Genomic DNA, 57,671 nt, shown 5'->3' on the forward strand with positions numbered 1-57,671 from the left:
TGGCAGCATTGCGGCACCAGCATTGGCTGGGGATTACACTGGGACAGCGACCGATGTGAACGGCAACCCTGCGACTGATACAGCGACAGCGGTAGCGCTAGATACCATTGATGCTATTAATGATAATGTAACGTTTGATCCAGGTACGTTTGTAAGTACTATTTGGGACGCACCAATAATAGCTCAAGATATTAATGTTCTTGATACCTCTATTATTGGTGATACTTCAATGAATGTTGAGTTTTCTGTCCCTAGAAATAGCGCAGATATTGGTACAGGTCATGAAGGTGATGTTGTTATTCAAGTAAGCCAAGACAATTTGATAGCAGTTGCTTCCGGGTTTAGTGTATTAGTCGAATATTTTGATGGGGCTAATTGGGTACAATACACCACGGCTACAACTACAAATGGAGGTTTAATTGCTGATGCGCTTGGTTTAGGGGTTTTAGGTATTGTAGATGATGGCAAAACAATAGCTGTGCATCTAACAGGTGTACCAGAAGGTCAATATCGTGTTGTAGTGCAGAACGATAGTAGTGCTATTGGTGATTTATTAGATGATTTAACATTAGCACAACTAGGTGACCAAGGTATTTTATTAGGAGCTGACAATCAGGATGCTGTATTAGATGCGGTAGAAACTGCCTTAAATGGTCAAGTATTAAATTTAGGAACTCTAGTAAGAAATGTTTTAGAACCACTGTTAAATATTGCTAATGCTGCTGGTGAAACATTAGCTGTGACTGATATTGTCGCAGCAATTGTGAAAATACCATTAGTTGGTAGTCTTTTAGGTGGTGTTGATACTGTTTTAGATTATATTGCAGACGCATTGGTTGATAATTTACTTAGTGTACTTGAGTTTACCAATGTAACCATCAATGGTTCAGAAACTTATTACACTACACCACAAGTATCAGGTAATGTTTTTGATGACAATGGATCTGGAGCAGATGATCGTGGTAATAGTGATGCAGCACTTGTGACCAAAGTAGATGGAGTTGATGTCCCTACTGATGGTACAGATGCCGTGATTAAAGGTTTGTATGGTACCTTGTATATTAATAAAGATGGTGTTTATCGTTATGTGCTGAATGGTAGTGTAGATTCTAATGGTCAGGTAGATGATTTTACTTACACTTTATCAGACGGTACTCAATCAGATACAGCCGTTTTAACTATAAGTGTGGCAGATGTTATTGCACCAAAAGCACCAATTGTTTCTTCATTGGATGAAACCACCGTTACTGGTGTTGCTGGAGCTGCGGAAGCTAATAGTGTTATTAATGTCTATGGTGGTACAGACAGTGATGGCGATGGTATTCCGGATACATTACTTGGTACAACTACAGCTAATCCTGATGGTAGTTATACAGTCACGTTGAACCCTGCAATCGCTTTAGGGGACACAGTGGTTGTTACTTCAAAAGATGCGGCTGGCAATATTTCTACACCAACAATTGCAAGTCTGCATAATATTGTCGCGCTTGATGATCCTAACCAAACTAACTATGAGTTATCTACTACAGCAGATCGTCCAAATATTAGTGGTGGTATTTTTACTTTAGCTAATGCTGGTGTTCTTGGAGATTTAATTGATTTAGATCTGAGTGCTACATCCGCTCCTGGTGTGACTGTCGGTACAAATGAACAAATCACTTTAACATTAACGGCAAGTGGGTCTACTGGTTTAGATATAAGTGCAGTTGGGAATTTAATTGATGCTATTTTAGGTGGAAATATTGGTGGTAGTCTTGATTTGATTATTGCTAAACAAACATCAACAGGTAGCTATGAAGTTTATAATACTATTGCTAATGCATATACGTTAAACAATAATGTTTTAACTTTTACCGCGTCTGGTTCGCAATCCATATCTTTGGATGATGCTGGTGTCTATAAATTTATTCTTGCTCCAAATTCCTCAACCTCGAGTGCTTTAAGTAACTTATTATCTCTGAACTTATTAGGTAATTTAATATTATCGTCTAACGATGTAGTAGCAACCATTAACAATACAGATCTTATTACTGGTAATGTTTTATCTAATGATACTGCTGCACCGATAGGTTTAGATTTGTCAATTGTTTCCATTAAAGAAACTACAGCAGGTGTAGATGAAACTGTAGTGTCTGGTACTCCTAAAGTCATTGAAGGGATGTATGGTACTTTAACTATAGATTCAACTGGTGCATATAGTTATCAAATGACGGCTAATGCAACTGCCTTAGGTAAGGTTGAAGCATTTACTTATACCGTACAAGATAATGATGGTCATTCAAAACAGGCAACTATTTATATTCGTTTGGACTCTAATTTAGTTACATTAGATTGGACGGGTAAAACAGGACTAGAAGAAGCTAATAAGTTAGTAACGCAACTGACCGCTGATAATAAGGCTTCCGCAGGTACAGTTACTACTTTATTCGATCAGGTATTAAATGGTTCTGGTGATTCTTCAAATAGTATTCAGGTAACTGGAAGTAACGGTGTATTACCTACTTCACCTCCTGAGACAGGTAGTACGGCAATACCAGATGATTCTGGGCGTTTTACCCTAGGTGCAGGGCAAACAGCATATATTTCTTTCACATCAATATTACCATCAAATGTGACTCAAGACTTTGGCTTCTTAGGAGGAGGAAACCAAACCAGTGCTTATAATGTGGTTATTGAATTAGAGAGAGATGGAGGAACACTAGCATTCGATACTCAATTGGCCACTTGGACATCAACCACCAGTGGTACGAAGTATTATTATAAAGTGACTAATACAGGAAATTCGTCGGCTAACTATGATCTAAATATTGGTTATGGTGATGGTTCAATAGCGTATAACTGGACGAATACTACTGGTAAGACATTTGGTATTAATAATATTCAATTAGATATTAAAGATACAACATATACAGCATCTTCTGTATCAGGTGACCTAATTTCTAATGATATATTATATTCAAGTGTCTTTAAAATTGGTGTTGCGGCTGGATCGACTACGCCTAGCAATTATTTGGATGCAAATTCAACACCAATAGTAGGAGCGTATGGAACTTTAACTGTTAATTTAGATGGAACCTATAGTTATCAAGCTAATGGTAAAATTGCTGACCTTGGTAAAGATGATGTCTTTACATATAAAATTGAGACATTGGATGGTACTGTAAACACACAAACTTTAACAATTAAAGTAGATGCTGATAATGTTCTGATTGGTACGCCAGATGCTGGTACAACAGGGAACGATATCGCTGTTAGTCAATCCGCAAATGAAGTCTTCACATTAGGTGATGGCGCTGATTTGTTAATTTACAATGTACTTAACGGTTCAAGCCCAACAGGTGGGAATGGAACTGATCAGTGGTTAGATTTTAATATGTCTGAAGGCGATAAAATCGATGTTTCATCTTTATTATCAGGCGCTACCACAGATAATATTAATAATTATCTTAGTGTGAGTATTAGTGGGAATCAGGTTACTTTATTGGTTGACCGAGATGGTAGTAGTGGGGGTATTTCAACTCCTACCGCACTGTTAACTTTAACTAATGAAGACCACGCAACAAATCCTATTACTAGTTTAGTAGATTTGTTAAATAATAATTCAATTATCTATTAATAGATAATTGACTTCATCAGAAAAAGAGAACCCTAGGGTTCTCTTTTTTTATTTTTAAACAATACGTTAACCTAGCTTTGAAAGAGTTCATGCTATGATGCATTGAGAATTTTATAGAACAACAAATAACGGATAGGGACTTAATTCGAGTGGCGGTATTTTTAGACTTCAAAAGACAGCTCAAGCTTTGGTTAGAACATATTGTTCACCATGTTTCAGACCTTCAAGAAGAAACTATTTTATTTATATCATTTGGCCCTAAAGATCACAGATGTAGCGTATGGCATAGTGAAAAAACAGTGCTTACACAAGCAACTCTACAATTATTTGATTTTATTGATGATCAGTTTTCGCCAGATCAACTTCCAGACTACATAAAAATTGATGTTGCGTATAATTTAGAAAAGCAAAGTTGGAACCAAATAGAGCAGCAGGTTCATCACCAATTTCACAATAATCATTACCGCAGAGGTATTGGATTTGATGATTCCTGTTCGGTAGCTTTTCTGGAGCAAGAAATATATGGAAAAGCCATTATTCGGGGCTTAAGTTATGACAAGCCGAACTTTTTTGATGAAACAAATCTGAACTATGTAATTAAACAAAAATATAGTGCAACAAAGCCGGAAATTAAACTTCAGTCACTACAAGAAGTGTGGACTTTCGATACCTATGCAACTTTTTATGAAAATGGACAATTTATTAATTTAGCGAGTCGCTACGATGCAAATGGTATTAGAGCCATTGCTAGTAATAAAAAACAGCACTTTAGAGACCTCATTGAAAAAAATGCAGCGTTTTTACATAGCCAGATTCAAGAAAATGGCAAATTCATTTATGGATATTTTCCTGCTTATGATCGTGATATACGGAACTATAATACGGTACGTCACTGTACTTCGCTTTACGCGCTTTTAGAGACTTTTGAAGTACAAGATAAACCTGAATACTGGCCTAAAATTGTTGCAGCAATTCAATACGCACTTACTACTTTCTATAAAGAAAAAGACCCAATAACTGCTTTTATGATTGATGGTAAAGAAGGGGAGCTAGAAATTAAATTAGGTGCAAATGCCGCAGCTATTTTAATGTTAACGAAATATCAAGAAATCACAGGAAAAGATGATTATTTAAAATATGCAGAGAAACTTGCTTATGGTATTTTAGAATTAGTAGATCCGGATGGATTAACTACTCATGTATTAAATTATCCAAATTATGATTTAAAAGAAAAGTTCAGAATCATTTATTATGATGGAGAAGCAGCATTAGCTTTATTAAGGTTATATCAAATTAATCAGGATAAAAGATTATTAGACACAGTTAAGTTAATGTTTGAAAATTTTATTCATAAAAGATATGAAAAATATCATGATCACTGGTTAAGTTATTGTACCAATGAGCTTACAAAAATATGTCCTGAAGAAAAATATTTTATTTTTGGTTTAAATAATTATTTAAAACATTTTATTTTTATTCGAAATAGAAAAACAACATATGCCACTTTATTAGAAATGCTAATGGCAGCCTATAAAATGGTAAATCGATTAAAAGAGCAAGGCCATAATGCACTTTTTGAACAAGCATATATGTCTGAGTTAAAAAAACTCATTATTTTTCGAGCCGAATTTCAAACCACAGGTTTTTTCTATCCGGAAATAGCCATGTATATGGCTCGACCAGATAAAATATTGCATGCTTTTTATGTACGGCATGACCGCTTTAGAGTAAGAATTGATGATCAGGAACACAACCTTTCTGGTTATATTGCCTACGTAAAAGATTTCGAAGGAGGTGAGATATGACTTACCCTCTATTTGAACTTAAGCTGCTAGCTGCTCTTGATCATGCTCAATTTGAAGAGGAAATTTGGGCATTTGAAATTGATGGAGACATTTCTACATTATTACTGATTGATTATGCATTAGAACAATTTCATCAAAAAAAAGTTCAAGCTGATGAAGTCTATCGGGTTCCTGAACAAAAAATTAAGAAAATTGGTAAACAAAATTTAGGTCTAAAAAAAAATGAGTCATATACATTTGCCGAGCTCTTACAATTCTTAATTTTTACTCAGACAAATGATGTTAAAGATGCCTTAAGCAATATGCTGTTTGGCTCTATTGAGCAAACACAATTGATCTTGTCTAAAAGAGCAGAAGATTACCAGTTAGCTTTAAGAGCACCTAATCAATTAAAAAATCTATTTTTATTGGTAAAACACATTTATAGCTATCCAGCCGAGCTGAAAAAACTTTTCTTTATTAGAACACTTTCTTTTAAAAATAAAGTATATCAACCGATTACACCTTTGCTTGCTCATCCGGTACTCACTTCGGTTTTATATATCTCACATACCTTTAGACAGATTTATATCACTTATTCCGAACATAACCGGAGCATCGGTTTTTTCTCTTTTCTGGATGATATTCACCGTCTGGAGCATTTGGTTCCTTACTACCATTATTTTCAAGAAGGGCATGTCGAGGCAAAAAAATATTCTTCTCAAACAGGCATTATCAATATTCTTGGAGATACCTATTTTGGTGAAATGTATACCGAAAAGCGTAAGTCTAGAGGGCAAACAGATGCCTTACAGCAATATGGATATCATTATTCATTTGAAAAAATACAGCCCTTTTTAGGTAAAAATGACATCAACATCGCTAACTTTGAAGCAGTATTTTCTTTAGAAAATCAATCGCCGTTAAAAGATAAAAAGCCATTTGTTTTAAAAGCAGATGCTAAAAAAACATTAGAAGAATTTAAGAGCATTCATCTAAATTATTTGGTCTTAGCAAATAACCATTTGAAAGATTACGGTGAGCAAGGATTAGCCTATACATTACATCAGTTGGATCAGGCGAGTATTTCTTATATTGGCGCTGGACTGAACCAAAAAGATGCTCACAATTACTTTGAAATCACTTTTGAGACTAAGCACTATGCGATTTTTAATGGTTATTGGCATAGAGACACGGCCTATCTGGATTATGACTTTTATGCGTTAGGATCAAGAAGTGGAGTAGCTTGCTTAAATGGCGTTTTACTTGAACAAATAATGCGTTATAAGCAGGCTCATCCAGAACGCAAAATTATTGTTATTTGTCATTGGGGTGTCGACTTTAAGCCTATTACAAAAGACCAAACTAAACTCGCGACTATTCTTACCCAAGCAGGAGCGGATCTGATCGTTGGTCATGGTGCTCATACTATTCAGCCAATTCAGATCATCAATCAAAAGCCTATTGTTTTTAATATAGGCAATGCAGTGTTTAATAGTGACGGTGAATATGAACAGCAAAATGCTTTGCCATTTGGCTGTATAGCTAGACTTGATTTGGTAAAAGATATCATTCGCCTTTACCCCATTTACACCAATAATTTACAAACATTTTGGCAGCCTTATCCTGTAGATGCTGAAGACTTCTCAAAGGCCAGTATTTATATGACATCTTTACTGACCCCTGAGAATTACATGGCATCCCAAGATCAATTAGGGAGATATCTTGAAGTTAAATTTTAAGGATATTGGTTGTAAGTCGATAAAATGGTTTGCAGTTGTACTGGAGTAAACCCTAAATTTCTTAAGCCACCACTACCTAATTTACATTCGGCACTTGTCATAATATTGGTTGGAGTACGTTTTGTAGCCTTCGGTGCACAAACATGTTTTAGACCAAATACATGCCCCATCTCATGCACACTACCAGCCTGAATATTATAATTTAGACGGTTCCAATCTAATAAAATAAAAGGTTTGCCATTATTACGAAATGCTCTACTTGTAACATCTTTAAATTTCCATTTTGTTGAGTAGGCATCATAAATAAAAACAATGACTTCTTTACTTGCAGTACGCTTAGGAAAACATGTATTTACACTGGCAGGAATAGTTTCAGTAGAAATGGGATAAGGCTGGTTAATTTGTTGTTTTAAATCACAATGTAACTTTGAGAACTCTTTGTAAGGGATATAACGGTTTAATTTGAAATTAAATATTTTCTTTCCTTGGTCATCTAAATAATATTTATTAAGGATGCTGATTTCTTTACGCATCTGCGTAAAGTTATCAAATTGTGCAGCAGAAGGATTGTTTGTTGTAAAAACGAAAGTTACAGGGACTACAGGTCTATTATTACCAGGCTCCTCTAATAAGTCTGGCTTTTGCAGAGGGGGACGAGTAGTACAAGAAACACACAGTAAAGTTCCACTGATCAACAGCAATATTTTTTTCATGCGATTTTCCCTTGAGCTCATCTTAGAGTAGGTTTAATTTTATTCAAAAATTTTTATATGATATGAATAATGTCAACGTTTATGGATTCCATTTTGACAACTCAGTATGAACTACATCGACAAATTTTAGAAGTCATCGCTTTGATTCCATATGGAAAAGTTGCAACTTATGGCCAAGTTGCTCGTATGGCAGGTTTACCTAAACATGCCAGATTAGTTGGGTATGTGCTTAAGCATCTTGAGGCAGATCATCAGGTCCCTTGGTATCGTGTTATTAATTCGCAAGGTAAAATTAGCCTAAGTAAGTTTAATGAAAAGGGCGAAAATATTCAGCAGTTAAAGCTTGAAGCAGAGGGAATCTATTTATTAAATGGCAAAGTAAACTTAAAGGAATTTGCTTGGCAGCCTTAAAAGTATTTTAATAATTGCCTGCCTTGCTCCATAAGCTAGACAGGCTTTTTAGTTTTAACGAACTATTAAAACCGGGATATGACTTTCACCTAAGACCTTTTGCGCAACACTTCCTAATACAAGTTTTCGTACACCCGTGCGGCCATGAGAACCCATCACAATCAGATCAGCATTAAGCTCTTGTGCAGCTTGAATAATTTCTTCGTGAACAACAAAACCTTCAAGTAATTTGGTTTCTACACTAAGACCTTCTTGCAAAAATTGTTGCTTGGCTTGCTCTAAAATATCTAGCAAATATGTTCTAGTACGCTCAATCAATTCATTGGTTTGCCCCGTCTTAACGTAAAGGTCAGCAATAATCGGGTCAAGTGCCATAACTTGTACAACCGTAATTTTACTGTTTAATGCTTTCCCAATTTTGATTGCTTCTTTCATAGCAACCATAGAAGTTTCAGAACCGTCAATTGGTACAAGAATATGTTGATATAACATGAGTTTATTCCTTATTGTAATGATGGTTATTTATTCAATACTTTATACTTCTTTTCTTACGATTGAAATTCGAGCACGTAATCATTTGTGTTTTTAAGCAAGAAATTCTTGCAAATATATTTTATTCGCTCTGTAATTTTTTAAGATGTGCTGTTAATGCATCTATATCATCCGTTTGTAAATATTCCCGCATTTTTAAAACTTGTTTTTCATCTAAATCATAAATTTTTAAAGCAAGTAGTTTTTCTATTTGCTCTTGAGGAAAACGGTATTTAATAATTTTTGCAGGTACGCCACCAACAATTGCATAGGGGGGGACATCTTTAGTGATCACAGCTCCAGTTGCAACAACAGCACCTTCACCGATTTTTACACCTTGCATAATCATTGCACGGCTTCCAATCCAGCAGCCATCTGCAATTATAGTGTCACCAGCGGCTAAAAAACTTCGGGTATCAAAGGGGAATGTCGATATCCAGTCTGGCCGATGAAGTTGGTTACCACCCATCATAATCACGCATTCAGCGCCAAAACAAACAAAATTACCAATATAGAGCTGATCAATTGGCTTGTCTGGAGTAGAAGGCTTGTCATGTAGATATCGCACTACACAACGTTCAAAACCTTGATCCCAATATGCCGAGTAGTAAGAGTAATTCCCTTTAATATGGATATTTGGATTTTTCACAGTTTTGGAAATAAACTCAAATTCACACCAATGGCGGACTGGTGTGTTAATTAGAGGAGTATCCATAATTTATTATCCAAACAAAAATGAGCCAAACCATATTAAATAAAAACCCCTCATGAAGAGGGGTTCAAGTGTATTACCTTAGAGGTATTCTACACTTACAACTTCGTATTCCACTTCGCCTTGAGGAGTGGTAATTTTTACTTCATCACCTTCATTTTTACCCAAAAGGCCACGTGCAATTGGCGAATTTACTGAAATTTTATTGATTTTAAAATCAGCTTCATCATCACCAACAATCTTATAAGTCTTGCGTTCTTCAGTATCAAGGTTTTCAATCGTTACCGTAACACCGAATACAACACGACCGTTTTGTTCTAAGTCTTTAACATCGATGACTTGTGCAGCACCCAATTTTCCTTCGATATCTTGGATACGGCCTTCACAGAAACCTTGCTGTTCACGAGCAGCATGATATTCTGCATTTTCTTTTAAGTCCCCATGTTCACGTGCTTCAGCAATCGCTTGAGTAATACGTGGACGTTCAACAGTTTTCAGATGTTGTAATTCTTTCTCTAAGGCGATTTTACCTTCAGGGGTCATTGGATAACGTTGCATTTCGGTCCCTCTTAAGTTGAGAAAACACAGTTAAAAAAATGAAAAAATCCCGCCACCGATAAGGTGGCGGGACTTATCGGAAAAAAATTAACCTACAGTTAAATCTTGCAAGCGGTATACATCCATTGGCAATTTCACAGCAAAGGCTTGGCAAACCGCTTCTGCACCATTGATAGTCGTTGTGTAATACACTTTGCCTTGTAGGGCAGCACGACGAATCATTGCAGAGTCATATTGAGCTTGTTTGCCTTCAGTAGTATTGACAATAAGGTGTATTTCACCATTTTTCAAGCGGTCAACAATATGTGGACGGCCTTCAGTTACTTTATTTACAGATTCACATTCTAAACCTGCTTCTTTAAGTACCTGATATGTTCCACCTGTTGCTACAAGTTTGAAGCCATATTCAACTAATTTCTTAGCAATATCAGCGATGTATTTCTTGTCTGATTCACGAACAGATAAGAACGCATGCTTTACTTCACCTTCAGTTGGCAAGCCTGGTAAGCGGTCATTTGAGCCTAAAACAGCCTTATAGAATGCTTCACCAAAGGTTTGACCAACACCCATTACTTCACCTGTAGATTTCATCTCAGGACCAAGCATTGGGTCTACGCCAGGGAATTTTGCAAATGGGAATACTGCTTCTTTTACTGCGAAACGATTTGGAATAATTTCTTTAGTAAAACCTTGAGACTCAAGTGATTGACCCGCCATACAACGAGCAGCTACTTTTGCTAAAGATTCACCAATACATTTCGATACGAATGGAACAGTACGTGATGCACGTGGGTTTACTTCAAGAACGTAAATATCGTTGCCTTTCACTGCGAACTGAACGTTCATTAAACCAACTACACCAAGTTCTTTTGCCATCGCAATTGTTTGACGACGCATCTCATCCTGAATCTCTTTAGAAAGAGAGTAAGGAGGGATAGAACATGCAGAGTCACCTGAGTGAATACCTGCTTGTTCGATGTGTTGCATAATACCGCCAATCACGACATCTTTACCGTCAGATACGCAGTCAACATCAACTTCAGTTGCATCATCAAGGAAGTGGTCAAGAAGAACAGGTGCTTCATTAGAAGCCTGTACTGCTTCACGAAGATAACGTTTAAGTTCATCTTCGTTATAGACGATTTCCATTGCACGGCCACCTAATACATAAGATGGGCGAACAACTAATGGATAGCCAACTTTCGCAGCTTCAGAGATACCTTCTTCAGCAGATTTTACAATGCTGTTGTTTGGTTGACGAAGCTGTAAACGTTGAATCATTTGTTGGAAACGTTCACGGTCTTCTGCACGGTCAATTGCATCTGGAGATGTACCGATAATTGGAGTACCAGCTTCTTCTAAAGCACGTGCCAATTTCAGTGGAGTCTGACCACCGTATTGTACGATTACGCCTTTAGGCTTCTCTGTACGTACGATTTCAAGAACGTCTTCAAGTGTTACAGGTTCGAAGTATAGACGATCAGATGTGTCATAGTCGGTAGAAACAGTTTCAGGGTTACAGTTCACCATGATTGTTTCATAACCGTCTTCACGCATTGCTAAAGCAGCGTGTACACAGCAGTAGTCAAATTCGATACCTTGACCAATACGGTTTGGACCACCACCAATAACCATGATCTTGTCACGATTTGATGGGTTAGCTTCACACTCTTCATCGTAAGTCGAGTACATATATGCTGTACCAGATTCAAACTCGGCAGCACATGTATCAACACGTTTGTAAACAGGGTAAACACCCAAGTTCCAACGTTGCTTACGGAATTGCTTTTGAGAAATACCCATAAGGTTCGCAATACGAAGGTCAGATAAACCTTTACGTTTGAACGAACGGATATTTTCAGCAGTGAGATCACCAAAACCTAAAGTTTTTACTTGAGCTTCTGTGTTGACAATATCTTGAATTTGGATCAAGAACCAACGGTCAATTTTAGTTGCTTCAAATACATCATCTAAAGAGAAGCCATGGCGGAATGCATCTGCTACGTACCAAATACGTTCAGGTCCCGGAACTTTAAGCTCTTTTAGAATAGTTTCTTTTACATTTGTTGCACCAGCTTCGATTTTCTCATCGAAACCGCTTACGCCAACTTCAAGACCACGTAATGCTTTTTGTACAGATTCCTGGAAGTTACGACCAATAGCCATGACTTCACCAACAGATTTCATCTGAGTGGTTAATACAGGTTCTGCTTGTGGGAATTTCTCGAAGTTAAAACGAGGAATCTTTGTTACAACGTAGTCAATTGATGGTTCAAAGCTTGCAGGAGTTACGCCACCAGTGATGTCATTTTTCAATTCATCAAGGGTGTAACCAACAGCAAGTTTGGCTGCGATTTTTGCAATTGGGAAACCAGTTGCTTTAGACGCAAGCGCAGAAGAACGAGATACACGTGGGTTCATCTCGATCACAACCATACGGCCGTCTTTCGGGTTAATACCGAACTGAACGTTAGAACCACCTGTCTCAACACCAATTTCACGAAGAACTGCAACTGAAGCATTACGCATCAATTGATATTCTTTGTCAGTTAAGGTTTGAGCCGGTGCTACAGTGATTGAGTCACCTGTGTGAACGCCCATTGGGTCGAAGTTTTCGATCGCACATACGATAATACAGTTGTCGTTTTTGTCACGAACAACTTCCATTTCGTATTCTTTCCAGCCAATTAAAGATTCATCGATCAATAATTGGTGAGTAGGAGAGAGATCGAAACCACGTTCACAAATCTCAAGGAATTCTTCGCGGTTATATGCAATACCACCGCCTGAACCACCCATAGTGAATGATGGACGGATAATTACAGGGAAACCAAAGCGAGATTGAATTTCCAATGCTTCTTCCATTGTTTCAGCAATGGCAGCTTTTGGACATTCCAAGCCGATTTTGCGCATTGCTTCATCAAACAATTTACGGTCTTCAGCTTTTTCAATTGCTTCTTTTGTTGCACCAATAAGTTCTACGCCGTATTTTTCTAATACACCATTTTCATCAAGTGCAAGTGCGCAGTTAAGTGCAGTTTGTCCACCCATAGTAGGGAGTACTGCATCTGGGCGCTCTTTTTCAATGATTTGAGCAACAGTTTGCCAAGTAATTGGCTCAATATAAGTTGCATCAGCCATTGAAGGGTCAGTCATAATGGTTGCTGGGTTAGAGTTAACCAAAATAACACGGTAGCCTTCTTCACGAAGTGCTTTACATGCTTGAGCACCAGAATAGTCAAACTCACAAGCTTGACCAATGACAATTGGACCAGCACCAATAATTAAGATGCTTTTAATATCCGTACGTTTAGGCATTATTCGCTCCTTAATTACTGTTTAGATGCTTCAATAAGTTCGATGAAATGATCGAACAAAGGTGCACAATCATGTGGACCTGGGCTTGCTTCAGGGTGACCTTGGAAGCTGAAAGCTGGTTTGTCTGTACGATGAATCCCTTGTAGAGTGCCATCGAACAATGATTTATGCGTTGCTTTTAAGTTAGCCGGTAATGTTTCTGCATCTACAGCAAAACCATGGTTTTGAGATGTAATCATCACTGTACCATCTTCAAGATTTTGTACAGGGTGGTTCGCACCGTGGTGACCATGATTCATTTTTACAGTTTTTGCACCAGAAGCGAGTGCCAAGATTTGGTGTCCTAAACAGATACCAAATACAGGTAATGTTGTGGTTTCAACAATAGTTTTTACAGCTTCGATAGCGTAATCACAAGCAGCTGGGTCGCCAGGGCCGTTTGAAAGGAATACGCCATCCGGATTAAGTGCTAATACTTTTTCAGCCGGAGTTTCAGCAGGGACAACAGTAAGTTTACAACCGCGGTCTGCAAGCATACGCAAGATGTTGGTTTTGACACCATAATCGTATGCAACCACATGGTATTTTAACTCAGGTTGAGTAAAGCCTTTACCTAATACCCATGAACCTTCAGACCATTCAAAACCTGTCGGATCACAGCACTCTTTTGCGAGGTCTAAACCATTTAAACCACCAAAAGCGCGAGCTTTAGCAATTGCTTCTTCTTCAGTAATATTTTCGCCGGCAAGGATGCAACCATTTTGTGCACCTTTATCACGTAAAATACGAGTAAGTTTACGTGTGTCAATATCAGCAATTGCGACAACATTGTGCGCTTGCAAATATTCACTTAATGATTGCTCAGAACGGAAGTTGCTGTGTAATAGTGGAAGGTCACGAATAATTAAACCATTCGCCCATACTTTATGGATACGACCAGATTCAACGTCTTCTTCGTTGCAACCAGTGTTACCAATATGAGGGTAAGTTAATGTCACAATTTGTTGTGCATAACTTGGGTCAGTCAAAATTTCTTGATAGCCTGTCATGGCTGTGTTAAAAACGACTTCTCCAGTCGTACTTCCCGTTGCGCCGATTGACGTTCCTTTAAAGATCGTTCCATCTGCGAGGGCTAAAATGGCGGGGGTGCTCAAACCAAAGCTCCTGAATTTCGGCTGTAAAAAAGCGAGTAGACCTAAAAAAGATAGGCGATGTTCTAAAAAAACATGCCCCTCCTCACTGGTCTGCTCGCTTGTAACTTAACAGCGCATTATACGCATGGAACCTTAAAAAGTCTATTTATTTTCTATTAAAAAATTTAATTCATTGCTTGCTTTTAGCAAAAAAATTCATCCACTTGTCTGAAATTGATACTTTTAGCAAATTGTCTGACAATCTGGCTGCTGAAATTGTCTAATTCCTCTTATTGTAATGTTAGCTAAAAAATAAACAATACGAGGAAATAGCATGAGCGATAACCAAGTTTCAAAAGATATAGCTGAGAATACTTCAGCAGTAGCAGAGACTGTAAAGACAGAAGTAGCGGAAGCTAAAGAGGCCGTAGCCAAAACGACGACTCGGGCTAAAAAAGCGGTTAGCACTAAAGCTACACAGGTAAAAGAAGTTGTAGCTGAAAAAACAGAACAGGTCAAAGAAGTGGCTCACGAAGCGACTTCGCAAGTTAAAGAAGCTATTGCAGAAACACAAGAGCAAGTAAAAGCTGTAATTAATGAGACCGAAGAAAAGATTGAAGCTGAAACTCAAGAATTGAATCAGAACATTCACAATCAATTTGCTCAGATTAAACAAGATATTTTACAGCGTCTTGATGTGATTAAAGCTCAGTTCAATACTTCACAAGAAGGATTGAATGAATTAAAAAATACTTTAAAAGCTGAAATCAATGCATTAATTGAAGATCTAACCAAAGTGACTAAGGAACTTAAAGGTGACATTAGCCAAATTTCTTTAAAACACAAAGACTCTTTAACTGAAAGCTTAAAACGCACTAAAAATAATGCGGTTGAAGCTTGGAACAAAGCAAGAGATCACTAAAGATTTAGCATTAAAAGTTAATAAAAAAAGCGAGAATTAATTTCTCGCTTTTTTGTTTTTTAAAACTCATGCAGCCAATCACGTTTATTATGAAAATCAGCATGTTTTCCACTATGCTGCATTGCATAGTACTGCATACCATCTTTTGTTTTTAAAACAGCAGTCAAACCTAGATAAAGGTTTGACCATTTTAAGCGGTGCTGTTGCATAAACTGGCTTAAGTCAAGACTTACATTTAACCCATAGTGGGTACGTTTGAGATGATTCAATTCGATATCGTAAGCAACGAGGGGAGGCATGCTTTCCGGATAGCGATATTCTTCAAACTGGTAAGTCTGCCATGCTTGAGAAGGGGAAAGATTAATTTCCCGGTAGAAATCTTCATCATGCACGCCAATGAAAATTTCAAAACAAGTTTCTTCCCACAAAAAGTCCTGGCGAGGATGAGCTGCGACTTCTTGGGGCCAGATAATTAGTTGGTTTGGATCACGAATCCAAAAACCCACATTTAATGTATATGGGGCTTGCTGTTCAATTGCGCCAACAACAGAAACAGCATGAAAACGATCAAAAGCTGAAAGTTCGTAACTTGCCATAAGTAGTCAATAAGTTAGTTTGCTAAGTGTGCGTGACGAACAAGGTTAGATAAATGTTGATTTTGCTTAGCTGCTTTTTTATAGAGTAAAACAATTTTACCAATTTTCTGGACAGCTTCAGCACCAGTTGCTTCTACAATCGCATCAATTACTGCGGCACGAGCTTCACGGTCTTCACCAGCAATTTTTACCTTGATGAGTTCATGATCGTTTAAAGCACGAAGCGTTTCTTCAATAACAGCGTCTGTTAAGCCTTGTCCACCAATCATGACAACCGGATTAAGCACATGACCAATTTGACGTAAACGTTTACGTTCATGAATAGATAAAGCGGCCATTAAAAATACCTGATTTTAAAAACGACTTAGTATAGCAAAAAACTTAAAATCAAATGTACGAAAAACTGTATAAATAATCGATCAACATTATTGGAAAAAAACTGTAAAAGTTATTGAGATTACGTTACATCCGTACTGTAATGAGAGTAATTTTCACGTACAATGAGCAATCAGAAGTTTTTTTGATATTTAGTGAGTTATGGCAACACGCATCACCAACCAAAAATTGTCTAAAAGTAGTCGTGCGTGGATGAGGGAACATCTAGACGATCCTTTTGTAAAAAAAGCACAAAAGGAAGGATATCGTGCACGAGCAGCGTATAAACTTCTTGAAATTCAAGAAAAATATAAGTTGATCAAGCCAGGCATGACAGTGGTGGACTTGGGAGCAGCTCCTGGGAGTTGGTCACAAATCGCTGGGAAACTCGTTGGTAGTAAAGGATTGGTTATTGCTTCCGATATTTTACCTATGGATGCTTTGCCAGATGTCACTTTCTTACAAGGCGACTTCAGAGAAGAAGCTGTATTTGAAAAATTGTTAAATATTTTAAACGGAAGACAAGTAGACATTGTAATTTCTGATATGGCCCCCAATACATCAGGTAATAGGGCTGTTGATCAACCTCGACAGATTTACTTGTGTGAACTTGCTTTAGACTTTGCTCAGAAAGTCTTGGGTCCAAATGGACAGTTTGTTGTTAAAGTGTTCCAAGGCGCAGGATTTGATGAGTTTCGTAAACAAGTCGTTGATAGTTTTGATGTGTTAAAAACAGCAAAACCAGCAGCTTCTCGGGCACGATCTAAAGAAGTTTTTTTGGTTGGACAAGGGCGTAAGAAAGCATTGCAATAAAGTTTACTTGCCAAGCTCCTAAAAATTGTGCATTTTGTATCTTTTAGGTTATCCGCAAGCAAGACAATTGCTGTTTTTAAGACGATCGGCCAAGTTTGGGCATGATCAAATTAGATTGATATGGGAATAAAGCTTTGAGCGATTACTTCAAGAATGCCGTATTGTGGCTAATAATACTTGGTGTTCTGATTTTAATTTTCAGTAATATCAGTGACCGCAATAAGCCAACTGCAATGAAATATTCAGATTTTGTTGCAGCGGTGAATGCTGGCCAAATTAAGCAAGTCACGATTGACGGTTTAAATATTAGTGGTGAAAAAACTAACGGATCTCAGTTTGAAACTGTTCGTCCGCAGGTTGAAGACACTGAACTTATGCCAAGCTTAAACAAGCAAAATGTTGTTGTAGAGGGCACAGCACCACAACGTCAAGGCATTTTGATGCAACTTCTCATTGCTAGTTTCCCTGTACTGTTAATCATTTTGTTATTCATGTTCTTTATGCGTAACATGGGTGGTGGTGCAGGCGGCAAAAATGGTCCGATGAGTTTTGGTAAGTCGAAGGCAAAAATGCTTTCTGAAGACCAAATCAAAGTGACTTTTGCTGACGTTGCCGGTTGTGATGAAGCGAAACAAGAAGTTGTGGAAATTGTAGATTTCTTAAAGGATCCTGCAAAATTCAAACGCTTGGGCGCTACTATTCCACGTGGCGTGCTTATGGTTGGTCCTCCAGGTACTGGTAAAACGTTATTAGCCAAAGCAATTGCTGGTGAAGCAAAAGTTCCATTCTTTAGCATTTCTGGTTCTGACTTTGTTGAGATGTTTGTGGGTGTGGGTGCGTCCCGTGTCCGTGATATGTTTGAACAAGCAAAACGTCATGCGCCATGTATCATCTTTATTGATGAGATTGACGCAGTAGGCCGTCACCGTGGTTCAGGTACAGGTGGTGGTCATGATGAACGTGAGCAAACCTTAAACCAAATGCTTGTAGAGATGGATGGTTTTGAAGGTAATGAAGGCGTAATCGTTATTGCTGCGACTAACCGTGTGGACGTATTGGATAAAGCATTATTACGTCCAGGCCGTTTCGACCGTCAAGTTATGGTTGGTTTACCTGACATCCGTGGTCGTGAACAAATTCTGAATGTACATTTGAAAAAATTGCCTTCAGTTACTGGTGTAGATGTTAAAGTTTTATCTCGTGGTACGCCTGGTTTCTCTGGTGCTCAGTTGGCAAACCTTGTAAATGAAGCTGCTTTGTTTGCTGCTCGCCGCAATAAGAACACTGTCGATATGCATGACTTTGAAGATGCAAAAGACAAGATCTATATGGGTCCTGAACGTAAATCAATGGTTCTACGTGAAGAAGAGCGTCGTGCAACTGCTTACCATGAAGCCGGACATGCAATTGTTGCTGAGATTTTACCGGGCACTGACCCTGTGCATAAGGTAACAATTATGCCGCGTGGTTGGGCTTTAGGTGTAACTTGGCAGTTACCTGAACAAGATCAGATTAGCCACTATAAAGACAAAATGCTAAATGAAATTGCAATTTTGTTTGGTGGACGTATTGCTGAAGAAGTCTTCATTCAGCAGCAATCGACTGGTGCTTCAAATGACTTCGAACGTGCTACAAAAATGGCTCGTGCGATGGTAACGAAGTACGGTATGTCTGACAAAATGGGTGTGATGGTTTACGAAGATGAAAACCAAAATGGATTCTTTGGTAACGTAGGTAGCCGTACAATTTCTGAAGCGACTCAACAACAAGTTGATCAGGAAGTACGCCGTATTTTAGATGAACAATATAAAGTTGCTCGTGATATCTTGGAAAATAATAAAGATATCGCCCATGCAATGGTTAAAGCGTTGATGGAATGGGAAACTATTGATCGTGACCAAATCCGTGACATCATGGAAGGCCGCGAACCTCAACCACCGAAAGTTTATATTGCTGAAAATCCGGTATCTGCGTTTGAGCCGCCAAAAGATGGTCCATCTACTCCGCCGCCATTACCAGCGATGAATTAAGTTAATTAATAAAGAAGCCACAGTCATGTGGCTTTTTTATTTGTCTTAACTTTGGATAAAGCTGAAAAGAAATCGACAGCATGTAAAGCTTACTTGCTAAAATAGCCGCTGATTTTGAACCGGAGCTTTTTATGCAGTTAATATCTTTACCAAAGCAGATTTTACAGTGTGGACAGCTTCAATTAGATTTATCTCAGCCCCATGTTATGGGTATCTTAAATGTCACTCCTGATTCTTTCAGTGATGGTGGTAAACATAACCAATTAGACCAAGCGGTTGATCATGCACTTAGTATGATTGAGCAAGGCGCGACTATTATTGATATTGGGGGGGAATCTACCCGACCTGGTGCTTCAGAAGTTGTAGTAGAAGAAGAAGTGCGTCGTGTAGTACCTGTGGTCGAGGCTTTATCTCACCATAACGTTATTTTGTCGATCGACACAAGTCAGCCAGAAGTTATTCGCGCAGCAAAAGCAGCAGGAGCACATATCTGGAATGATGTCCGTGCCTTAACACGTCCCAATGCTTTAAAAACTGCCGTAGAATTAGATATACCTGTAGTAATTATGCATATGCGCGGTGAACCAACGACAATGAATCAGTTGGATCAGTACACTAATGTAACACTCGATGTGATGCAAGAGTTGCAACAGCGTATTGATGAGGCTTTGGCTGCTGGGGTAAAAAAGCACAATATTATTGTTGATCCTGGATTTGGCTTTGCGAAAAATGCCCAGCAAAATTTAAAACTATTAAAAGAATTTTGGAAACTTAATGAACTTGGTTATCCAATTTTATCTGGCCTTTCTCGTAAACGTTTCATAGGTGAAGCTTTACAGGGCGCTCCTGCAGATCAACGTGCTGTGGGAAGTGTAACTGGGCATTTGCTTAGTATTCAGCAGGGAGCATCCATTGTAAGAGCGCATGATGTAAAGGAAATGCATGAAGCAATTTTAGTTTGGAAAGCGATACAGCAAGCCTAAATAATGACGTTATAAAATTGGACTTGCTCAGTGCTCATTAAAATAGAGTGGATGAGTGAGTCGGGTAAATATCTCGTGATTTTTACGAAAATATGTTATAAGCGGCAAGTTTTTGCTGTTGTGTAAACTTTTGTATGTTTGAAGACTTACTTCTCCCAATGTTTGATGATGAATATTATCCAGATATTTTGGTCGCTGAACTCAAGCAGCTTATTGAGCAATTTGCTAAAAAAGTTCAAAAACCTGCTTTAGCTGAGCAAGATATCTATCGATATGCTCATCAGACTGTAAATGAAATTAATGAAATGAAGCCACAGTTCGAAGATCTAGACTCATCGCTTGATGATAGTGCTGCTGATTATATTGCTGAGGCAATGATGATGGTGGTACAAGATGCAGGATATTTAGATCTGGAAATGGAAGAGTTGGTGATGAATCGAGAGTGGTGATTACTCTCGATTTTCAAAATTTTTGAGAGCTTCTAATAAATGACATGTCTCGTCTAAATGAACTTCGTCTATTTTCTCAATTTTTAAAATTAAATTTCCATTCTGCTGTTCATTTACTTCTGCCAATACGCTGACCCAATAGTTTTTTGTTGCTGCTGTAGCTCTTTAAATTGAGTAAATATCTCTTGAGGGGCTTCAATTAGATAGTCATCTTGAGTAATAGAGCAGCGTACAAAGTGCCAATCATTATTTTTGAACAAGATTGTACCGTTAAATATATCTTTGGCATTTGCAAAGGGTATAAAAAAGAGTAGAGCGGATATAAATATTAATATTCTGATCATGGCATTATTTTCATCAGGCATAAAAAAACCAGCTTACGCTGGATTCTTTATGGCACCAAATTCAATAGTTGAAAATGGTGCCCGGGGCCGGACTCGAACCGGCACGCTTTGAGGGCGGGGGATTTTAAATCCCCTGTGTCTACCTATTTCACCACCCGGGCATGTGCGCAATAATAGAGGACAAGTGCGCGATTGGCAAGAGAAAAACAGAGAGTTTGCTTTATTTTCAATCAGTTCTTATCAGTATTTCTATAAATTAACCAATTTATGTCATGATTTGTTCATCAAACTGAGATCAGTTGTTCATCTTCTCTACTTAAGTTTAAGACACTCATTGCTTAAAACTTAGGTAATTTTATGTCAGAGAAAATTTCACGCCGAGAATTAATTCAAAAAAGTCTACTCGGTTTTGGGGCTTTATCTATACCTGTTGCTTTTACAGGTTGTAATGATGGCTCAGATGATGAAAGCCCAGAAATACAAGCAGATTTTCTTCATGGTGTCGCAAGCGGGGATCCACTACAAGATAAAGTTATTTTGTGGACACGAGTAACACCGACAGACTCTGGGGTGCGCTTAAAAGTTGTATGGGAAATTTCAACCGATAATCAGTTTAAACAAAATTTAAAGACGGGAATGGTTGAAACAAGCAAGACTGATGACTTTACAGTGAAAGTTGATGCAGCTGGGTTACAAGCAGATACGGTGTACTACTACCGTTTTAAATTTGGTAATAAAGTTTCACCAGTTGGGCAGACGAAAACATTACCAACATCCACCAATAAAGTGAGCTTTGCAGTATGTTCTTGTTCTAACTATCCTGCGGGTTACTTTTATGTTTATCGTGAAATGGCAAAACAGAATGTTGATGTCATTATTCACTTGGGTGACTATATTTATGAATATGGGGCAGATGGCTATGCGACAGAAGATGCAATCAAGCTAGGCCGTAATTTACCTGCCGATAATAATAAAGAAATTATTAAATTAGATGATTACCGCAAACGTTATGCGCTTTATCGTCAAGATAAAGATTTACAAGCAGCTCATCAGCGCTATCCTTTTATTGTGATTTGGGATGACCATGAGTTGGCAAATGATGCTTGGCGTGAGGGGGCGGAAAACCATCAAAGTAATGAAGGGGCCTTTTCGGACCGTAAATTAGCTGCCCTACAAGCCTATTTTGAATGGATGCCAATTCGTCCAGTTTCTAGTACAGATCATTTAAATATTTATCGCCAGTTTAATTTTGGCTCTCTTGTTCAGTTAACCATGCTAGATACGCGTATTATTGCGCGTGATAAGCAGCTTGCATATGCAGACTACATGACGACTACAGGTTTGGATATTGCAAAGTTTCAGGGAGATTTAACTAATCCGGTGCGTACTTTGATGGGGTATACACAAAGAGATTGGTTGGTTGATAAATTAAAGCAATCTACAGCAACATGGAATGTAGTAGGGCAGCAAGTTTTAATGAGTAAAATGTGGATTCCAGCTGAGTTGTTGGCGTCTTTAGGGCAAATTACTTCAGGAGGAACTTCGCCTGATGCGCTTGCTAAGATGAATGCACAAATTACCGAGTTGGTCGCTTTAAAACTTCGTTTACAACAAAATGATCCGACATTAACAGCCCAAGAAAAAGCAAGAATTATGACGGTTGCGCCATATAATCTCGATGCTTGGGATGGTTACTATGCTGAGCGAGAGTTTGTGTACGATAAATTGGCAGAGTTTAATAAAAAGATCATTGTGTTAGCCGGGGATACACATAATGCATGGGCATCTTATTTATATAGCCAGAAAGGGAAATATGTTGGAGTTGAATTAGCGACTAGCTCTGTATCGTCTCCAGGTTTGGAAAAATATTTAAGTATTCCACTGGCTCAGCTTCAACAGTTTGAATTTGCATTTACTACATTAATTGATGAATTGGTTTATTGTAATTTAAATCAACGAGGATATTTGTTGGTTACTCTAGATCAGGTGCAAGTTCATTCTGAGTGGAGATTTGTAGATTCAATTAAAAATACCGAATATCAGATAGATTCAAGCCGACAAAACGATATTGTATTGAATCTAAATTTGATGCCGTTAAAACAAGGTCAAAAGACTGCTTGAAATTATAGAAAATTAGAGGGTTGCTGAGGTAACCCTTTTTTTAGGCATAAAAAAACCAGCTTACGCTGGATTCTTTATGACACCATATTCAGTACTTGAAGATGGTGCCCGGGGCCGGACTCGAACCGGCACGCTTTGAGGGCGGGGGATTTTAAATCCCCTGTGTCTACCTATTTCACCACCCGGGCTTTACCAAATTTGGAGGCGGAGGTCGGAATCGAACCGGCGTCCACGGAGTTGCAGTCCGCTGCATGACCACTCTGCCACCCCGCCTGCATTTGGTGATGCACATATTAGCAACCTTTACAAAAAAAACAATACTGTTTTGAGCGAAGATGCACATAAAAACAACATCTAGAATAAAATTGTCGAAATTATCATGTATTATTGGCACATTAAATTCATGTCTACCTTGGAGATGTGCTGTGGCATTGGTTTTAGACGGTCGTGCATTAGCAAAGCAAATTGAAGAAAATTTGTTGGTACGTGTTGAAGCTTTAAAAGCGAAAACAGGTCGTACCCCAATTTTAGCGACTATTTTGGTTGGGGATGATGGTGCTTCTGCAACTTATGTACGTATGAAAGGGAATGCCTGCCGCCGAGTAGGTATGGATTCATTAAAAATCGAATTACCACAAGAAACCACAACAGAACAATTATTAGCTGAAATTGAAAAGCTTAATGCCAATCCAGATGTTCACGGTATTCTTTTACAACATCCAGTTCCTGCACAAATTGATGAGCGCGCATGTTTTGATGCGATCTCTTTAGCAAAAGATGTAGATGGCGTAACTTGCCTTGGTTTTGGCCGTATGGCAATGGGTGAAGCTGCATATGGTTCAGCGACTCCTGCTGGCATTATGACGATTCTTAAAGAAAACAATATCGAAATTGCTGGCAAACACGCGGTTGTAGTTGGACGTTCAGCAATTTTAGGTAAACCAATGGCAATGATGTTGTTGCAAGCAAATGCGACAGTAACGATTTGTCATTCACGTACACAAAACTTACCTGAGCTTGTGAAACAAGCTGACATTATTGTTGGTGCTGTAGGTAAAGCTGAACTTATTCAAAAAGACTGGATTAAACAAGGTGCAGTTGTTGTAGACGCTGGTTTCCATCCACGTGATGGCGGCGGTGTAGGCGATATTCAATTACAAGGTATTGAAGAAATTGCTTCTGCTTATACACCAGTACCAGGTGGTGTTGGTCCAATGACCATTACAACTTTGATTCGTCAAACTGTAGAAGCTGCTGAAAAAGCTTTAGGTTAATTTAATTTATTCACGGCGGCGTCCTACCGTTTAACGCAAATGTTAGGAGCTCGTATGTTACTTTTCTTTCGGGATGAGTAGCGAATGCTACGCAAGACCAAAACGGTTGCACTAATTAAAGCAGTGGAATTGAACTAATGTATTTTTAGTAACTAGCCACTATCATGCTTTAAGCTACTGTTTTAGTCTTGCTCACGATGCAGATGATCAAATAGTAATTATAAATTGTTGAGCTTATTTATGAGCTGCACCTTTCAACTGTCCAAAGCCCCTGAACATTTACTTCAAGCCTTACATGAAGTCATTCCTCATTGTGAATTAATGGCACAACAGTTGCCAGAAACTCCAATTTCTTTATGGTTGATTCCACCTGTTTTTCCAACTGATCGTTTGGATGACGAAGTTATTCGCCGTATCTGGAATGACACGCCGTATTGGATTTTCTGTTGGGCATCAGGCTTGGCGATGGCTCAGTGGATACTTGCAGAGCCGCACCATGTTAAAGATAAAGTGGTGTTAGATTTCGGAGCAGGTTCTGGTGTAGTGGCAATTGCTGCAAAAATGGCAGGAGCAAAACGCGTAATCTGCTGTGATATTGATCAGGTCAGTTTAAATGCTTGTCGTGAAAATGCTTTACTTAATGATGTAGAACTCGAATATTTGGATGATTTATATAAGGCTGAACAAGTCGATGTTTTACTTGCTGCCGATGTGTTATATGACCAATGTAATCGCTTTTTCTTAGACGAATTTTTAAAATTTGCACCTGAAGTATGGGTGGCAGATAGCCGTGTTAAAAATTTTAGTCATCCAAAATATGAAAAAATTGAAGAAAGAAGTGCAACAACTTGGCCAGATCTGGATGAAGCGAAAGAATTTAGAAATGTAAGTTTTTATAAGACGCTGTAAGAGAACAGCGTCTTTTTTTATGTTATGAACAAGTATAACGAACGACTTTTAATGTACTTGGACGCGCTTCAAGTGCTTGGCGTGTCGCATAATCTTCACCATTATTTAAGCTAGGTGTATTTGATAAGCCAAAAGAAGCGCGGGTTTCACCTAGTTGAATTCCGTAATGCTCATCTTTAGCTGGATTAGGAATTTCATTGATGCTTAAAATTGATAATTTATAAACTTTCTGAGCACCTAACACATTTTGACAAGCACGTTGCAATTTACGCTCATCAAGTTGCTGGTTACTACGACCAGCTAAAGTGTAAGCTAAAGTCGCTGAAGTTTTTGTTTGGTTTTCAATCTGGTAGCCAGTTGAACCATTATATTGTCGAGGCGTAGTCTGACATGCAGTTAAAATGAACATACTACTTAATGCCAAACATAGAATACTTTTATTCATCAGTATCGTCCTTATTTTCTTATATGAAGTATCTCATAAAATAGAAACGTTGTTGGAGCTTATTCACTAAGTTAGAGCTAACATTCACTTATGATATTAGCTCTAATTGAAGGATTTTAATGTTCTTTAATTTTTGAATGATGCTTGGTGTCTTTCATGAAGATATAAATCAGCAATGAAATGAAAATCATGATACTGACGTAAATAAAGAACCAAGATTCGTGCCCGGCTTCTTTAAAACTTAATGCAAAAAACTCGGCTGTACCACCAAATAAAGTATTCGCAATTGCATAAGGTAATGCGACACCTAAAGCTCGAATATGTGCAGGGAAAAGTTCAGCCTTCACTACAGCATTAATTGATGTGTAGCCGGTTACCATAACCAGTCCACCTAAACATAGCCAGAAAGCAGTCCAGTAGTTATGCGTGTTTGCAAGTGTATCAAACAAAATATAAGTGAATAAAACACCTGTGACCCCGAAGGCGATCATAAGCGGTTTACGGCCAATCCGATCTGATAAGGCACCTGCCAATGGCTGTAAGCACATAAAGATGAATAAGGCTAAAGTGGTAATTTGAGTAGCCTCAGGCTTGGTAAAACCAGAAGTATTCACTAAATATTTCTGTAAATAGGTGGTGTAAGTATAAAAAGCTAAAGTACCACCAGCAGTTAGGAATAATACAGTGAAGGCCTCTTTAGGATAATGTTTAAATAAAGCAAACATTCCTGATTTCGGCTGATCTGTTTCTGCTTGAGCGTTTTTAAAGGATTGAGTTTCCAATAAGCCACGACGAATACGGAACACCACAATAGCTAAAAGGGCTCCGATGAAAAACGGAACACGCCATCCCCAGTCATGTAGCTGTTCTTCGGTAAGTATCATTTGCAAGATGAGTAGTACGCATAAAGCTGTAAGCTGTCCTGCAATTAAAGTGACATATTGAAAGCTTGAGAAAAAACCACGTCGATCTTTTTCTGCCATTTCACTTAAATACGTTGCACTTGCGCCATATTCACCGCCTACACTTAAGCCTTGAATTAAACGTGCAATAACCAAAAGCAATGGAGCAAATACGCCAATACTTTCGTAGGAAGGTGTAACAGCAATCAGTAGCGAACCGATACACATTAAAGTAACGGAAAGCGTAAGGCCCGCTTTACGTCCTTTACGGTCAGAATAGATCCCCATAATCCATGCGCCAATGGGACGCATAACGAAACCCACTGCAAAAATAGCGGCAGCTTGAAGAAGTTGGGCGGTTTGACTTCCTTTTGGGAAAAATGCATGAGCAAAATAGAGCGTAAATGCGGCATATACATACCAGTCGTACCATTCGACAAGGTTACCGGCAGAACCGCCCAAAATTGATTTTAGACGGGTTTTTGTATCTAAATTAGAATGTGGAGTTGTTGCGGTAGAAGGTTGATCAACCATGATTCGCTCCATGTTTCGCTTGGGTTGAATGCTAAAAAAGAGAAGATTTATTCCGTTTTTACATATTATCTACAGGAGTATTTCACTTTATTTTTTTTATGTCTGTAAAACAATGTTTATTATTTAAGCAAAGGAATAAGTTGAATATTTATGTGATTTCAAATTAGCCGATCAGCATATTTTTATCTTCTAATTTCAATATTTTTCTTATTACTTTTTTCCATGCAGTAAAAAATTGATAAAGAATGGGTAATGTTTGGACGAAGAAACCCTATGCCACTTAAAAATAATGATATATTCCAAAGAAAATTTTAAATAAATACAGTTAGGCATGATGTTTTTGCATTGTGGGCTAGATGTGTGTGGAAAATGAAAGGGACATTCAGATGTCAAATTGCCCGAAAAAATATATTGTCGCTTTTGATCAGGGAACAACAAGCTCAAGAGCAATTGTTTTAGATCATGATGCGAACGTTGTCAGTATTGCTCAAAGAGAATTTACCCAGATTTACCCTCAGCCAGGTTGGGTTGAGCATGATCCTATGGAAATTTGGGCAACTCAAAGTGCTGTATGGGTCGAAGCATTGGCTCAAGCTGGCATAAAGAGTGAACAAGTTGCGGCAATTGGAATTACAAACCAACGGGAAACCACTATTGTCTGGGACAAAAAAACAGGAAGGCCTATTTACAATGCGATTGTTTGGCAAAGCCGACAAACAACGGAAATATGCAATCAATTGTATAAAGCAGGTTGGCAAGAATATATCCGTAAGACCACCGGTTTAGTCATTGATCCATATTTCTCGGCCACAAAAATTAAATGGATTTTGGATCATGTTGAAGGCAGCCGTGAGCGTGCTGAGCGGGGAGAGTTATTATTCGGTACGGTGGACACTTGGCTCATTTGGAAACTAACTAATGGGGCCGTCCATGTCACTGATTTTACCAATGCATCTCGAACCATGCTGTTTGATATCGAAAAGCTTGAGTGGGATGAAAAGCTTTTACAAGCTTTAGACATTCCTAGAGCAATGTTGCCGGAGGTTCGTAGTTCATCTGAGGTTTATGGATATACACATACCATTAGTGGACAAGAAGTAGGAATCCCAATTGCCGGAATCGCGGGTGATCAGCAGGCTGCGCTTTTTGGTCAAATGTGTGTTGAGTCGGGACAGGCTAAAAATACCTACGGTACTGGCTGTTTTCTACTCATGAATACGGGTAAAAAGATTGTCCGTTCAGAGCATGGTTTACTCACAACTATTGCCTGTGGTGCGAGTGGTGAGGTGAACTATGCCTTAGAGGGTGCCGTATTTAACGGTGGTTCTTGCGTACAGTGGTTACGCGATGAATTAAAGGTTATTAAGAATGCTAAGGATTCCGAGCTTTATGCAACACGTGTAAAGGATAATAATGGTGTATATGTAGTACCTGCTTTTACCGGATTAGGAGCACCATATTGGGACCCGACAGCACGCGGCGCAATTTTTGGTCTGACACGTGGGGCTAGTATTGAACATATTATCCGCGCAACTCTAGAGTCTATTGCCTTTCAAACTCGGGATGTTTTAGATGCCATGCAACAAGATGCAGAGGAAGAGCTTCGTACACTCCGTGTTGATGGAGGAGTAACGGAAAATAATTTCTTGATGCAATTTCAGGCCGATATTTTAACGACACCGGTAGAGCGTCCAATAATGAAAGAAACTACAGCATTGGGTGCAGCTTTCTTAGCAGGGTTGGCCACTGGTTTTTGGCAAGATCTTCATGAGTTAAGAAATAAATCTGCCATAGAAAAAGTATTTGAACCGAAAATGCCTTCTGAACAAGCTGAACTCATTTATAAAGGTTGGCTAAAAGCAGTTAAGCGTAGTCAAAATTGGGCAGAGGATTGAACTTTTTCTTAACTAGTTGAATTCAATAGTAGGGTAGTCAATGGATAGTTAAATGCTAGAGGATGCAAAATTGATTATTCTACTTTTTTGATTGTTGTTTCATCAATTTGATGTTTTAATTTTTATAAGATCAACAATAAAAAGAACATGAGAAATGAAAGTACAACCTAATGATTATTCAAAAATATATGATATTGCTGTAATTGGTGGCGGTATTAATGGTGTTGGTATTGCCAATGATGCAGCAGGGCGCGGATTATCGGTATTTTTATGTGAAAAAGATGATTTAGCCAGCCATACCTCATCTGCTAGCAGCAAATTAATTCATGGCGGCCTACGTTATTTAGAATATAAAGAATTCAGGCTGGTCAGAGAAGCATTAGCAGAGCGTGAAGTATTGCTAGCTAAAGCGCCACATATTATTAAACCAATGCGTTTTATCATGCCTCATCGACCCCATTTACGCCCTGCATGGCTAATTCGAGCAGGTCTATTTTTTTATGATCATTTGGGAAAACGAGAAAAATTATTAGGATCAAATCTCATTTATTTCAAAGAAGACAGCCCTTTAAAACCAGCGATAACACGTGGTTTTGAATATTCTGACTGTACTGTAGATGATGCGCGTCTTGTGGTGTTAAATGCACTACAAGCTAAAGAGAAAGGGGCAAAAGTCGTTACACGTACACGTTGTGTTAAGGCTTATAGGCAACAGGAATTATGGCATCTGGAGTTACAAAGCGGAGCTGAGTTTTATCAGGTTCGTGCGAAAGCTATTGTAAATGCGGCGGGACCTTGGGTTGAAGAAATTATTAGTGAAAACCTGAACTTAAGTTCACCTTATCAAATTAGGCTTATACAAGGAAGTCATATTGTTGTGCCAAAATTATATGACTGCCATAAGGCCTTTATTATGCAAAACGAAGATCGACGGATCGTTTTTGCAATTCCTTATTTAGAAAAATATACCCTCATTGGTACAACAGATCAGGAATACACAGGTGATCCACAAAAAGTAGAGATTACTGATGTGGAAATCGATTACCTTTTGACAGTGACAAATTCACATTTTAAAAAGCAGTTGACGCGAGCTGATATTGTAAGTCAGTACTCGGGTGTGCGTGCTTTATGTGATGATGAGTCTGATAATCCATCTGCAATTACACGCGATTATACTTTGGCTCTACAGGCAGAAGATAAAACTACACCATTGCTCTCAGTGTTTGGGGGCAAGATTACAACTTACCGAAAGTTAGCCGAAGCTGCTTTAGAGCATCTGGCTCCGTTTTTTAATGACATGGCAGAGGAGTGGACTGCAGATGAGCCATTACCTGGCGCCGAAAACTGGACCACACTAGATGATTTAATCAATCAGATTAAAACACGTGTAAGTGGAATTTCTGACTCACTTGCCAACCGTTGGGCTCATGCATATGGCACAAGAGTGTGGAATATGCTTAAAGAGCGAAATGCTATAGAACAATTGGGTCAACATTTTGGCCATGATTTGTTTGAGTGTGAAGTCAGATATTTGTGTGAATATGAATGGGCTCACACAGCAGAAGATATACTTTGGCGCAGATCTAAATTAGGTTTGGCATTTGATGAAAAACAGGTAAAAGTTTTAGAAGCTTATTTATCTGAACGTCGATTAAAAGACGATGCCGCATAATAAAAAAGGTCGCACATGGCGACCTTTTTTATATAGAGCAATTAGAAGCCAGTTTTTACAGCTTCAAGTAAAGCTGCTTGACGTTCTTTTAATGCTTTAGGTAAGCGTTCGCCAAGTTTATTGAATAACTCAGTGTGGCTTTCAATTTCAGTAACCCACTGGTCTTTATCTTGATTTGTGATGAGGTCAAATTGTTCTTTAGTGAACTCAGTACCTTCCCAATTCAAGTCTTCATATGTTGGAACAAAACCGATAGGTGTTTCAACAGCGTTCGCACGACCTTCACAACGATCAATGATCCACTCAAGAACACGCATGTTTTGACCGAAACCAGGCCATACGAAGTTGCCTTCAGCATCACGACGGAACCAGTTTACATTGAAGATTTTTGGTAATTTGTTGCCAGAAGCTTCAGCTTTTTCACTTACTTTCGCACCAAGGTTTAACCAGTGGTCAAAGTAATCAGCCATATTATAGCCAGCAAATGGAAGCATCGCGAATGGGTCACGGCGAACAATACCTTGTTGACCAACAGCAGCAGCAGTAGTTTCAGAACCCATAGTTGCCGCTTTATATACACCGTCAACCCAGTCGAAAGCTTCAGAAACTAAAGGTACTGTATCTGCACGACGACCACCGAAGATGAATGCAGAAATTGGAACACCTGCTGGGTTTTCCCAATCAGCATCGATAGATGGACATTGACCTGCTGCAACAGTGAAACGAGCATTTGGATGTGCTGCTTTTTCGCCGTTTACGTGAGGTTGACCTTTCCAGTTAGTTAAGTTTGCTGGAACTTCTTTAGAAAGACCTTCCCACCATACTTGACCATCGTCAGTTACTGCTACGTTTGTATAGATAACGTCTTTGTGAAGAGTTGCCATACAGTTCGGGTTAGTTTTGGTATTTGTACCAGGTGCTACACCGAAGAAACCAGCTTCAGGGTTAATCGCATATAAGCGACCATCTTCACCTGGTTTAATCCAAGCAATATCGTCACCTACAGTTTCGATTTTCCAACCTTCATAACCTGCTGGTGGAATTAACATTGCAAAGTTTGTTTTACCACAAGCAGACGGGAATGCAGCAGCGATGTAGTGTTTTTCACCTTGAGGGTTAGTTACACCAAGAATAAGCATGTGTTCAGCTAACCAACCTTGTTCGCGTCCCATGACAGAAGCGATACGAAGAGCTAAACATTTTTTACCAAGTAACGCGTTACCGCCGTAACCAGAACCGAAAGACCAGATTTCGCGAGTTTCTGGGTAATGAACGATATATTTCTCTGGGTTACAAGGCCAAGCAACATCTTTTTGACCTTCAGCAAGTGGAGCACCTACTGTATGTACGCAAGGAACAAACTCGCCATCCGTACCTAATACGTCATAAACTGCTTTACCCATACGTGCCATTTTGCGCATGCTAACAGCTACATAAGGAGAGTCAGTTAACTCGATACCAATGTGAGCAATATGGCTACCTAAAGGACCCATAGAGAAAGGAACAACGTACATGGTACGGCCTTTCATTGAACCTTCAAATAAACCATTTAATTTTTCACGCATAACAGCTGGATCTTCCCAGTTGTTTGTCGCACCAGCATCTTCTTTATTTTGAGAGCAGATGTAAGTACGATCTTCAACACGCGCAACGTCAGATGGGTCAGAATTTGCAAGATAAGAACCAGGATGTTTTTCTTGGTTTAATTTCTGCATGGTGCCGTTAGCGATCATCAAGTCGATTAGACGTTGATACTCTTCTTCGCTTCCGTCACACCATTCGATTTTTGCTGGTTTGGTTAAGTTTGCAATTTCTTCAACCCATGCTATAAGCTTAGGATGACGAACGAATTCTGGTGCGTTCACTGTGGTCATGGTGAGGCCTATTCAAAATATGTACAACGTACAAGTCATTCATTGGGATACAATGAAAGATCAAATAAAAAAGTGGCTGTATTAAAGCATAAAATCATAAAAAAAATAAGACTAAAGACTAACTAGCAGATATTTGGAGTTTTCTTTATTTTTTAATGAAAATCATATGTTTATATGTTTTTATAAGGTTTTTGCTTTTATATTTTTATGTTATATGTATGTTATTTATCTAAATTATTTTGTTTAAAATCAATTAACTAGGCTTGAAAAATTTTTTTGAGAATTATTATTGATTATACAAATGAAGCTCATTCAAAATTTACATAAAGAGACTTTTAATAGGCGATTTTATATACAAAATAGAATAAAGAACTGACTTTACGATAATAAAATGCGGCCTTTGAAACCTCTTTCAATCATCTATAACGAAAAATCAGGATTTCATGCTTCAAAACATGAAGACGTCTATGAGCAGCTCATGACTGTATTTACAGAATATGGTTTTGAAATACAAGTATTTGAATTAAATGAAAATACATTATTTGATGATTTGATAAATAATGTTATTCATCGACATTCACAAAATGAAAATACAGGAGTGGTTGTTGCGGCAGGAGGAGACGGTACTTTAAATGCGGTTGCAACTAAACTTAAAAATACTTCTATTCCCATGGGAATTTTGCCTTTAGGGACTTTTAATTATGTTGCTAAAGTTTTAGAGATTCCGTTAGACCTTTTAGAGGCAGCAGAGGTTATTGCAACAGGTAAACCTAGGTCAGTACATGTAGCAGTTATTAATGATCATATTTATCTAAATAATGCAAGTTTAGGTTTATATCCTCTTTTTATCAAAAAACGCGAACTCTACAATAAATATTTAGGAAGACTGCCTTTACATGCCTATACCTCAGCTTTAGATGTTTTATTGAGAGAAAATAAATCAATGAAGCTTTCTATAACTGTAGATGGCAAGAAATACCCAGTTAAAGCGCCGCTTATTTTCTTTGGAAATAACCAATTGCAACTATGTGATATGAAGCTCAGAATTGCAGAATGTGCAGCTCAGGGAAGAGTCGCTGGAGTTGTAATTACAAAAAGTGATAAGCTGAGTTTACTAAATATGCTTTGGCAATGGGTTCAAGGTAAAGTTGAAGATGCACAAGATGTATATAGTTTTTGTGCTGATCATGTCATTGTTGAATGTGCAAAGAAAACCAAACTCACAGTGGCCTTAGATGGAGAAATCATAGAGATGAAACCTCCTTTAAATTTCACTGTAGAAAAAAATGCTTTAAATATTATGGTGCCGAATGTTACTACATCTGTCTGATTTACACTTTGGGACAGAAAAAAAAGAGTGTTTAGAGGCAATAAGAGATTTTTGTATTCAGCAACAGCCTGAAGTGGTTGTTGTGAGCGGCGATATTACTCAACGCGCCAAATATGAACAATTTTTTAAATGTCGACAGTATTTAGATAGCCTCAATATTCCTTATCTTGTGGTGCCCGGTAACCACGATATACCTTTGTATCATGTCTGGAATCGTTTTTTTTCTCCATTTACCCGTTATCGATATTTTTTTGGTGAATTAGAGCCGACTTTAGAAACTGAACATTTTTATATTGTAGGCGTAAACAGTATACGCCGTCGTTATCATACGCGTGGGCATATTTCGATTGAACAAATTCAAGCTACATATGAGCGTTTAGACAGGGGACCTAAAAATAAAATAAAGCTGGTTGTTTTCCATCAACCCTTTTATACGCCGCCTGATAATAAGCATGGAATAAAAGATTGTCCGGTTCTGGGCAAAATTGCTTTAGAAAAGTGGAGTACAACTGGTCTATTTGGAATGTTACATGGGCATCTCCATAAAACAGCTATATATGATTTAACTCAGATTTATTCTTTAAAAATAGATCATCCTATTTTTGATATACATGCTGGTACAGCAACTTCTACTCGCTTATATCATCATAATCCAAATAGCTTTAATACAATTTCAAATGAAGGAAAAATTCGACATTATTGGTTTAATGAACAGCTGGCTGAATTCACTTCATATTGATTTGGTTTAGATGAGCTTAAATAATTGATTGTTTAAAAAATATTCAAAAAAGAGAAAATTTTTTCTTATTTCCCCTTGAAGCCATTTTTTTCATCCCCACAAAAGTGACATCTAAATATTTTGTTATTGCTCTGGATTAAAGCAATAACGATTAATCAAAAAGACTAAGTCTGATGGAGTTAATTATGAGCAACATTCGTCCATTACATGATCGCGTTGTGATTCGTCGCGTAGAAGAAGAAACCAAAACTGCTGGCGGTATTTTATTGCCAGGTTCTGCTGCTGAAAAACCATCTCAAGGTGAAGTAATTGCAGTAGGCAATGGTCAAATCACTGATAACGGCGTACGTGCTTTGGATGTTAAAGTTGGTGACAAGGTGTTATTTGGTACTTATGCAGGTACAACAGTTAAAGTAAATGGTGAAGAACTCTTAATCATGAAAGAGTCAGACATCTTAGCTGTATTAGAAGGCTAATCGATCCATAACTCAATTCATTATCAGATTCAGTATTTAAAAAGATTCGGAGTTTAATATGTCAGCTAAAGACGTAAAATTTGGTGATTCAGCTCGCTCAAAAATGATTGCAGGGGTAAACGTACTTGCAGATGCAGTTAAAGTGACTTTAGGTCCTAAAGGCCGTAACGTTGTGATCGACCGCTCTTTCGGTGCGCCGCACATCACTAAAGACGGTGTAACTGTTGCAAAAGAAATTTCATTAAAAGACAAGTTTGAAAACATGGGTGCTCAACTTGTTCGTGAAGTTTCAAGCAAAACTAACGACATCGCAGGTGACGGTACAACAACTGCAACTGTACTTGCTCAAGCAATTTTAAATGAAGGTATCAAATCAGTAACTGCTGGTATGAACCCAATGGATTTAAAACGCGGTATCGACATTGCAGTAAAAACTGTAGTTGAAAATATCCGTTCTATTGCTAAACCAGCTGATGATTTCAAAGCAATTGAACAAGTAGGTTCAATCTCTGCTAACTCTGATACTACTGTTGGTAAACTTATTGCTCAAGCAATGGAAAAAGTAGGTAAAGAAGGCGTAATCACTGTAGAAGAAGGCTCTGGCTTCGAAGACGCATTAGACGTTGTAGAAGGTATGCAGTTTGACCGTGGTTATATCTCTCCGTACTTTGCAAACAAACAAGATACTTTAACTGCTGAACTTGAAAATCCGTTCATCCTTCTTGTTGATAAAAAAATCAGCAACATTCGTGAATTGATTTCTGTTTTAGAAGCAGTTGCTAAAACTGGTAAACCACTTCTTATCATCGCTGAAGATGTTGAAGGTGAAGCGCTTGCAACTCTTGTTGTAAACAACATGCGCGGTATCATCAAAGTATGTGCTGTTAAAGCTCCTGGTTTCGGTGACCGTCGTAAAGCAATGCTTCAAGACATCGCGATCTTGACTGGCGCAACAGTTATTTCTGAAGAAGTTGGTATGTCTTTAGAACAAGCAACTCTTCAAGATTTAGGTACAGCGCACAAAATCACTGTTTCTAAAGAAAACACAGTTATTGTTGACGGTGCTGGTGATGCTGCTGCTATCGCTGAACGTGTTCAACAAATCCGTGCTCAAATCGAAGAATCTACTTCAGAATATGACCGTGAAAAATTACAAGAACGTGTTGCTAAGTTAGCAGGCGGTGTTGCTGTAATTAAAATCGGTGCAGCAACTGAAGTTGAAATGAAAGAGAAGAAAGACCGCGTAGACGACGCACTTCACGCAACTCGTGCAGCAGTTGAAGAAGGTGTTGTTGCTGGTGGTGGTGTTGCTCTTGTTCGCGCTGTAAATGCTCTTGAAGGCTTAAAAGGCGCTAACGAAGATCAAACAGCTGGTATCAACATTTTACGCCGTGCGATTGAAGCTCCACTTCGTCAAATCGTTGCGAATGCTGGTGATGAGCCATCTGTAGTTATCAACGCTGTTAAGAATGGTGAGGGTAACTTCGGCTACAACGCTGCAACTGGCGAATATGGTGATATGTTAGAAATGGGTATCCTTGACCCAGCTAAAGTAACTCGTTCTGCACTTGAGCACGCTGCTTCTGTTGCTGGCTTAATGTTAACTACAGAATGTATGATTACTGACATTCCTGAAGACAAACCAGCTGCTCCAGATATGGGCGGTATGGGTGGTATGGGCGGAATGATGTAATAACGCATCAACGCTTTAACCCAAAAAAATCCCTGCATTCGCAGGGATTTTTTTATTTTTCCAGTAATTTTAAGAATAAGTTAAGTTCAGAACCCTAAAATTAAAACAGGAACAGCAGCTAGAAGTTCCTCTTTTGTTACAACCATGCTTATCTATTTATAAGCATGGTTTTTTTTATCCAAATAAAATAATAAGCCAAGTGGCAACAATAATAGAAAGTGCAACAAACTGAGCGGCACTACCCATATCTTTCGCATTTTTGGAAAGTTGGTGTTTCTCGAGTGAAACTCGGTCAACCACTGCTTCAATGGCAGAGTTGAAGAGCTCAACAATGATGGCAAATAAACAGACAATGATCATCAGGGCATGTTCGCCGCGAGTTACATCCAGGAAAAAGCTGACAGGGATGAGTACAAGATTAATTAAAACAATTTGCCGAAATGCAGCTTCATTTTGATAAGCAGCTTTAAATCCTGAAATTGAATAACTGGTAGCGTTCAAGATGCGCTTTAGGCCACTTTTACCTTTATAGGGAGAATAACTATCCATTCACTTATATTTTAGACACTTTTCATGCATTATATAGTGCAGCCCTTAAAAAAATATTAAATCTTTTTTAAAGATTTTGACTTTATAACTCCATAGAGAAGAAGAGATGAAAAAACTATTTGTAGCCTTAGGACTTATCATGGGTAGCTTGCATATAAGCTATGCAGAACCAGCTTCAGCTCAACAAGTACCCGGATATTACCATCATCAATTTGGTAATTATCGGATAACTTCCTTGCTCGATGGCACTATTTATCTAGATCCGAAATTGTTTAAAAATTTAAGTCCGGCTGAAAAAACTAAAATTTTAACGAAATATGCTGCTGTAAATGAGAAGGGGATTCAGACTTCAGTAAATGCCTTTTTGGTTGATGATGGTAAAAGTTTGACGCTTGTTGACAGTGGAGCTGCGAGTTGTTTTGGTCCACAGTTAGGTTCAATTGCTAAAAATCTTGAATTAGCGGGCTATCAACTTGCCAATGTGAAAACTGTTTTATTGACCCACTTACATCCAGACCATGTGTGCGGTATTGCTCAAAATGGAAAAGCCGTATTTCCTAATGCAACGATCTATGCTCATGAGCGCGAAGCAGATTATTGGTTAAATCCAGCAAATGAAAAAACTGTACCAGCGGATAAAAAAGAAAATTATTTAGGTACTGTTAAAAACGTAAAAGCTGCACTTGCACCTTATCAAGCAAAAAAAGCATTCAAAACCTTTAAAGATGGTGATGTTATTCAAGGTTTTGAAGTGATTAATACACAAGGGCACACACCGGGACACCATAGCTTCCGTTTGAAGAGTAAAGGGCAACAAATTGTCTTTGTTGGTGATATTGTCCACTCACATTCTTTACAGTTTGATGCTCCAAAAACTGGGGTAGATTTTGATGTAAATTCAGAGCAGGCAATTAATACTCGTTTAAAAATATTTGCTGAAATTTCAAATAAGCAACAATGGGTAGCTGCCCCGCATTTACCATTCCCGGGAATTGGTCATGTGTATAAAGTGAATGCTGAGCAGTATCAGTGGATTCCTTTATATTTTAATAACAGTCTTGATAAATAAAAAAACAGGGCATTCATTGCCCTGTTTTTTTATGAAGATTGAGTTATTTTGCAGCTTTTTCAAAATTAGTGACAGCTTCACGACCGAGTGCTGGGTCATCTGTAAAGACGCCATCAACACCTGCCTTGAAATAGGCTTCAAACTCTTTTAACGCACCAGTTGGACAACGTTCAGCAGGTTTATCTGGGCTGCACTTTAACGGCGCTGGTAAGAAGTTGTTTTCTGGTCGGAAAGTATAAGGATGTACTTTTAAGCCAGCCGTATGTGCATCAGAAATAAACGTACTAGTTTTATATGAGCCATCATTATTAAAGGTCAGTATGTAACCTTTACTTGGTCCTACACCATTTGCATATTTGGCAACATCTTTTAACCCTTGTGCTGTGGCTAAATCAGCATAAGTTTTAGTGTCACCAGACTCTACGAAGTCTGCTGGTCGAGATGTTTTTGAGTCGTATAGCTGAATAATTTGTGCATGTTTAAGCGTCTTATGAAGGTCAAGCTCCCTTTTTAAATCTTTTAGATTCTGAACTTCAAAAGACTGTAAATAGACAGGTGCAATATCACGTGTATATTTATATTTGGCTAAGGTTTTTAGAAGAGTATCTTCCATTGCCAGATTTTGATTTTTAAAATAAGTCGGATGTTTCGTCTCAATATATAAGCCTATAATTTTCCCCGTCTTTTTATAGTTAGCTTCGGCAAGCTCAATGATTTGTTCTAGAGTTGGGACAGGGTAAAGGTCATTATAAGCTGTGTTGGCTGGTCGAAACTCAGGAATACGTTCACGCGCTTTAAGTTGCTGCAATTCACTTAAAGTAAAGTCTTCCGTGAACCAACCGGTTAAGTCGACGCCATCAATATTTTTTGTTTTTTTACGGTCTGCAAACTGACTTAAAGTGCTTACATTGGTTGTTCCACCAATCTCATTTTCATGGCGGGCAACTAATACGCCATCTTTTGTAGAGACTAGATCCGGTTCAATGAAATCTGCGCCGTCATCAATCGCTTTTTGATATGAAGCTAAAGTATGTTCAGGACGTAAAGCGCTAGCGCCACGGTGTCCTACTACTAAAATTTTAGGAAGTTGATATTCTGGCATGGTTGGCGTCGTTTCAGTTTTATCGTCATCATTACAACCAACCAAGCTAATTAAACTTAAGCATAAAAGTGCTTTTCTAAACATAATTCTACTCATATTGTTTTAGTTGAAACGACTCAAGTTTCAGGGCTTTGTTTGACATGATCATGAAGAATTCATGAATTTTAAGTGACACTCGTTAACTGGTTTTTTATTGGTTTGTTGGAAATATTCAATCACGCTTTGTTTTTGTCTTAATTACATTTATTGTTTAATTCTACTTGTCTTTTTTATACCGCTCGTTGATCATCACAAGGTCTCGAAGCGGCATTTACTTCTGTTAATTAACGACATCATACCGAGCAGCCATGCTATCTAAATTTTTTATTCAACGCCCCATTTTTGCCAATGTATTGGCGATCATTGTTATGGCTTTCGGTATTTTTTCGGTCATGAATTTGCCTGTAGAACGGTATCCAGACATTGCTCCACCTAAAATTACTGTGTCGGCCAACTATAGTGGTGCAGATGCACAAACGGTTGAGCAAAGTGTTACTCAAATTTTAGAACAGCAAATACAAGGGATTGATCACTTACTCTATTTTAGTTCATCAAGTGACTCATCTGGACGTAGTCGAATTACTATAAGTTTTGATAACGGAACAAATCCGGATACTGCTCAGGTCCAAGTACAAAATAGTATTAGTGGTGTCATACGTCGCTTACCGGATGAAGTTCAACGCCAAGGTGTTACGGTAAGTAAGTCACTGGGTGACACTTTTATGGTAATTGGCTTATATGACTCGACTGGTAAAACAGGAAACATTGAGCTATCGGACTATTTAACTACGCATGTGGTAGATAACCTGAACCGTATTGAAGGGGTGGGTGAAACTGATGTATTTGGTTCACAATATGCCATGCGTATCTGGTTAAATCCGGATAAATTAAAGCAATATAATTTAATGCCAAGTGATGTAGCGAATGCAATCACCGCACAAAATACTCAAGTCGCCGCAGGGGCAATTGGTGATTTACCCGTAATCGACGGTCAATATTTAAATACAAAAGTCACAGCAGGTTCTCGCTTAAAAACAGTTGAGGATTTTAAAAATATTGTCGTGAAGTCGAATAAAACGGCGAGTTATGTGTATTTAAAAGATATTGCCAGAGTTGAGTTAGGTGCAGAAAACTATCAGTCTTTTAACACTATTAATGGCTATCCTGCCGCAGGTTTGGGTATTTCTTTATCTTCAGGTGCAAATGCAATTCAGACCTCTAAGCTCATCCACCAAACTCTAGATCAGCTTACAACGAAACTACCAGCGGGTTATAAAATCGTTTATCCACGAGATAATACGCCCTTTGTTCAAGAGTCAATTAAGGAAGTAGTAAAGACTCTGGTAGAGGCGATTATTCTGGTTATTTTGGTCATGTTCCTGTTCTTACAAAGCTGGCGTGCTACGCTCATTCCGAGTATTACCGTTCCAGTTGTGATTTTAGGAACTTTCGCTGTCTTATATGTGCTTGGTTTTAGTATTAACACCTTAACGTTATTTGCGCTGGTACTCGCGATTGGTTTGCTGGTCGATGATGCGATCGTAGTCGTGGAAAACGTTGAGCGGCTCATGCATGAACAGCACTTATCTCCTAAAGAAGCTGCTATTGAGTCGATGGGGGAAATTAGTGGTGCCTTAGTCGGAATTACATTGGTTTTAACTGCTGTTTTTATTCCAATGTCCTTTTTAGGCGGTTCAATTGGCGTGATTTACCGTCAGTTTTCTATTACTTTAGTTGCCGCTATGGCGTTGTCGCTTATTGTTGCGCTCATTTTAACACCGGCTTTATGTGCATTAATTTTAAAACCAAACCCTCAACCTCAGCGTTGGGCCGTATGGTTTAACCAAAAGATTGAGCAACTTAAAAATCAATATATCAAGCTTGTTCAGACGAGTATTCATTACAGTAAATCAGTTATTGTGATTTTTGTGGCTTTAATTGCCGTTTTTACGCTGTTCTATAACGGTTTAAAAAGCGGTTTTATTCCTAAAGAAGACCAAGGAATTTTAAGTGTTCAAATTAAGCTCGTAGACAGCGCACCAATTTCTCAAAGCCAGAAAATTGGTGAGCAAGTCCGCCAATATTTCTTAACTCAAGAAGATAAAAATGTAGATTTGGTTTTAATCCGCTATGGACGAAATTATTCGGGCACAGGACAAAACTTGGCGCAAGGGTTTATTGCTCTAAAACCGTGGGATGTCCGAACAGGAAAAGAAAACTCGGCTGAGGCTATACAAAAGCGTGCCATGAAATACTTTAGCCATTTTAATAATGCACAGATTAATGTGACTTTACCTGCCTCAGTTAATGGCTTAGGTCAAACAGATGGTCTGGATTTATGGATTCAGGATTTGAATGGGCAAGGGCAAGATTTTCTAGATAGTACCTTCCGCCAATTGCAGGCTCAAAGTAAAAATTATTCAACTTTCGAAAACTTTGATAAGCAGTCAACCAATAGTAAGGCAAATCTTAATATTAAGATTGACCAGAAACAGGCACTAGCAAATGGACTACAGCTATCGGCAATTAATAATACTTTATCTAGCGCATGGGGCGGAACTTATGTAAATGACTTTATTGATCGGGGCCGTATTAAACGTGTCATGATTCAAGGTGATGCCGAGTTTAGATCTAAACCGGAAGATTTATATAACTGGTCTGTACGTAATGACCAAAATGAAATGGTTCCCTTTAGTTCATTTGCCAACTTTAGCTGGGGCGGGGCGCCGGAAATTGTAAAACGCTATATGGGATATAGTGCTTTACAACTACAAGCAGATGTTGCGAGTGGCAGCAGTTCTGGCCAAGCGATGAAAGATGTAGAACAACTTGTTAACCAACAAAAAGATATTGGTTTAGCGTGGACAGGTTTATCTTTTGAAGAACAGAAGTCGACTAATCAGGCCGTGTGGTTATATTTAATTTCGGCTGGATTTATTTTCTTATGTTTAGCTGCTTTATATGAAAGCTTAAGTATTCCCGCCGCCGTAATGACATCTATTCCGCTTGGTGTAGGAGGAAGTGTGATTTTCTCTTATATTTTTGGTTTGCCAAATGACGTGTATTTCCAAATTGCGCTATTAACGACTATTGGTTTGTCATGTAAAAACGCCATTTTAATTGTTGAGTTCGCGGCCTTAGCGCAAGAAAAAGGTAAGAATGCCATTCAGGCAGCCTTAGAAGGTGCGAGCTTACGATTAAGACCGATTCTAATGACCTCTTTAGCCTTTGGTGCAGGCGTAATTCCACTTGTGTTTGCTCAAGGTGCTGGTGCGGTTAGTCGTCAAGAGATTGGTATTAGTATTTTAGGTGGCGTGATGTTTGGTACTGTGCTGGTTCTGTTTTTTATTCCGGTCATGTACGTATTATTACGTTCACTGTTTAAATCGAAAGCTTCAACCTAAAAGTAAACAATTTAAAAACGGGCATCAAATCAAGTATATTAAGATTAACTTTTCTTCTTATATTTGATTTTGATGCCTCAAGAAAAAAAATTAACACAGCAGCAGGTTATCGCCCTAGAACGGGATCTTGCCAAGTTCGCAACCATGATGGATAGTGCGGTCCGTATTCCTTTTACAAAGCAGGGTATTGGTGCTGATGCTGCCTTAAGTACTATTCCAATTGCCGGTGATGTCGCTGGGTTCGCACTGACGTGTTATGCCATTTATAAGGCTAAACAAATAGGTGTGCCTCAGCATAAGCTCACTCCAGTGATCAAACTTGCTGTAGTCGATGCCGTAGTCGGTTTTGTTCCAGTTGCAGGGACTATTTTCGATATTTTTATACGTCCCAGTCGAAAAGCATTAGATGTGGTGCATACGCATATACGTGAAGAATATGCGATCCAAAGTGATATTCATGTCGTTCATCCGTATTTACATGAAAAGCTCGAAAAGAAGCAACAACAGTCGGCATTCTGGCGTAACCCTGTTGTGAGTTGGTTATGGTTGCACATACCCGATTTATTAGGTGCGTTTGTACTGCTATTAATTGGCTTAGCTGTGTGGTGGGGTGCAAGTTACCTTTGGGGACTTTATCAAACTATGTAATCAAAAAAATAAAGCCTCCATTTGGAGGCTTTATTTTTACATTAAACGTTTTATGGACAATCTAATTGGTGTAGAGCTGCCACACGTTGTTCAATTGTAGGGTGAGTTTGGAACAATGCAGCTAAACTAAAGCCTTGTTCTTTACCTTCCGCAATTGCGAACGCTTTCATTTCTTTTGGCATTTGGTCAGGTAACTCTGTTTCAGCTTGCAAACGTAATAAAGCAGAAATCATCGCTTGTTTACCAGCTAAACGCGCACCGGCTTCATCTGCACGGTATTCACGGTAACGAGAGAACCACATCACAATGGCAGAGGCAAGAATACCGAACACGATATCTAGAACCATTGTAATGATGAAATAACCCATACCTGGGGCTTCATTGTCTTGACGACCAAAGACATTACGGTCAATAAAGTCACCTACTACACGAGCAAAGAACATAACGAAGGCGTTTACTACACCTTGAATGAGTGCGAGTGTAACCATGTCACCATTTGCAACGTGGCCGATCTCGTGCGCGAGTACAGCACGTAGCTCATCTTTGTTCATACGCTCAAGTAGACCGCTTGAAACGGCAACTAAGGCATCATTTTTATTCCAGCCTGTTGCAAAGGCATTAGACTGATATGAAGGGAAGATACCAACTTCTGGCATATTAATACCAGCACGTTGAGAAAGTTCAGCGACTGTTTGCAATAACCAGCTTTCAGCTTGGTTACGAGGAGCATTTGGGTCAATCAGTTCTGTACCAGTAGTTTTCTTAGCCATCCATTTGGACATGAATAGAGAGACTAAAGAGCCCACCATACCGAACACAAAACAGATGACTAAAAGGTTGCCTAGATTTAAGCCACCCGCGCCATGGTAACTACCGACACCGAAGAGTGACAAAATAATGCCAGCTACAACCAGTACCGCGAGGTTGGTAAGCAAAAACAAACCAATCCGCATCATTGAGAAAATCCTCTTATAAATAAAATATTATCTGATTTATAAATTATAAATCACTCAGCTAATATGCGGCGCTTAGGGGAAAAATTCAAGAAAAAAATAAGGAATCAATACATTCTTTGCGATCTAAGAATGTATTTAAATTAAACAAGTTATTAGAAGGCCCCTCTGAACACGACAGTGGGGGTAATAGATCATTACAATTTTTTGACAATAGAACCCGCTAAATAAATAACCGTAAGGTATAAGGCCTTTTAAGCTTACTCAATCCGGATATGTGCAATAGCAGTTGCATTATTGGTGACATAAGTTCCCGTAGGTGCGTCTGTATATGTACCATCTGGCAATGTCACGATTTGGCGCGAGGAAGAATACTTAATAGGCTGAGCAGAGACTTGCGTAGAGGTACTGTGCGGTATGGCTGGCTGGTTTATCGCTTGGGCAGAAATACTTGAATTGCTAAAAGAAGAAAGGCCTACACCAGAAGAATATAAGTTTTGGTAGCGGCTTGTGACTCGGCGAACATAATCTTGGGTTTCACGGAATGGGGGAATACCGCCATATTTATCGACGTTTCCTTCTCCTGCATTATAAGCGGCAAGGGCCATTTGCGTATTACCGTTAAAACGTTTGAGCAACCAACTTAAATATTTAGCACCAGCGAAGATATTTTGCTGAGGATCATAAGCGTTAGATACGTTAAAGCGACGAGCAGTAGCCGGCATAAGCTGCATTAAACCTTGGGCGCCAACCGGAGAGCGGGCATTTACGTTAAAGCCAGACTCGGTATGCATAACGGCTTTGATTAATCCTTCCGAAACGCCGTGCTGTTGTGCCGCCTGCTTAATAATATGGTCAAAAGCATTTTTGTTTTTGCTATAGCTTGGTAGAACCGAAGCCTCTGAAGTCCCCCAGTTGCTATAACTATGAATATTACTATCCGGGTAGTAGGTGACTTTTACTTTTTTGAGTGAATGGTCATAACTTTTACGGTTAGTCAGTAAAGTACTGCCGTTTTTGTCTTGGTAAATGTACATCTGACCTGCTGAAGTCGGCGTTATACCTACCGAAAAAGTGGTCATCCCCAGTAAACAAGAAAAAAGATATTGAACCGAATTTTTCATTTTATGTTATTCACAATTTTAGGGTCTCAAAACTTGTCAAAGAGTTTATCAAAAAATATTACTTAAAGAAGTTTTGTGTAATTTTTTTTATTTTGACTCTTTGAAAAAATCAAGCAGTTTTGCTCGAATGATCATCAAAAAAAATTAAAAAAAATTTTTAAAATGATTCTATTGACTTGAATAACTATTTGAAAAATAAGGGTAAAAATCATTGGTTAAAAAATGATCAATTTAAATAAAACCCTTAACAGAAGGTCAAAACAGTTTGTCAAGTATTAAGAAATCCACAATTTTATCCACAGGTTTTGTGGAAAACTGTGGAAAAGTCCAAAAAGTAAGCATTTTGCGCAAAAAATGAACTCATCGGTCAAAATGGCGCACTGCTTTTGCAGCATGCCTGAGCATTATGACGACTTCAAGAATTGAAACTATTCTTTTGATGCGATTCTCATCCGAATCATATAAAATTGCGCGGTATTTTTATTTATGGGTATATCTCGTCTATGTACGCGCCAGTTGAGTCCAACGAAGGATTTAATTTTAAGCCTGAACTTCCAACAAGCTCGGCCTATTATCGTTTGCTTAAGAAGCTTCGCCGTCAAGTTGGACATGCCATCCGTGACTTCAATATGATTGAAGATGGTGACAAGGTCATGGTGTGTGTGTCTGGTGGTAAAGACAGTTATACCTTGCTCGACATTTTGTTGCAGTTCAAACGTATTGCACCAATCAATTTTGATATTGTTGCGGTTAACCTTGACCAAAAGCAGCCGGGTTTCCCTGAAGATGTCTTACCACGTTATATGGAAGAAAATAACATTCCGTATTACATTTTGGAAAAAGACACTTACAGCATTACCAAACGTTTAACTCCTGAAGGTAAAACGTACTGTGCTGTGTGTTCACGTTTACGCCGTGGCTCGCTTTATGGCTTTGCTCAAGAAATTGGTGCAACCAAAGTTGCGCTAGGGCATCACCGTGATGACATTATTGCTACTTTCTTCTTGAACTTATTCCATGGCGGTAGCTTAAAGGCAATGCCACCTAAGCTTTTATCGTCGGATAAGAAAAATATTTTGATTCGTCCTTTGGCTTATGTTGAAGAAAAGGACATTATCAAATATGCAGAGTTACGTAAGTTCCCGATTATTCCGTGTAACCTTTGTGGTTCACAAGAGAACTTACAACGTGCCATGATCAATGAAATGCTTCGTGAATGGGACAAACAGTATCCAAAACGTTTACACAGCATTTTTGGTGCGTTACAGAACGTTTCACCTTCACAACTTGCTGACCGTGATTTGTTCGATTTCGAAGTTCTTGACTCGCAGCGCGAATTAGACTTTAAAGATCCAGAAGAACTGAAAAAACGTTTAGATGTAGTGAACTTAAGCTTTGCTGCTGAATAAAACGAATTAATAAGTCAATTGAAGGCACTTTATAAACAAGTGCCTTTAATGTATCAAAATACTAAAAAATGAATGTTCCGTACAAAAAGTCATAGCTCAACCTTAAAATTACATGCTATAACAACGCTCAAGCAGAAGTGCTTCACACGATGTTGTCTGGATAGGCAACACTAGAGAAATTGAACAAATAAATTTGAGGAAGAATCATGCCTGCATTTTTAACTGATGATTGGTTTGCGACTGTCGAAAAATTAACTGCTGAAGCAGGTGATCTTAATTTGCCACCAGCTCTTGCGAATTTGGCAATTAATTTAGTAGTTACAGATGCTTCTGGAAATACCGAATTAGCGTTAGATGGGGGTAAAATCCAAAAAGGTTTGTCTTCAAATGCCAAAACTACATTAAACATGGATGCTGAAACTTTACGTAAAGTATTCCTTGAGTTTGATATGGCAGCTGCTATGCAGGCATTCATGACTGGTAAAATAAAAGTTCAAGGCGATATGTCTCAGTTAATGGCTTTACAAACAGCTAAACCAAGCCAAGAACAAAAAGATTTGTTCAAAAAAGTATTAGAGCAAACCGCTTAAACTGAAAAAGAATTCATATAAAAAGCTTACCCGAGAGGTAAGCTTTTTATTTATACAAACAATGAATTTATCAACTTTTAGATGATAAAAACTAGATATTAATTCGCGTTTGTGCCGTTTTAATGTGCTCAAGATAAGCACGTATACGAGTCACATACTGAACTGCTTGTTTGTATCGACCATTGCGAGTTTTGTTACTCTGCAAATAATTATAGAGATTAACCCATTGGTTCGGGTCTTTCCCTTGGGCTTGCAAGCGCTTTTGAATCTGGTTCACTGCACCCGGTCCCATATTGTAAGCCACAAGCGCATACCAGTTGCGATCTGGGAAAGGAATATCATCATACTCACTTAACATGAGATCATAATATTTCGCACCGCCCTGAATACTCTGTGCTGGATCGTTACGGTTACTCACACCCATTGCCCGAGCTGTACTATTGGTTAACATCATTAACCCACGTACACCTGTTGGTGAAACAGACTCCGGTTTTAGGTACGATTCTTGATAACCAATCGCTGCAAGCAAATGCCAGTCTAAATCGTACTGAGCAGCACTTTGTTTAAAGCTTGCTTTGTAAATCGGTATACGTGCACTTAAGTCACGTTGAATCGTAGACCAAGCTTCTGGTTTTACAACATTACGGTTATAAAAAGAAGCAAGTTGGTGAGTTAGACCATTTTGTTTGCTTTGACAAACAAAACCGCTTGCTGTTTGTGTAAGCGGATCATCTGCTTGTTTAAACACCCAGCTTAGATTCGGATTTAATCCATTTTTTTGCAAATTTACGATATCACCACAACTTGCAGAAAAAGACATTAAACCTTTGTTCTCGATTGAACTTAAGCTTGCGGTTGTCATGGCAAGATTTGCCTTACCTTGCTGAACCCACTTAAGCGCCGTGGCATTATCTGTCACGATTTTGAAGTCCAACTTTACATTTAAGCTTTGTGCATAGTTACGCGCTAAGTCATAACCGAAGCCGTGTAAAAACTGGTCTTCTTTAAAAACAGTCGTTGGGCTTTCTACAGCAACCACTGTTAATGTGTTTGTGTTAACTACAGTATTGTACTGTAGGGTTTTTCCTGCATTGATACTATGAAAGGGAAAAAACATAGTGCTGAGCGCAAGAACTTTCAATGGGAGAGAAGAAAATAAAGAGCTAAGGCCAAGCCTCGACCCAGAACTTGAATTACTGTGCATGTTGTCTCCGCTACAGGTAATTTATGCCCTAAAAGTCAGACAAAAAGCTGCCATAACTTCTAAAAGTTGATAAATTCAATAAGGGGTGGGCAGTCATGACGTCATTCAAAATGACATGAAATGAAAAAAGCAAACTGTGTAGAAAATCTACATAGTTTTTGAGTGGGTTAAAAAATACTCAACATTTAAGATGCGCGCATCATAATATTGAAAAAAAGTATTGTCAAATTTTGTACAATTAAATATCCGATATATCATCATAACAACATGAATTTATTAAGGAAGAAAATTTATACACTTCTGATGTGAGAAAATAGGGTATAAAATGCTACATCTTGTAACCCTTATGTTGTTAATCAGTGGTTTTTAATCATGAAATCTAACTTAATCACTCGGTCAGGCCATGACAAATTAGTTGCTGAATTAAAACAACTTTGGCATGAAGAAAGACCAGAAATTACGAAAAAAGTAAATTGGGCTGCAAGCCTCGGTGACCGTAGTGAGAATGCAGATTATCAATATAACAAGCAGCTCCTTAGAAAAATTGATCGACGAGTACGCTACTTAGGAAAGCGTTTAGAAGAGTTAAAAATTGTTGATTACTCACCTGAGCAAGAAGGCAAAGTTTACTTTGGTGCTTGGGTCGACATTGAAAATGAAGAAGGGGAGCAAAAAACTTTACGAATTGTCGGGGTAGATGAAATTTATGATCACCATCCTCAGCATATTTCAATTGAGTCACCTATGGCACGTGCACTCTTGAGTAAAGAAGTCGATGATGAAGTAGAAGTACACACGCCTTTGGGCAAAAAGCTGTGGTATATCAATGCAATTCGCTATGAAAAACCTAAAAATGATGAAATTTAGATAGATTTGTTTTTATTTTGAGCGTTTGAATTAAAAATTAAATAAAAGATTTGCCAACTTGCATTTTTGTTTATATTATAGCGCTCGTTGGAAGCGTGGCAGAGCGGTTTAATGCACCGGTCTTGAAAACCGACGAGGGTGTGAGTCCTCCGTGAGTTCGAATCTCACCGCTTCCGCCAAATTCAAGTTTCTGACACTGTTTAACACTATATAAGTTTATGATTTATAAGGTTAAAGTTGGAAATATACGATATGACAAGCCGTGACGCACTACGCCAATCGGTAGTTATAAAGTAGTAAAAAATGCAGTAAGATTATTTCTTACTGCATTTTTTTATGTCTGAATTATGGCGACTCGTGGAATCAATAAGCTTAGTGCTTTACAAGTTAAAAAAGCTAAACCTGATCCTGACAAGATGTATAAGCTGTCTGATGGGGGAAACCTGTACCTGCGTATTGATCAGAGTGGTAGCAAGTACTGGATATTCAATTACACACGTCCATTTTTAGCCAAACGTAATGATTTATCTTTAGGTACTTATCCTGAAGTTTCACTGGATGATGCTCGCACTATTCGTGATGAATATAAGAAGCTCATTAAGCAGGGCATCGATCCAGCAATGGAGCGGATTGAAACCAAGTCCCAGAAACAGAAAGAAGCAGAAAATACCTTTCGTATTGTTGCTGAAGCATGGCTATATAAACGTGAGCTAGAGCAAAAACAGGATGAAGAGACGATCCGTCGTTTAAAGCACGATGTCTATCCCTATATTGGTGATTTAACCTTTCCACAGCTTACCTTGGAAATTCTTGAGATTAAGGTCTTTAAGCGCATTATTGAACGTGGTGCATTGTCAGTTGCCAAACGCCTAAAATCGGACTTGAACCAGATATTTAAGTCAGCACGTAAAAAGAAGCTGATTCAATACAATCCTATTGAGGATATTGAACTGCCCAAACCACAGGGTGGGAACTTTGCAGCCGTGACAGAGGAGCAGGAACTAGCTCCAATGCTCAATAAAATTTGGAACTACTCCAAACTTTATCCACGTTGTTCACATATCACACAAGTGGCGTTAAAAATCTCCGTGTTGACCTTTCAGCGACCTGGGGAGATACGCAAGCTGAAAAAGGAGTATTTCTATTGTGAAGAAAGATGCTTTAAATTTACAGCTAGTAAAACCAAGCAGCTTCATATTGTACCATTGTCAGATCAGGCCTTTGACTTAATTGATTCAATTATTGATCTGCACCCATACAGTGAATACATTTTCGTGGGTCGGGATGGTAAAACTTTTATTTCTGATAATACGATTAACTCAGCGTTAAAACGCTTGGGCTATGCTGGGAAGCAAACGGCACATGGATTACGTGCAACCGCACGAACCATGTTGGATGAAATATTAGAACAACGTGTAGACTTTATTGAGCATCAATTGGCACATAAAGTAAAAGATAATAATGGTACAGCCTACAATCGAACCAAATTTTTAAACAATCGTCGGGAGATGATGCAGGAGTGGGCGAATTACCTAGAATCATTGCTGGATCAGCAACAGTAAAAAGATGAAAATCCAATGATAAAAAAATAGCCTGTCAAACGACAGGCTATTTAATTTATGCTGCTTTAAGCTCTTTGAGTTCAAGCCATTCAATAATCTGGCTTTCAGCCCATGTGGGCATACTTGCTGTTAAATAGGTAGGTTCAGGAAAATCACCCCGACGAATCATTTTCCAGAAGGTGGATTCTGCAATATTCAATATCCCTTTGGTTGCAGGCTTATAAGATAGCTTTCGTCTGCGACCACCACGATCTACATAGTCCTTGGCAGGGCGTTCAGGGTAGTTGACTAAGTCTTTGACACGATAATGCTGTTCTATCATTTTCCACCTCTAGGATTTTATACACATAAATATTAACAGTATGAAAGTATTGATATTGAACATTGCATACTTTCATATGGCTCATGATAGACAGTGGTATACAGTGATAAAAGAACAGTGCATAATTATAAAAAAACATTACTATTATACATTGTTAACATATTGGAATATAAAAATATGTCTATTATAAAATTTGAAGACTTAAATGAATTGGAACAGGAGTTCATTGATTGTCTGTTTACTTATTATGAATCCAGTTTTTTACAAAATGAGGCATGTGGAAATATAAAAACAGCTGATGAGCCAGAAAAAAGAATCATCGTTGCTGAGTTAAGCGATATACAGCGAAAGGTGCTGAACGAGCGACTACACCTCAATGATTTAATTCTGAAAGAAATAAATGAATTTCATCAACTGATTTTAGGTGAGAATACTGTCATTTCACCTATGCAGATAGTAGTACTATTGGAACAGCTAAATGCATTAAAAGACGAGTTTGATACGCTTTCAAATACAATTCAAAAAAAACGTTATAGTGTCATTTTACAGGCTTATCAGGCTCTGGATGAAAATATTTGCACCCAACGCAATTTAAAGATTTTGAAACGAATGAGAGGTATTCGGGCAGTCAAAGTTCGTAATGATAAGAATGTATACCCACGGCATCAAATTCTGTATCGGGTTTTAAGGGATGAAGCTCATAAAAATGGTCGGTGGGAGAATTTATCACAGGCGGTAAAATCAATTTTGCCAATACTTAGACTTGAATATCAAAAAAATAATCTGGTCTGGATTCAGAATGAAATAGATTCTAAGCTGGCATTGATTGAAGAATTGGAAAAGGGACGACTCATTAATTCCCATAATAAACAGAATGAAAATTATCATGGAAAGGTTTATCAGAATCGTAAATATCAGAACAGGATCGACAAACTTCAGTTAGAAATAAACGAATTAATCATTGCTCAGAAGTCAACTGACCCTGCTTTGCTGCTGGGGAAAAAAATACCCTATAACACCATTTATAATGATGAAAGTATTCTTCACCACTTAAGGGATTGTACTGAACTGTTACAGGATATTCTTATTCAAAAGTGATAAGAAGTACTCATAAAAAACAATCATCAGCTTATTCATTACCAAAAGTATCAGAAGCAATTTGATCAACGGATAGGTGCCTGATTTGCTCTAGCTGAATATTTTTCTGTATTTCCTTTAAAAACTGGAGTTTTAATTTCTGAATTTCACTGGCGTCCTGAAGGGGGCTATTGGTTAATTCATTAATGGTAATTTTACTGTTGATTAATTCATTAATGAGATACTTCTGGATGACTTCATCCTGTTTGCGTACCTGAAGCTGTTTAATATAAAGCATTTTATCAAGGGCTTTGATGCGTTGGTTCAATTCCTCAATAATCATGTCTTTTTCATTTAATTTTTGCTTATAGGGTGGAGGGAGCGTTTGCTTTGCCTCATACGTATTCATCAGGAATTCTAGACACTCTGCCTCAGTTTTAAGTTTGAGCTTTTCAGTCAATGCCTCCATTTTTTTGGCTGTATGTGAGGTTAGATAAAATTGCTTTCTCACATTCGCATGATTTTTCTTGGAATATTTGAAATTTCTGAATCTATTTTTTAGATCGGAAAAATATTTTTCATTGAGTAAAAGTACCCATTGATTCGTTATTTCTGCTACGAGTAATGGGTGGATCATGGTTTCGATGGGCTGAATTTGCAATCGTCCATCAGGAAGCTGAACTATCTGCAGTAGTGCCTGCTCTTTGTTACATTCGTGCTCTAAAAACAAGGATTTTAATGTCTGATCTTTATCAAGCCATTGTTGCAATGTCAGTTGTTTTCTTGCCATTTTGATGTTCTATGATGTTTGAAATTCTAATATGATTATAGATTTTAATTAAGGTGGAATAAACATTTCTAAATACGTTTAGTAAATGTTTATTTGTTTTAAATTTATTTTATAGTAAATATTTGTGCCTATCTAAAAATAATTCTAAAATTTACTAATAGCAATGTTGAATGAATAAAAATGTATGGATGAAATGACAGAAGAGCATAAGCAGCTCATTTTTAATTTTAATGAGTTATCACCACATAGATTAAGTTCCTACGCTAGACTGGTGCTGATTAAATTTATTAGTCTCTTTGGTACACAAAAAACCAACGATTCATTGTTGGAATTGTCTGAAAAGATAGGTGTGCAACATAAAAAATTAAAACTGGTATTGGAGGAGTTATCAGGCTTTGAGATATTGGAGTTTTCATATCCAGAAACAGGTCGGCGGGCAAGAGTTAGAACAATACAGCTGAATTTAGATTATTTAAATCTGCTATTGAGTAAAGTTAATCAACATGAAACATCCCATCATAGGTATGTCCGCCTTAAGAGAGCGATTAAGCAGTTTGACCTTTTAATGCTTATTTTAATCAAATTATCTCAAGTCAGAGTGACCACTAAAAAGTTTGATTTACTACCCGAACAAAAACTGGATTTTAGGGTATTGTTGACATTATCAAACTTGACTCGCTCATGTGATGCTTATGGGGTGATACGTAATATAGGTACAACACAACTGGTTGCTAAAACAGGGTTAAATAAGCAAGCAATATTTGATTCGATCTACTTTTTGAAAAAGATAGGTCTGCTTCGGGTACATGTGCATGGGACGATCAATAACAAATTTATAAAAAATATAACGCCAACCTACGTGTTGAATTTATCTCATACCTTTTGGGGTAATCATGCTCGGTATGGTCGGTTTTATATATTGGAAGCGAGTGAAAGACATCATTTTGAAATAAAAATGATTGCTGATATTTTTACGGTAATTTCTGAGCAGGTGCAGCCGTTGGATTCTGACAACTCACGCGATCTCAATCACCTTACGACATTGGTTCTTAAGGGGCTTGATTCAGATAAAATCAACATTATTTCTGGAACAATGATTGAGCGTATCCAGTCTTCATCACAAGTTCAGGAGACGATTTCTAGTTTCATTAAAGAATGTCTAATTCATTATTTGCAATTACAACAATGCCATCAGGAACAAGGAGATTTGACAGTATTTGCAAAAGTGTTCAAACAAGCATTAATCAATAAAAAGAAGCAACATATCAAGTTGAATGATTTGGATTCAAATTTGACAATGATGCAATGCTATTTTGAATCATGGTGTTGCAGACTGCTTGATCAGCGGGGTTTACGTCAGCATATCTTACAAGGTTCACTGTTATATGGTGTAGATATTTTAAATCGGACTACAATTGAAAAAGATATTTATCCTTTTGTCTTTCAAGAAAAATACCGTTTGGAATTGATTACAAATCCTGACTTAATCAGAAACAGCGATCCAGATGCGGACATCCAAATACAGATTCAGAAGCTAGAGAAACAGGAGCAACGGTTCATCCTAGAATTCTTATTATTTTGTTTGAATTTGATTGCCAAAAATCAGATTTTACCATTTTTAAAAAGTACGCGAAGACTCAGTCATGTAGCAGGCAAGTTTTTTCAAATTATACCAAAAGTCGAGTCGCAGAAAATGTATAGTTGTATCTATGTGCCCGATTCAACACTCACTAAAGATGAGTTTTTTCTGATCGATATCCCTCATCCAATTCGTGGGAAAGAGGAGGAATATTCGAACGAAGACTATTTGCTGAAATTCATTGAACCTAGTGTTGATGACATGAAAAAATATGGATTGCTGGATCAGTTTTATACAGGAGGAACTGAATTGCTGAATAAAAAAGTAGCGTAAGTTTAGCTTCTGTAATATTCCCATAATTTGGTTATTCTCGCTGTATGGCGCAGTGGTGTAATGGTCAGTCTAGACAGGTTTGCTTAACAGGTAATATATATTATTATCTATTAATAATATAAACAATAACTTATATCGTTGATTAAATACAGTGAGTTATTTAGTTAAGTATAGCCCATACTCAAATGGGTTATAGACAATGTATCAATATCAAATCACTAAAAGCATTCTAAATTAACCCTATAGTATGTTCCAAAGTCTCTAAGCATGTTCAGCTAAGCAGGATGACCACAACATCCTGCTTTAGAATCATGATCAGTAAAATTTTACATCTCTCACTTAGATATGAACCTTATGTTTCAGTGAGAACCTAAATGTACCAGAATAATCCATTAGAAAGTGAATCATCCATTCTTATCTCAATCGAAGATTTTATGGTTAGTACATGCCATGAGCAATTTGTTGATGATCATGAAGAATTCAAGCGAGAGCTGTTGGATGCTGTGTGTGCTTTTAAGGTGATTTACAGAGAAGATTTTACTTATTCCAGAATCATTAATGTTTTCAAAAGAGTGATTAATCTCGTAGATTACATTATGGATAAATTGGACTCCCATCTTTATGAAGATATTTTACGATTTGAACTAAACCACATCTTCCATATTCAAGGCATAATTCAACATGAGATGAAAAATACAATACGAGAACAATTCGATTTTCAGCGTCAAGAACAACGTAATCGCTTTAAACTGGAATGCTACCTAAATAAACTGCTTACACACTATGCTAGATTACAGTTTGTTCGAGTAGATATCTCTATTCTTAAAGAATATCAAATCCATTGGGGTATTCAAGACTTTAAGTATGCATTGGATATTCTATGTAATCGTATGTCAAATAAAGATACCTGTTTTAAGCACTTACAAGGTTATGTATGGGCATTAGAGCAGGGTGTAGAAAAAGGCTATCACTGCCATTTATTACTCATCTATGATGGGAATAGTCGTATAGAGGATTCAGGTTTAGCAAAACTGGTGGCTGAGTATTGGAAGCACATCACCAATCAACAGGGTACTCACTACAACTGTAATACCAAAGACAACAAGGAAAAATTTGATAAAAATGGATTGCTTGGGGTTGGAATGATTCATCGTGATCAACCAATACAAGTTACAAATGCGATTCGTGCAGCGATGTACTTGGTCAATCCTGAAAAAGAAGATCAGCGCTTACGGGCTAAAACCTCTCCACAGATGCGGACTTTTGGTACAGGTCAGTTTGAAGTAAAATGGCGCAGAGATATTGAACAAAATGAGTCATTATGATATTAAAAATAGAGAACACGACTATCAGATGTATTCTCTATCTTGTACAGTTTGACATCAAAAAGACAAACTTACATTTCCTTGATCGGTGATTAATTCAGCTTCAAGCACCTGATCACCACGGCATTTCAATAAGTACGATACTGTAGAGCTATAGCTCATTTGCACAGGCATCTTGCTATGAAAGTCAGCGGTGTAATAACCACAACGACCACGATTAATTTTCATGCCTTGTAGAACAAAAGGCTGATTGCTGGTCGATTGAATTTCAAGAATATATTCAATTGCCCCTTGTACATTAAAAGCAGATTGAGATTCTCTAGCACTAATGCGAGCCTTAACATTTAGATCGCTAACTTGTGCAGATTCATTCTCAAGCGGAATGTCAGCAGCTTCCTGAGTGTTGTTTGGATTAAGGTCAGTTTCCATCATGGCTTTCAGCACATCAGGATACTTATTCCATCCACTGATATAAGACTCCGCTTCCTTGACCTCAGCAGGTAAATAGACATGACCATTGTCAATAATCATCTGCATTTCATTGAGTTTAGCTTTAACTGCTTCCTCGGTATAAGGAGCATAGATTGATTGAGTATGCTGAGCAGCATTATTGGTAGGCTCACCTGAAGTATCAGTTTTTGGTGGTTGATTGTTCTGGCTACATGCCATTAACAGGGAACACAAGGCAATGGTGGAAAATAATGATTTCATGATTGCACTCCCTTATAATTTAGGACGAATAACAACAAACCAGACGAATAGTAGAATCAAAATTCCACCAACAATTTTACCGATTACAGGAAACATCACCGCAGGCCACACTAAGCCTTG

Annotated in this window: 49 protein-coding genes and 4 tRNA genes (1 of these 53 running past the window's edge); 29 read left to right on the top strand and 24 right to left on the bottom strand. The window is 38.0% G+C overall.

What is annotated here, in order from left to right; translation table 11 throughout:
• Positions 1–55 precede the first annotated feature (55 nt).
• From MKL36_RS00265 to MKL36_RS00275, 3 genes are all read left to right on the top strand, one after another.
• Complete coding sequence (locus tag MKL36_RS00265) at positions 56–3,616, top strand: beta strand repeat-containing protein (RefSeq protein ID WP_249409280.1); 3,561 nt, start codon at positions 56–58, stop codon at positions 3,614–3,616.
• A gap of 149 nt (positions 3,617–3,765) precedes the next feature.
• Positions 3,766–5,421, top strand: coding sequence for a poly alpha-glucosyltransferase (locus MKL36_RS00270; protein ID WP_021510660.1), 1,656 nt, complete (start codon positions 3,766–3,768; stop codon positions 5,419–5,421).
• Entirely contained in the window at positions 5,418–7,142 is a 1,725-nt protein-coding gene (locus MKL36_RS00275) for a CapA family protein (protein WP_021510659.1), read from the top strand. Before MKL36_RS00270 ends, MKL36_RS00275 begins: the two co-directional genes overlap by 4 nt.
• Here the strand turns inward: MKL36_RS00275 and MKL36_RS00280 are convergent.
• Positions 7,139–7,855 carry a hypothetical protein gene (locus tag MKL36_RS00280; protein WP_000722330.1) on the bottom strand — a complete coding sequence of 239 codons (717 nt, stop codon included), beginning with the start codon at positions 7,853–7,855 and terminating at the stop codon, positions 7,139–7,141. The genes MKL36_RS00275 and MKL36_RS00280 overlap by 4 nt on opposite strands.
• A gap of 81 nt (positions 7,856–7,936) precedes the next feature.
• On the opposite strand from MKL36_RS00280, the gene MKL36_RS00285 reads away from it, so the two are divergent.
• Complete coding sequence (locus MKL36_RS00285; protein WP_005131011.1) at positions 7,937–8,266, top strand: MGMT family protein; 330 nt, start codon at positions 7,937–7,939, stop codon at positions 8,264–8,266.
• A 54-nt stretch (positions 8,267–8,320) separates the two neighbouring features.
• Here the strand turns inward: MKL36_RS00285 and MKL36_RS00290 are convergent, their stop codons facing one another.
• The 5 genes from MKL36_RS00290 to carA all read right to left on the bottom strand — a co-directional run bounded on the left by MKL36_RS00290 (position 8,321) and on the right by carA (position 14,539).
• Positions 8,321–8,758: a universal stress protein gene (locus tag MKL36_RS00290; protein ID WP_000966781.1), complete on the bottom strand. Its 438-nt coding sequence runs from the start codon at positions 8,756–8,758 to the stop codon at positions 8,321–8,323.
• A gap of 121 nt (positions 8,759–8,879) precedes the next feature.
• Entirely contained in the window at positions 8,880–9,512 is a 633-nt protein-coding gene (locus MKL36_RS00295) for a CatB-related O-acetyltransferase (protein ID WP_021510658.1), read from the bottom strand.
• Positions 9,513–9,590: 78 nt separating this feature from the next.
• Entirely contained in the window at positions 9,591–10,067 is a 477-nt protein-coding gene (gene greA / locus MKL36_RS00300; RefSeq protein ID WP_001190204.1) for a transcription elongation factor GreA, read from the bottom strand.
• Positions 10,068–10,154: 87 nt separating this feature from the next.
• Positions 10,155–13,385 (bottom strand): carbamoyl-phosphate synthase large subunit, encoded by a 3,231-nt coding sequence (gene carB / locus MKL36_RS00305; RefSeq protein WP_001126293.1) that lies wholly within the window; start codon positions 13,383–13,385, stop codon positions 10,155–10,157.
• 14 nt (positions 13,386–13,399) lie between these two features.
• Positions 13,400–14,539 (bottom strand): glutamine-hydrolyzing carbamoyl-phosphate synthase small subunit, encoded by a 1,140-nt coding sequence (carA, locus tag MKL36_RS00310; RefSeq protein WP_000106446.1) that lies wholly within the window; start codon positions 14,537–14,539, stop codon positions 13,400–13,402.
• Positions 14,540–14,852: 313 nt separating this feature from the next.
• Here carA and MKL36_RS00315 point away from each other — a divergent pair, with 313 nt between their 5' ends.
• Entirely contained in the window at positions 14,853–15,440 is a 588-nt protein-coding gene (locus MKL36_RS00315; RefSeq protein ID WP_001282876.1) for a hypothetical protein, read from the top strand.
• Between the two features lie 59 nt (positions 15,441–15,499).
• Here MKL36_RS00315 and MKL36_RS00320 read toward each other — a convergent pair whose 3' ends face one another.
• Entirely contained in the window at positions 15,500–16,036 is a 537-nt protein-coding gene (locus MKL36_RS00320; protein WP_002059670.1) for a DOMON-like domain-containing protein, read from the bottom strand.
• 14 nt (positions 16,037–16,050) lie between these two features.
• A complete protein-coding gene (yhbY, locus tag MKL36_RS00325) occupies positions 16,051–16,374 on the bottom strand; it encodes a ribosome assembly RNA-binding protein YhbY (RefSeq protein ID WP_000729551.1) in 324 nt (107 codons plus the stop codon).
• A 199-nt stretch (positions 16,375–16,573) separates the two neighbouring features.
• Between yhbY and rlmE the strand changes: the two genes are divergently transcribed.
• The 4 genes from rlmE (at position 16,574) to MKL36_RS00345 (ending at position 20,686) form a co-directional block, all read left to right on the top strand.
• Positions 16,574–17,224, top strand: a complete 651-nt coding sequence (gene rlmE / locus MKL36_RS00330; RefSeq protein WP_000235573.1) for a 23S rRNA (uridine(2552)-2'-O)-methyltransferase RlmE — start codon at positions 16,574–16,576, stop codon at positions 17,222–17,224.
• A gap of 134 nt (positions 17,225–17,358) precedes the next feature.
• Positions 17,359–19,254 (top strand): ATP-dependent zinc metalloprotease FtsH, encoded by a 1,896-nt coding sequence (gene ftsH, locus MKL36_RS00335; RefSeq protein ID WP_001286662.1) that lies wholly within the window; start codon positions 17,359–17,361, stop codon positions 19,252–19,254.
• 131 nt (positions 19,255–19,385) lie between these two features.
• Positions 19,386–20,237, top strand: coding sequence for a dihydropteroate synthase (gene folP / locus MKL36_RS00340; protein WP_021510657.1), 852 nt, complete (start codon positions 19,386–19,388; stop codon positions 20,235–20,237).
• 134 nt (positions 20,238–20,371) lie between these two features.
• Positions 20,372–20,686 (top strand): DUF5713 family protein, encoded by a 315-nt coding sequence (locus MKL36_RS00345; RefSeq protein ID WP_000461267.1) that lies wholly within the window; start codon positions 20,372–20,374, stop codon positions 20,684–20,686.
• 113 nt (positions 20,687–20,799) lie between these two features.
• Here the strand turns inward: MKL36_RS00345 and MKL36_RS00350 are convergent, their stop codons facing one another.
• Both MKL36_RS00350 and MKL36_RS00355 read right to left on the bottom strand, forming a co-directional pair.
• Complete coding sequence (locus MKL36_RS00350; RefSeq protein ID WP_227521661.1) at positions 20,800–21,051, bottom strand: hypothetical protein; 252 nt, start codon at positions 21,049–21,051, stop codon at positions 20,800–20,802.
• Between the two features lie 54 nt (positions 21,052–21,105).
• Positions 21,106–21,191, bottom strand: a tRNA-Leu gene (locus MKL36_RS00355).
• A gap of 196 nt (positions 21,192–21,387) precedes the next feature.
• Between MKL36_RS00355 and MKL36_RS00360 the strand changes: the two genes are divergently transcribed.
• Complete coding sequence (locus MKL36_RS00360) at positions 21,388–23,151, top strand: alkaline phosphatase D family protein (protein WP_021510656.1); 1,764 nt, start codon at positions 21,388–21,390, stop codon at positions 23,149–23,151.
• A gap of 102 nt (positions 23,152–23,253) precedes the next feature.
• On the opposite strand, the gene MKL36_RS00365 is transcribed toward MKL36_RS00360, so the two are convergent.
• Positions 23,254–23,339 (bottom strand) — tRNA-Leu (locus MKL36_RS00365).
• 11 nt (positions 23,340–23,350) lie between these two features.
• Positions 23,351–23,424: transfer RNA gene (locus MKL36_RS00370), tRNA-Cys, on the bottom strand.
• A gap of 152 nt (positions 23,425–23,576) precedes the next feature.
• Between MKL36_RS00370 and folD the strand changes: the two genes are divergently transcribed.
• Positions 23,577–24,425, top strand: coding sequence for a bifunctional methylenetetrahydrofolate dehydrogenase/methenyltetrahydrofolate cyclohydrolase FolD (gene folD, locus MKL36_RS00375; protein WP_001229846.1), 849 nt, complete (start codon positions 23,577–23,579; stop codon positions 24,423–24,425).
• A 240-nt stretch (positions 24,426–24,665) separates the two neighbouring features.
• Positions 24,666–25,334 carry a class I SAM-dependent methyltransferase gene (locus MKL36_RS00380; RefSeq protein ID WP_001278008.1) on the top strand — a complete coding sequence of 223 codons (669 nt, stop codon included), beginning with the start codon at positions 24,666–24,668 and terminating at the stop codon, positions 25,332–25,334.
• A 22-nt stretch (positions 25,335–25,356) separates the two neighbouring features.
• Here the strand turns inward: MKL36_RS00380 and MKL36_RS00385 are convergent, their stop codons facing one another.
• Positions 25,357–25,779 (bottom strand): hypothetical protein, encoded by a 423-nt coding sequence (locus MKL36_RS00385; protein ID WP_001043188.1) that lies wholly within the window; start codon positions 25,777–25,779, stop codon positions 25,357–25,359.
• Between the two features lie 116 nt (positions 25,780–25,895).
• The gene (locus MKL36_RS00390; protein ID WP_086374156.1) at positions 25,896–27,227 is read right to left on the bottom strand and encodes an MFS transporter; all 1,332 of its coding nucleotides are present in this window, start codon (positions 27,225–27,227) and stop codon (positions 25,896–25,898) included.
• 374 nt (positions 27,228–27,601) lie between these two features.
• On the opposite strand from MKL36_RS00390, the gene glpK reads away from it, so the two are divergent.
• Both glpK and glpD read left to right on the top strand, forming a co-directional pair.
• Positions 27,602–29,110: a glycerol kinase GlpK gene (glpK, locus tag MKL36_RS00395; protein ID WP_000063780.1), complete on the top strand. Its 1,509-nt coding sequence runs from the start codon at positions 27,602–27,604 to the stop codon at positions 29,108–29,110.
• Positions 29,111–29,264: 154 nt separating this feature from the next.
• Entirely contained in the window at positions 29,265–30,782 is a 1,518-nt protein-coding gene (gene glpD / locus MKL36_RS00400) for a glycerol-3-phosphate dehydrogenase (RefSeq protein ID WP_021510654.1), read from the top strand.
• A 41-nt stretch (positions 30,783–30,823) separates the two neighbouring features.
• Here glpD and MKL36_RS00405 read toward each other — a convergent pair whose 3' ends face one another.
• Positions 30,824–32,656 (bottom strand): phosphoenolpyruvate carboxykinase (GTP), encoded by a 1,833-nt coding sequence (locus MKL36_RS00405; protein WP_000214355.1) that lies wholly within the window; start codon positions 32,654–32,656, stop codon positions 30,824–30,826.
• 391 nt (positions 32,657–33,047) lie between these two features.
• Here MKL36_RS00405 and MKL36_RS00410 point away from each other — a divergent pair, with 391 nt between their 5' ends.
• The 4 genes from MKL36_RS00410 (at position 33,048) to groL (ending at position 36,894) form a co-directional block, all read left to right on the top strand.
• On the top strand, positions 33,048–33,986 hold the full coding sequence (locus tag MKL36_RS00410; RefSeq protein WP_001247651.1) for a diacylglycerol/lipid kinase family protein: 939 nt from the start codon (positions 33,048–33,050) through the stop codon (positions 33,984–33,986).
• Entirely contained in the window at positions 33,967–34,725 is a 759-nt protein-coding gene (locus MKL36_RS00415; RefSeq protein ID WP_021510653.1) for a metallophosphoesterase family protein, read from the top strand. Before MKL36_RS00410 ends, MKL36_RS00415 begins: the two co-directional genes overlap by 20 nt.
• A gap of 185 nt (positions 34,726–34,910) precedes the next feature.
• The gene (locus MKL36_RS00420) at positions 34,911–35,201 is read left to right on the top strand and encodes a co-chaperone GroES (RefSeq protein ID WP_000065579.1); all 291 of its coding nucleotides are present in this window, start codon (positions 34,911–34,913) and stop codon (positions 35,199–35,201) included.
• 58 nt (positions 35,202–35,259) lie between these two features.
• On the top strand, positions 35,260–36,894 hold the full coding sequence (gene groL, locus MKL36_RS00425; RefSeq protein WP_001274623.1) for a chaperonin GroEL: 1,635 nt from the start codon (positions 35,260–35,262) through the stop codon (positions 36,892–36,894).
• A gap of 174 nt (positions 36,895–37,068) precedes the next feature.
• Here groL and MKL36_RS00430 read toward each other — a convergent pair whose 3' ends face one another.
• Entirely contained in the window at positions 37,069–37,443 is a 375-nt protein-coding gene (locus tag MKL36_RS00430; RefSeq protein ID WP_000379022.1) for a diacylglycerol kinase, read from the bottom strand.
• 106 nt (positions 37,444–37,549) lie between these two features.
• Here MKL36_RS00430 and MKL36_RS00435 point away from each other — a divergent pair, with 106 nt between their 5' ends.
• Positions 37,550–38,512 (top strand): MBL fold metallo-hydrolase, encoded by a 963-nt coding sequence (locus MKL36_RS00435; RefSeq protein ID WP_000732901.1) that lies wholly within the window; start codon positions 37,550–37,552, stop codon positions 38,510–38,512.
• A 43-nt stretch (positions 38,513–38,555) separates the two neighbouring features.
• Here MKL36_RS00435 and MKL36_RS00440 read toward each other — a convergent pair whose 3' ends face one another.
• Positions 38,556–39,698, bottom strand: a complete 1,143-nt coding sequence (locus MKL36_RS00440; RefSeq protein ID WP_021510652.1) for a glycerophosphodiester phosphodiesterase — start codon at positions 39,696–39,698, stop codon at positions 38,556–38,558.
• 263 nt (positions 39,699–39,961) lie between these two features.
• On the opposite strand from MKL36_RS00440, the gene MKL36_RS00445 reads away from it, so the two are divergent.
• Both MKL36_RS00445 and MKL36_RS00450 read left to right on the top strand, forming a co-directional pair.
• Complete coding sequence (locus MKL36_RS00445; protein ID WP_000949247.1) at positions 39,962–43,057, top strand: multidrug efflux RND transporter permease subunit; 3,096 nt, start codon at positions 39,962–39,964, stop codon at positions 43,055–43,057.
• A gap of 72 nt (positions 43,058–43,129) precedes the next feature.
• Complete coding sequence (locus MKL36_RS00450; RefSeq protein WP_001135457.1) at positions 43,130–43,705, top strand: DUF4112 domain-containing protein; 576 nt, start codon at positions 43,130–43,132, stop codon at positions 43,703–43,705.
• 50 nt (positions 43,706–43,755) lie between these two features.
• Here the strand turns inward: MKL36_RS00450 and htpX are convergent, their stop codons facing one another.
• Together htpX and MKL36_RS00460 are read right to left on the bottom strand one after the other, a co-directional pair.
• Positions 43,756–44,661 carry a protease HtpX gene (gene htpX / locus MKL36_RS00455; RefSeq protein ID WP_000984535.1) on the bottom strand — a complete coding sequence of 302 codons (906 nt, stop codon included), beginning with the start codon at positions 44,659–44,661 and terminating at the stop codon, positions 43,756–43,758.
• 257 nt (positions 44,662–44,918) lie between these two features.
• The gene (locus tag MKL36_RS00460) at positions 44,919–45,782 is read right to left on the bottom strand and encodes a lytic transglycosylase domain-containing protein (RefSeq protein ID WP_000798650.1); all 864 of its coding nucleotides are present in this window, start codon (positions 45,780–45,782) and stop codon (positions 44,919–44,921) included.
• Positions 45,783–46,285: 503 nt separating this feature from the next.
• On the opposite strand from MKL36_RS00460, the gene ttcA reads away from it, so the two are divergent.
• Both ttcA and MKL36_RS00470 read left to right on the top strand, forming a co-directional pair.
• The gene (gene ttcA, locus MKL36_RS00465) at positions 46,286–47,191 is read left to right on the top strand and encodes a tRNA 2-thiocytidine(32) synthetase TtcA (RefSeq protein WP_000271249.1); all 906 of its coding nucleotides are present in this window, start codon (positions 46,286–46,288) and stop codon (positions 47,189–47,191) included.
• A gap of 206 nt (positions 47,192–47,397) precedes the next feature.
• Positions 47,398–47,781, top strand: a complete 384-nt coding sequence (locus tag MKL36_RS00470; protein ID WP_001110719.1) for an SCP2 sterol-binding domain-containing protein — start codon at positions 47,398–47,400, stop codon at positions 47,779–47,781.
• A gap of 91 nt (positions 47,782–47,872) precedes the next feature.
• On the opposite strand, the gene MKL36_RS00475 is transcribed toward MKL36_RS00470, so the two are convergent.
• Positions 47,873–48,985: a transglycosylase SLT domain-containing protein gene (locus MKL36_RS00475; protein WP_021510650.1), complete on the bottom strand. Its 1,113-nt coding sequence runs from the start codon at positions 48,983–48,985 to the stop codon at positions 47,873–47,875.
• A gap of 372 nt (positions 48,986–49,357) precedes the next feature.
• Between MKL36_RS00475 and greB the strand changes: the two genes are divergently transcribed.
• The 3 genes from greB (at position 49,358) to MKL36_RS00490 (ending at position 51,414) form a co-directional block, all read left to right on the top strand.
• A complete protein-coding gene (greB, locus tag MKL36_RS00480; RefSeq protein ID WP_000841361.1) occupies positions 49,358–49,852 on the top strand; it encodes a transcription elongation factor GreB in 495 nt (164 codons plus the stop codon).
• An 89-nt stretch (positions 49,853–49,941) separates the two neighbouring features.
• Positions 49,942–50,031, top strand: a tRNA-Ser gene (locus MKL36_RS00485).
• Positions 50,032–50,199: 168 nt separating this feature from the next.
• On the top strand, positions 50,200–51,414 hold the full coding sequence (locus MKL36_RS00490) for a tyrosine-type recombinase/integrase (protein ID WP_000235462.1): 1,215 nt from the start codon (positions 50,200–50,202) through the stop codon (positions 51,412–51,414).
• A gap of 55 nt (positions 51,415–51,469) precedes the next feature.
• Here MKL36_RS00490 and MKL36_RS00495 read toward each other — a convergent pair whose 3' ends face one another.
• Positions 51,470–51,736 carry a helix-turn-helix transcriptional regulator gene (locus MKL36_RS00495; protein WP_000572501.1) on the bottom strand — a complete coding sequence of 89 codons (267 nt, stop codon included), beginning with the start codon at positions 51,734–51,736 and terminating at the stop codon, positions 51,470–51,472.
• 177 nt (positions 51,737–51,913) lie between these two features.
• On the opposite strand from MKL36_RS00495, the gene MKL36_RS00500 reads away from it, so the two are divergent.
• A complete protein-coding gene (locus tag MKL36_RS00500; protein ID WP_000022452.1) occupies positions 51,914–52,834 on the top strand; it encodes a hypothetical protein in 921 nt (306 codons plus the stop codon).
• Positions 52,835–52,865: 31 nt separating this feature from the next.
• On the opposite strand, the gene MKL36_RS00505 is transcribed toward MKL36_RS00500, so the two are convergent.
• Positions 52,866–53,603, bottom strand: coding sequence for a hypothetical protein (locus MKL36_RS00505; RefSeq protein WP_000101621.1), 738 nt, complete (start codon positions 53,601–53,603; stop codon positions 52,866–52,868).
• A 184-nt stretch (positions 53,604–53,787) separates the two neighbouring features.
• Here MKL36_RS00505 and MKL36_RS00510 point away from each other — a divergent pair, with 184 nt between their 5' ends.
• On the top strand, positions 53,788–55,515 hold the full coding sequence (locus tag MKL36_RS00510; RefSeq protein ID WP_000344079.1) for a hypothetical protein: 1,728 nt from the start codon (positions 53,788–53,790) through the stop codon (positions 55,513–55,515).
• A 596-nt stretch (positions 55,516–56,111) separates the two neighbouring features.
• Positions 56,112–56,840, top strand: a complete 729-nt coding sequence (locus MKL36_RS00515) for a YagK/YfjJ domain-containing protein (protein WP_002041114.1) — start codon at positions 56,112–56,114, stop codon at positions 56,838–56,840.
• 57 nt (positions 56,841–56,897) lie between these two features.
• On the opposite strand, the gene MKL36_RS00520 is transcribed toward MKL36_RS00515, so the two are convergent.
• Together MKL36_RS00520 and MKL36_RS00525 are read right to left on the bottom strand one after the other, a co-directional pair.
• On the bottom strand, positions 56,898–57,551 hold the full coding sequence (locus MKL36_RS00520; protein WP_000838342.1) for a hypothetical protein: 654 nt from the start codon (positions 57,549–57,551) through the stop codon (positions 56,898–56,900).
• Positions 57,552–57,563: 12 nt separating this feature from the next.
• Positions 57,564–57,671, bottom strand: partial view of a hypothetical protein gene (locus MKL36_RS00525; RefSeq protein WP_001087629.1) — the end only. It continues 120 nt past the right edge of the window; only the last 108 of its 228 coding nucleotides appear in the window; the start codon falls outside the window, past its right edge — the gene reads right to left on this strand; the stop codon is at positions 57,564–57,566.

Source organism: Acinetobacter sp. AOR12_HL (assembly GCF_027855275.1).
Classification (GTDB): domain Bacteria; phylum Pseudomonadota; class Gammaproteobacteria; order Pseudomonadales; family Moraxellaceae; genus Acinetobacter; species Acinetobacter baumannii.

Bases quoted from the DNA above. Each gene is read 5' to 3' on its own strand.
- MKL36_RS00275 (WP_021510659.1), top strand. From the start codon at position 5,418: ATGACTTACCCTCTATTTGAACTTAAGCTGCTAGCTGCTCTTGATCAT.
- MKL36_RS00280 (WP_000722330.1), bottom strand. From the start codon at position 7,855: ATGAAAAAAATATTGCTGTTGATCAGTGGAACTTTACTGTGTGTTTCT.
- MKL36_RS00285 (WP_005131011.1), top strand. From the start codon at position 7,937: ATGGATTCCATTTTGACAACTCAGTATGAACTACATCGACAAATTTTA.
- MKL36_RS00290 (WP_000966781.1), bottom strand. From the start codon at position 8,758: ATGTTATATCAACATATTCTTGTACCAATTGACGGTTCTGAAACTTCT.
- MKL36_RS00295 (WP_021510658.1), bottom strand. From the start codon at position 9,512: ATGGATACTCCTCTAATTAACACACCAGTCCGCCATTGGTGTGAATTT.
- greA (WP_001190204.1), bottom strand. From the start codon at position 10,067: ATGCAACGTTATCCAATGACCCCTGAAGGTAAAATCGCCTTAGAGAAA.
- carB (WP_001126293.1), bottom strand. From the start codon at position 13,385: ATGCCTAAACGTACGGATATTAAAAGCATCTTAATTATTGGTGCTGGT.
- MKL36_RS00315 (WP_001282876.1), top strand. From the start codon at position 14,853: ATGAGCGATAACCAAGTTTCAAAAGATATAGCTGAGAATACTTCAGCA.
- MKL36_RS00320 (WP_002059670.1), bottom strand. From the start codon at position 16,036: ATGGCAAGTTACGAACTTTCAGCTTTTGATCGTTTTCATGCTGTTTCT.
- yhbY (WP_000729551.1), bottom strand. From the start codon at position 16,374: ATGGCCGCTTTATCTATTCATGAACGTAAACGTTTACGTCAAATTGGT.
- rlmE (WP_000235573.1), top strand. From the start codon at position 16,574: ATGGCAACACGCATCACCAACCAAAAATTGTCTAAAAGTAGTCGTGCG.
- folP (WP_021510657.1), top strand. From the start codon at position 19,386: ATGCAGTTAATATCTTTACCAAAGCAGATTTTACAGTGTGGACAGCTT.
- MKL36_RS00345 (WP_000461267.1), top strand. From the start codon at position 20,372: ATGTTTGAAGACTTACTTCTCCCAATGTTTGATGATGAATATTATCCA.
- MKL36_RS00350 (WP_227521661.1), bottom strand. From the start codon at position 21,051: ATGCCTGATGAAAATAATGCCATGATCAGAATATTAATATTTATATCC.
- MKL36_RS00360 (WP_021510656.1), top strand. From the start codon at position 21,388: ATGTCAGAGAAAATTTCACGCCGAGAATTAATTCAAAAAAGTCTACTC.
- MKL36_RS00380 (WP_001278008.1), top strand. From the start codon at position 24,666: ATGAGCTGCACCTTTCAACTGTCCAAAGCCCCTGAACATTTACTTCAA.
- MKL36_RS00385 (WP_001043188.1), bottom strand. From the start codon at position 25,779: ATGAATAAAAGTATTCTATGTTTGGCATTAAGTAGTATGTTCATTTTA.
- MKL36_RS00390 (WP_086374156.1), bottom strand. From the start codon at position 27,227: ATGGAGCGAATCATGGTTGATCAACCTTCTACCGCAACAACTCCACAT.
- glpK (WP_000063780.1), top strand. From the start codon at position 27,602: ATGTCAAATTGCCCGAAAAAATATATTGTCGCTTTTGATCAGGGAACA.
- glpD (WP_021510654.1), top strand. From the start codon at position 29,265: ATGAAAGTACAACCTAATGATTATTCAAAAATATATGATATTGCTGTA.
- MKL36_RS00405 (WP_000214355.1), bottom strand. From the start codon at position 32,656: ATGACCACAGTGAACGCACCAGAATTCGTTCGTCATCCTAAGCTTATA.
- MKL36_RS00410 (WP_001247651.1), top strand. From the start codon at position 33,048: ATGCGGCCTTTGAAACCTCTTTCAATCATCTATAACGAAAAATCAGGA.
- MKL36_RS00415 (WP_021510653.1), top strand. From the start codon at position 33,967: ATGTTACTACATCTGTCTGATTTACACTTTGGGACAGAAAAAAAAGAG.
- MKL36_RS00420 (WP_000065579.1), top strand. From the start codon at position 34,911: ATGAGCAACATTCGTCCATTACATGATCGCGTTGTGATTCGTCGCGTA.
- groL (WP_001274623.1), top strand. From the start codon at position 35,260: ATGTCAGCTAAAGACGTAAAATTTGGTGATTCAGCTCGCTCAAAAATG.
- MKL36_RS00430 (WP_000379022.1), bottom strand. From the start codon at position 37,443: ATGGATAGTTATTCTCCCTATAAAGGTAAAAGTGGCCTAAAGCGCATC.
- MKL36_RS00435 (WP_000732901.1), top strand. From the start codon at position 37,550: ATGAAAAAACTATTTGTAGCCTTAGGACTTATCATGGGTAGCTTGCAT.
- MKL36_RS00440 (WP_021510652.1), bottom strand. From the start codon at position 39,698: ATGTTTAGAAAAGCACTTTTATGCTTAAGTTTAATTAGCTTGGTTGGT.
- MKL36_RS00445 (WP_000949247.1), top strand. From the start codon at position 39,962: ATGCTATCTAAATTTTTTATTCAACGCCCCATTTTTGCCAATGTATTG.
- MKL36_RS00450 (WP_001135457.1), top strand. From the start codon at position 43,130: ATGCCTCAAGAAAAAAAATTAACACAGCAGCAGGTTATCGCCCTAGAA.
- htpX (WP_000984535.1), bottom strand. From the start codon at position 44,661: ATGATGCGGATTGGTTTGTTTTTGCTTACCAACCTCGCGGTACTGGTT.
- MKL36_RS00460 (WP_000798650.1), bottom strand. From the start codon at position 45,782: ATGAAAAATTCGGTTCAATATCTTTTTTCTTGTTTACTGGGGATGACC.
- ttcA (WP_000271249.1), top strand. From the start codon at position 46,286: ATGTACGCGCCAGTTGAGTCCAACGAAGGATTTAATTTTAAGCCTGAA.
- MKL36_RS00470 (WP_001110719.1), top strand. From the start codon at position 47,398: ATGCCTGCATTTTTAACTGATGATTGGTTTGCGACTGTCGAAAAATTA.
- MKL36_RS00475 (WP_021510650.1), bottom strand. From the start codon at position 48,985: ATGCACAGTAATTCAAGTTCTGGGTCGAGGCTTGGCCTTAGCTCTTTA.
- greB (WP_000841361.1), top strand. From the start codon at position 49,358: ATGAAATCTAACTTAATCACTCGGTCAGGCCATGACAAATTAGTTGCT.
- MKL36_RS00490 (WP_000235462.1), top strand. From the start codon at position 50,200: ATGGCGACTCGTGGAATCAATAAGCTTAGTGCTTTACAAGTTAAAAAA.
- MKL36_RS00495 (WP_000572501.1), bottom strand. From the start codon at position 51,736: ATGATAGAACAGCATTATCGTGTCAAAGACTTAGTCAACTACCCTGAA.
- MKL36_RS00500 (WP_000022452.1), top strand. From the start codon at position 51,914: ATGTCTATTATAAAATTTGAAGACTTAAATGAATTGGAACAGGAGTTC.
- MKL36_RS00505 (WP_000101621.1), bottom strand. From the start codon at position 53,603: ATGGCAAGAAAACAACTGACATTGCAACAATGGCTTGATAAAGATCAG.
- MKL36_RS00510 (WP_000344079.1), top strand. From the start codon at position 53,788: ATGGATGAAATGACAGAAGAGCATAAGCAGCTCATTTTTAATTTTAAT.
- MKL36_RS00515 (WP_002041114.1), top strand. From the start codon at position 56,112: ATGGATAAATTGGACTCCCATCTTTATGAAGATATTTTACGATTTGAA.
- MKL36_RS00520 (WP_000838342.1), bottom strand. From the start codon at position 57,551: ATGAAATCATTATTTTCCACCATTGCCTTGTGTTCCCTGTTAATGGCA.